Origin of the sequence: Streptococcus sp. 68 (genome assembly GCF_013277415.1) — a bacterium.
In the GTDB taxonomy this organism is placed as follows: Bacteria; Bacillota; Bacilli; order Lactobacillales; family Streptococcaceae; genus Streptococcus.
The window spans coordinates 2,064-48,700 of sequence record NZ_VMMX01000015.1 but is presented as its reverse complement, the minus strand read 5'-3'; the positions used below and the strand labels follow the sequence as shown (position 1 = coordinate 48,700).

The window sequence follows — 46,637 nt, the reverse complement described above, 5'->3', positions numbered from 1 at the left end:
CAGTTACATATATCTACGGTAAGGCGACGCTGACGTGGTTTGAAGAGATTTTCGAAGAGTATAAGAAAAAAGCAGAGTTGGAAGTCAGTCCAATTCTGCTTTTAAATAGTTTAAAACATTTTCCAGATTTTCTAAGGACACCTTGGCAAATTGATAAGGGCAGGCATCCAAGTAAGCCTTCTCAAAGAAGTCTAAGCCCAGTTGACTGTGTTTGAGACTGGCGATTTTAGGATACTGTCTCAGGTCAAGTAATAAACCATCGTGAAGCGGGAAATGAGGAAGGGGACAAGGAGTGTTAGCTAGCCTTTCCTCGATTTTTTTTTGGTAGTCTTCCTGATTGGACAAGCGAGCCAGACGATTTTTCTCAAATAATTGACTGTCAATATAGAGTGACAGGGCCTTTTGCATGATAAGGTTGCTATCGTAGTCTAGGATATTTTTGTAGTCCACAAAGGCTTCTTTGATAGCATTTGGAAGGATGAGTGCTGTTATCCGCAGGGCTGGAAAGAGGCTGGTTGAGAAGGACTTGATATAAATGACGCGCTCCTCTGTATCCAGATAGTGGAAGGTCTGGCCCTTTTTAGAGTCCAAATCACCCAGATAGTCGTCCTCTACGATATAGACACCATAATTGGTAGCTAAGTCAAGGATAGCCCGTTTGTCCTGCTCAGAATAGGAATGGCCTAGAGGATAGTGAAATCGAGGAATGGTATAGAAAAACTTAATTTTTCCTGTCTTGAAGTGTCGCTCCAGCTCCTTCAAGTCAATCCCATCAATGCCTCGTTCGATCGTTTGATAATCCAATCCCTGAGCAATCAAGAGACGATTCATCCGATGATAGGTCGGTTGTTCCACCAAGATTTCCTTGGCTTGGCTAGGAAAGGAAATTTGAGAGAGGATAAATAAGGCTTGTTGGGTGCCAGAAGTCAGTACCAGTTGATCAGCCTTGCAGTAGAGAGCTTGGTCAAAGAGGAGTTTATGAATGGATTGTCTTAAGTCTTCTAAACCTTCTTGGTTGTCATAGTAGTTGAAGAGGTAGTTTTCCCGGCCAATCAAGGTTTCATTGACACAGAGTCGGAAATCGTCATAGGCGCTGGCATGTTCATCGGTAACCTCGATTTCAAGGTCTTGATGTTGCCCTTGTTCTAGGACATAGTAACCACTCTGGGGCTTGGCATATAGGTATTGTTCGTGCCGTAATTCCAGCAGGGCGCGTTGAATAGTGTCCTTGCTACAATGAAAGTCAAGGCTCAGTTGACGGATAGAAGGCAGGCGGCTTCCCGTTGGAAAGCGTCCAGACTCGATACCGTTTTTCAGATAGGAAACGACCTCTTGGTACTTGCTTTGTTTCTTCATTCCAGACCTCCCTTGATTTTGTTACATTGTACCTTTTTTTTTCCTTCTTGGCAATGTTTAGAGTGTTTCTCTCGTTCACATCCAGGGGCAAATGTGGTATACTTAGGAGTAAGATTTATAGAATAACAGACAAGAAAGTGAATGGATAAGAACGTGCAGGAACCAGTGAAATTATTTCAATACAATACCCTTGGAGCCTTGATGGCCGGCCTTTATGGTGGTACCATGACAGTGGGAGAATTGCTAGAGCATGGTGACCTTGGTTTGGGAACCTTGGATTCCATTGATGGAGAATTGATTGTCTTAGATGGCAAGGCCTATCAGGCCAAAGGCTCAGGAGAACAACCAGAAATTGTAGAAGTATCACCAGATGCCCTTATTCCTTACGCAGCAGTAGTACCGCATCAGGCAGAGGTCATTTTCCGCCAGCGCTTTGAGATGACGGACAAGGAATTGGAAGAGCGAATCGAGTCTTATTATGACGGGGAAAATCTTTTCCGCTCTATCAAGATTCGTGGGGAATTTTCGCATATGCATGTTCGCATGATTCCCAAGTCGACACCAGATACCAAGTTTGCTGATGTCGCAACCCATCAACCGGAATATAGTCGTGACAATGTGGCAGGAACCATTGTTGGTTTCTGGACGCCAGAGATTTTTCATGGAGTCAGTGTAGCAGGCTACCATCTGCACTTCATTTCAGATGATTTGACCTTTGGTGGGCATGTCATGGACTTTGTCATCAAGGAAGGCATTATTGAGGTGGGAGCTGTTGACCAGTTGGACCAACGTTTTCCAGTCCAAGATCGTCAATACTTGTTTGCCAAGTTCAATGTTGACGAGATGAGAAAAGATATTGAAAAGGCAGAATAGGAGACGAAAATGACCACTCATATTATCATTACCATGGTGCTGTTGCTGGCTCTCTTGCTAGGAAGCATTTGGTATGCCAAAAAGAAATATCAGATCAATCTAGCTGTCTTGGGTTTGGGGGCTGTCGCCTTCTTTGTCTCTTCACAGATTTTGGAAAAACTGGTTCATATCTTGGTTTTGCATCCTCAAAAAGACGGTAGTGTTGCCCTCTTGCAGGATCATCCGCTTGTCTATATCATCTATGGCCTAGCCATGGCAGCATTTTTTGAGGAAACTGCTCGTCTTGTTTTCTTCAAATGGTTGGAGAAAAAGAGAAGTTTGGAAAAGGCAGATGCCTTGGCCTATGGACTGGGGCATGGTGGCTTGGAATTGATTTTCCTAGGCCTTGCTAGTTTGTTCAATCTCTACATCGTTCTCTCAGCAGTTCAAACGCAGAATCCACAGGTCATGCAATTGCTGTCTGAAAATATGTTGAAAACTATCCAGTCGCTATCAGTCTGGCAGATTTATTTGCTTGGTTTTGAGCGAATCTTGGCCCTAGGTTTCCAATTACTCTTGACTGTTTGGGTTTACCAAGCTGTTCGCCAGAAGAAATGGATTTATCTCCTAGCAGCCTATGGCCTACATGCCTTCTTTGATCTGGCACCATCTCTAGTCCAAGTTGGCTGGTTGACAAATCCAGTCTTGGTTGAAGTTGTCCTAGCACTTGAACTTGTTCTGCTTGCCTATGGAACCAAGGCAATCTTTTGCAAAAAATCATAAAAAAAAGGGGGAAACCTCTTTTTTTGTTTAAAATAAGCCCAAGATTTTTTTAGGGTCGTCAAATGGTCTTAAAAATGGTATAATGGAATGAATTTTGTAAAAGGAAGAGTGACATGTCTGTAAAAGAAAACATGCTTGAAATCTTAGAAGGAATTGATATCCGTTTCAAGGAACCCTTGCATAGTTATAGTTATACAAAAGTAGGTGGAGAGGCCGATTATTTGGTCTTTCCACGAAATCGTTTTGAGTTGGCTCGCCTTGTTAAATTTGCCAATCAAGAAAATATCCCTTGGATGGTTCTTGGCAATGCCAGCAATATCATCGTTCGTGATGGTGGGATTCGTGGATTTGTCATCTTGTGTGACAAGCTCAATAACGTTTCCGTTGATGGCTATACCATCGAAGCTGAAGCAGGGGCCAACTTGATTGAAACAACTCGCATTGCCCTCCGTCATAGTTTGACTGGTTTTGAGTTTGCTTGTGGCATTCCAGGGAGCGTCGGTGGAGCTGTTTTCATGAATGCAGGTGCCTATGGTGGCGAGATTGCCCACATCTTGCAGTCTTGTAAGGTCTTGACTAAGGATGGAGAAATCGAGACCCTGTCTGCCAAGGATTTGGCTTTTGGTTACCGCTATTCAGCCATTCAGGAGTCTGGTGCAATTGTCTTGTCAGCTAAATTTGCCCTTGCTCCAGGAACCCATCAGGTTATCAAGCAAGAAATGGACCGCTTGACGCACCTACGTGAACTCAAGCAACCTTTAGAATATCCATCTTGTGGCTCGGTCTTTAAGCGTCCAGTCGGGCATTTTGCAGGTCAGTTAATTTCAGAAGCTGGCTTGAAAGGCTATCGTATCGGTGGCGTAGAAGTCTCAGAAAAGCACGCAGGATTTATGATCAATGTCGCAGATGGAACGGCTAAAGACTACGAGGACTTGATCCAATCGGTTATCGAAAAAGTCAAGGAACACTCAGGTATCACGCTTGAAAGAGAAGTCCGTATTTTAGGTGAAAGCAAGTAAGAAGCTGTAGTTGAAAAGCTGCTGCTATGTCATGGAAAGGGGGTGAAAGCCTATCGTTAGTGCAGAAGAATGTAGGCAGTTCAATCTCCTACACGAGGTAGTAGTGGCCTGACAGAGCCCTGATCTGTTAATCTATGAAAAAGAAGGAATAAATGACAATTGAAAAAACCAATTATCGAATTCAAAAACGTCTCAAAAGTTTTTGAAGACAGCAACACCAAGGTTCTCAAAGACATCAACTTTGAGTTGGAAGAAGGGAAATTCTATACCCTTCTAGGCGCATCTGGTTCAGGGAAATCAACCATCCTAAACATTATTGCAGGTTTACTGGATGCGACGACAGGAGATATTTTGCTGGACGGTGTTCGTATCAATGACATCCCAACCAACAAGCGAGACGTCCATACTGTCTTCCAATCCTATGCCTTGTTTCCACATATGAATGTGTTTGAAAATGTTGCCTTTCCACTTCGCTTGCGTAAAATTGACAAGAAAGAAATCGAGCAACGTGTAGCGGAAGTTCTCAAGATGGTTCAGTTGGAAGGTTACGAAAAACGTTCCATCCGTAAACTCTCTGGAGGACAACGTCAGCGTGTGGCTATCGCCCGTGCCATCATCAACCAACCCCGTGTGGTTTTGTTGGACGAGCCTTTATCAGCGCTGGACTTGAAATTAAGAACAGATATGCAGTATGAACTGCGTGAACTGCAACAACGATTGGGCATTACCTTTGTCTTTGTCACTCACGATCAGGAAGAAGCTCTCGCCATGAGTGACTGGATTTTCGTTATGAATGATGGCGAGATTGTCCAGTCTGGAACTCCTGTGGACATCTACGACGAGCCGATTAACCATTTTGTTGCCACCTTTATCGGTGAGTCAAATATCTTGCCAGGAACCATGATTGAGGACTACTTGGTTGAGTTTAACGGCAAACGCTTTGAAGCAGTCGATGGGGGTATGAAGCTAAATGAACCTGTTGAGGTCGTTATTCGTCCAGAGGACTTGCGTATTACCCTTCCTGAAGAAGGCAAGCTCCAAGTTAAGGTCGATACCCAGCTCTTCCGTGGGGTGCACTATGAAATTATCGCCTATGACGAACTTGGAAATGAATGGATGATCCACTCAACCCGTAAGGCCATCGTGGGTGAGGAAATCGGTCTGGATTTTGAACCAGAAGACATCCACATCATGCGTCTCAATGAAACAGAAGAAGAGTTCGATGCCCGTATCGAAGAATATGTGGAAATCGAAGAGCAAGAAGCAGGTCTGATCAATGCAATCGAGGAGGAAAGAGATGAAGAAAACAAGCTCTAAACTCTTTGTAGTGCCCTACATGCTCTGGATTGCCCTCTTTGTGTTGGCACCCTTGGTCTTGATTTTCGGACAATCCTTTTTCAATATCGAAGGCCAGTTTAGTTTAGAAAACTATAGATCTTACTTTGCGTCACAAAACTTGACTTATCTCAAAATGAGTTTCAACTCAGTGCTTTATGCAGGAATTGTAACTCTAGTGACACTGCTTATCAGCTATCCAACAGCCCTCTTTTTGACCCGTCTCAAGCACCGTCAACTCTGGCTCATGCTGATTATCCTGCCAACCTGGATCAATTTGCTCCTTAAAGCCTATGCCTTTATCGGAATTTTTGGTCAGAATGGCTCTATTAACCAGTTCTTGGAATTTATCGGAATCGGCTCACAACAGTTGCTCTTTACCGATTTCTCCTTTATCTTTGTCGCAAGCTACATCGAGCTTCCCTTTATGATTTTGCCGATTTTCAATATCTTGGACGATATGGATAACAATCTCATCAATGCCAGCTACGACCTTGGTGCGACCAAGTGGGAAACCTTCCGTCATGTCATCTTCCCTCTATCTATGAACGGAGTGAGAAGTGGGGTCCAATCGGTCTTTATCCCAAGTTTGAGTCTCTTCATGCTGACCCGTTTGATTGGTGGGAACCGCGTTATCACGCTGGGAACAGCCATTGAGCAGAACTTCCTGACCAATGACAACTACGGTATGGGTTCAACCATCGGTGTGATTCTCATCCTGACCATGTTCATCACCATGTGGGTGACCAAGGAAAGGAGAGAACGATGAAAAAATTTGCCAACCTTTATCTAGGACTGGTCTTTCTTGTCCTCTACCTGCCGATTTTTTACCTGATTGGCTATGCCTTTAATGCAGGCAATGACATGAATAGCTTTACAGGCTTTAGCTTGAGCCATTTTAAAACCATGTTTGGCGATGGTCGCCTTATGTTGATTGTGACCCAGACCTTTTTATTGGCCTTTCTGTCAGCCTTGATTGCGACCATTATCGGGACTTTTGGAGCTATTTATATCTACCAGTCTCGTAAGAAATACCAGGAAGCCTTTCTATCACTCAATAATATCCTCATGGTTGCGCCTGATGTTATGATTGGTGCCAGCTTCTTGATTCTCTTTACCCAACTCAAGTTTTCACTTGGCTTTTTGACCGTTCTATCTAGTCATGTGGCCTTTTCCATTCCTATCGTCGTCTTGATGGTCTTGCCTCGTCTCAAGGAAATGAATGGAGATATGATTCATGCGGCTTATGACTTGGGGGCCAGTCAATTTCAGATGTTCAAGGAAATCATGCTTCCTTACCTGACTCCGTCTATCATTGCAGGTTATTTCATGGCTTTCACCTATTCGCTAGATGATTTTGCCGTGACCTTCTTTGTAACGGGAAATGGCTTTTCAACCCTGTCAGTCGAGATTTATTCTCGTGCTCGTAAGGGGATTTCGCTAGAAATCAATGCCCTGTCTGCCCTTGTCTTTCTCTTTAGTATTATCCTAGTTGTTGGATATTACTTTATCTCACGTGAGAAGGAGGAGCAAGCATGAAAAAACTCTATTCATTTTTAGCAGGAATTGCTGCGATTATCCTGGTCTTGTGGGGAATTGCGACGCATTTAGATAGTAAAATCAATAGTCGAGATAGTCAAAAATTGGTTATCTACAACTGGGGGGACTACATCGATCCAGAACTCTTGGAGCAATTCACAGAAGAAACAGGCATCCAAGTCCAGTATGAGACCTTTGACTCCAACGAAGCCATGTATACCAAGATTAAGCAGGGTGGAACGACCTACGATATTGCCATCCCTAGTGAATACATGATTAACAAGATGAAGGACGAAGATCTCTTAGTTCCGCTTGATTATTCAAAACTTGAAGGTCTTGAAAATATTGGACCAGAGTTCCTCAACCAGTCCTTTGACCCAGGCAATAAATTCTCCATCCCTTACTTCTGGGGTACCTTGGGTATTGTCTACAATGAAACCATGGTAGATGAAGCGCCTGAGCATTGGGATGACCTCTGGAAACCAGAGTATAAGAACTCTATCATGCTCTTTGATGGGGCGCGTGAGGTGCTGGGTCTGGGTCTCAATTCCCTCGGTTACAGCCTCAACTCCAAGGATACCCAACAGTTGGAAGAGACAGTGGATAAGCTTTACAAGCTCACTCCAAATATCAAGGCTATTGTGGCGGACGAGATGAAGGGTTACATTATTCAGAATAATGCTGCAATCGGTGTGACCTTCTCTGGAGAAGCCAGTCAAATGCTAGAAAAAAACGAAAATCTACGCTATGTGGTTCCGACGGAGGCCAGCAACCTTTGGTTTGACAATATGGTCATTCCCAAAACAGTCAAAAACCAAGACGCAGCCTATGCCTTTATCAACTTTATGTTGAAACCTGAAAATGCTCTGAAAAATGCGGAGTATGTCGGCTATTCAACACCAAACCTACCAGCTAAGGAACTGCTCCCAGAGGAGAAAAAAGAAGACAAGGCCTTCTATCCAGATGCTGAGACCATGAAACACCTAGAAGTTTATGAAAAATTTGACCATAAATGGACAGGAAAATATAGCGACCTCTTCCTGCAGTTTAAAATGTATCGGAAGTAGGAGTTAGCAGTCACGAAACGAATCAGTTAGAGCTGGTTCGTTTTTTTAACTCTTTTTCTTTGCAATAACAATATTTTATGGTATAATGTAAGCGTAAACACAAACACAAGAAACTCTCTAAATATTCTATGCTTTTAAAAAAGATAGGAGGAATAAATCATGAAAAAGAAGTTTATGATTTTCTTAACAGCAGTTGCTAGTTTATTGTTTTTAACAACATTTTCAACTACAAAGGCAGATGAAAATATTGACAATAACGGTAGTTATGAAACAAGAACATCTTTAGTAATGAAAGTCGGGGATTCTGCTACACAAGTATTTACAGATAATTCTGGGGAAGAAAATGTAATTACCGTTACAAAGGTTGCTGACAGACCTAGAACCAGTTTTAGATGGGCACAAGTTGGTAGTGAAAAAGCTAGTAACGGAACTTATCATATAAGTTACAGACGCGGGATATTTAACTGTGGCTTCTATATCACAATAGATACTCGTAACATTACCAGCGCATATGATTTATGGTATTTCCATCTAGTAGGCACAAACTCCGCAAATTTAGTGCATGAAAGTAATAGGAGAGCAACAGCATATTTCACATTTCAACTCAGTGTTCCTTGGATTAACGGCCCAAGTTGGGACGGAGCTCTTCGAGCAGAGCTCGACGCAGACTATCTAGTTACACTGGTGAAGTAAAATGGGAATGTTTGGTTTGATGACAGTCGCTCTTACTATAACTCTCTTTCTAATCATCATTTTTTTAATAGTAAAAAATCTTAAGAAATAAACAATTTAAAATATTTAGAGAGCAGATAAAGACACCAAAATTAAATAATTTGGTGTCTTTTATTATGAAATATTCAAAAACTTGGGATAAAAGTTGGGATAAAAAGAAAAATGGCAGTAAGAAAAAGTATATTCTGAAAAAGTAATCTGAGATGTAGGGAATGGGTTATTTAAATAGGAATCATTTCCAGTTGACGCAAACTTAAAAAAACGTTATAATAAGAAAGTTGAGAATTGATTTTCTCTTGTCTTAGTCCAGAGAAATGGCGGTGCTGCGAGCCATCTAAGCTAGAAAGTCATGCTACTCAATTTAACAATTGCATAAGAACAAGAGAATGACAAGTTCATTGAATGAAGGTGGTACCGCGGTTTTTCGCCCTTCGTGATATGAGCTTGTCTTTTGATTTTTGGAGGTGTTGATGAAAACATTTCTTGTCAAACAAAAGTTTCGTCTTGGAGGCGAACGCTTCGCTATCAAGGATGACAGGGGAGAAATCGCCTATCAGGTGGAGGGATCATTTTTTAAGATTCCCAAAACTTTTACCATCTATGATGTGGCTGGTGAACAAGTCAGTCAGATCAGTAAAGAAATCTTGACCTTGCTTCCTCGTTTTGAGATTCAGCTTAGGGATGGCTCGAGTTTTGTCATTCGTAAGAAGTTGACCTTCTGGCGAGATAAGTATGAGTTTGATAATCTAGGTCTTCGTATCGAGGGCAATATCTGGGATTTGGATTTCAAATTGCTGGATGATCGCGATCAGCTGATTGCGGAAATTAAGAAGGAACTCTTCCATCTGACCTCTACCTATACCGTAACGGTTCTTGAGGATGCTTATGCAGACCTAGTCATTTCCCTCTGTGTCGCGATTGACTATGTGGAAATGCTGGAAAGCCAATCACATTAAACAAGTAAATAAGGAGACAATATGAAACAACTATCTAGTGCACAAGTCCGACAAATGTGGCTTGATTTCTGGGCGACCAAAGGTCACTCAGTAGAACCATCAGTGAGTTTGGTTCCTGTAAATGACCCAACTCTTTTGTGGATTAACTCTGGGGTAGCAACCCTTAAGAAATACTTTGACGGGACTATTATCCCTGAAAATCCACGTATTACAAATGCCCAAAAGGCTATCCGTACCAACGACATCGAAAACGTAGGGAAGACTGCGCGTCACCATACCATGTTTGAAATGTTGGGGAACTTCTCTATCGGGGATTACTTCCGTGACGAAGCCATCACTTGGGCTTATGAGCTTTTGACAAGCCCTGAGTGGTTTGACTTCCCAGCTGAAAAACTGTACATGACCTACTATCCAGACGATAAAGATTCTTACAACCGCTGGATTGAAGTGGGAGTGGATCCAAGTCACTTGATTCCTATTGAGGACAACTTCTGGGAAATCGGTGCTGGACCTTCTGGACCTGATACAGAGATTTTCTTTGACCGTGGAGAAGCATTTGACCCAGAAAATATCGGTATTCGTTTGCTTGCAGAAGATATCGAAAACGACCGTTATATCGAAATCTGGAACATCGTTTTATCACAATTTAACGCAGACCCTGCTGTTCCTCGTAGCGAATACAAGGAATTGCCACACAAGAACATTGATACGGGCGCTGGTTTGGAGCGTTTGGTGGCCGTTATCCAAGGTGCTAAGACTAACTTTGAAACAGACCTCTTCATGCCTATTATTCGTGAAGTGGAGAAATTGTCTGGTAAGATCTATGACCAAGATGGCGACAACATGAGTTTTAAGGTCATCGCTGACCACATCCGTTCTTTGTCATTTGCCATCGGTGATGGTGCCCTTCCAGGAAATGAAGGTCGTGGTTACGTCCTTCGTCGTCTCCTTCGTCGTGCGTCTATGCATGGTCAAAAACTGGGAATCAACGAGCCTTTCCTTTATAAACTGGTTCCAACTGTTGGGAAAATCATGGAAAGCTACTACCCAGAAGTGCTTGAAAAACGTGACTTTATTGAGAAAATCGTTAAGAGCGAGGAAGAGTCATTTGCCCGTACCCTTCACTCAGGTCAACACTTTGCCCAAGGCATCGTAGCTGACTTGAAAGAAAAAGGTCAATCTGTTATCGCTGGTTCAGATGTATTCAAACTTTATGACACTTATGGATTCCCAGTTGAATTAACTGAAGAAATCGCTGAAGAAGCTGGTATGACTGTGGACCGTGAAGGATTTGAAGCAGCCATGAAAGAACAGCAAGAACGTGCGCGTGCGTCAGCTGTTAAGGGCGGCTCAATGGGGATGCAAAATGAAACCCTGCAAAACATCACTGTGGAAAGTGTCTTCAACTACAATGCTAGCCAATTGTCTTCTAAATTGGTGGCTATCGTGGCTGACAATGCAGAAGTAGAAGCTGTATCAGAAGGAACTGCCTCACTTATCTTTGCGGAAACGCCATTCTATGCTGAAATGGGTGGACAGGTCGCTGACCACGGACAAATCTTGGATGAGTCAGGTAAGGTTGTGGCTACTGTGACCAATGTTCAAAAAGCACCAAACGGACAAGCCCTTCACACGGTTGAAGTCCATGCACCACTTGCCTTGAACCAAGAATATACCTTGGCAATTGATACAAATCGTCGTCACCGTGTTATGAAAAACCACACTGCGACTCACTTGCTTCACGCTGCTCTTCACAACATTCTTGGAAACCATGCGACACAAGCAGGATCTCTTAACGAAGTTGAATTCCTTCGCTTTGACTTTACCCACTTCCAAGCAGTAACTGCTGAAGAATTGCGTGCGATTGAGCAGCAAGTCAACGAAAAAATCTGGGAAGCTCTTGAAGTGAAGACAGTTGAAACGGATATTGACACTGCCAAAGAAATGGGAGCTATGGCCCTCTTTGGTGAGAAATACGGCAAGGAAGTCCGTGTCGTGACTATCGGTGACTACTCTATCGAGCTTTGTGGTGGTACTCACGTTGGCAACACTTCTGAAATTGGTCTCTTCAAGATTGTCAAAGAAGAAGGGATCGGATCAGGAACTCGCCGTATCTTGGCTGTAACTGGTAAGGAAGCCTTTGAAGCCTACCGTGAACAAGAAGACGCTCTTAAAGCCGTCGCAGCAACCTTGAAAGCACCTCAAGTCAAGGAAGTGCCTCATAAAGTAGAAGGACTTCAAGAACAACTTCGTCAATTGCAAAAAGAAAATGCTGAGTTGAAGGAAAAAGCCGCAGCTGCAGCCGCAGGAGACATCTTCAAGGATGTTAAGGAAGTCAACGGTCACCGTTACATTGCTAGCCAAGTTTCTGTATCAGATGCAGGTGCTCTTCGTACCTTTGCGGACAACTGGAAACAAAAAGACTACTCTGATCTTCTTGTCCTAGTTGCCGCTATCGGTGACAAAGTCAATGTCCTTGTAGCAAGCAAGACAAAAGACCTTCATGCAGGAAACCTTGTCAAAGAATTGGCACCAATCGTCGATGGACGTGGTGGTGGTAAACCAGACATGGCCATGGCAGGAGGAAGCAACCAAGCTAAAATCCAAGAATTGTTGGATGCAGTAGCAGGTAAATTGTAATCAAGTAATACTCTCCGAAAATCTCTTCAAACAATGTCAGCTTCACCTTGCCGTACTCAAGTACAGCCTGCGGCTAGCTTCCTAGTTTGCTTTTTGATTTTCATTGAGTATAAAGATCTATCCATTTGGGTAGGTCTTTTTTGTGAATAGAAAAAAGCCAAATCCGATTGGATCTGACTTAATAATCATTGGCAATTAGATTGTATTGGCTGCCCAGACACTTACCGAAGCAGCTGAGACTGGGAATTGTCCATAACCTTCCTCATCAATTGTAACTTGACCTTGGTGGTTTCCAAGTAAATCTACAAAGGTTTGGTTAACCCATTCTTGGCCGACAAACATTGATTTGCTGTTTTCTTGGTCATTTGAAATCAAGACTGCGATTGGGGATTGATTTTCAGCACCTGAACGTACCCAACCGATACAGTTAGCGTGGTCAAAGTAGTTTGTTTGTTCTCCATAGGCCAAATCTTTTCGGATGGTTAGGAGGCGGTCAAGGACTTCTTTGAAATCTTCTTGAGCATATTGCCCTGAAATCCCATAGTAGTCGCCGTAAAAGACACATGGAAGGCCATTTTGGCGTAATAGAATGAGGGCATAGGCTGCTGGCTTGAACCATTCTTCAACGGTAGACTCAAGAGCCTGACCTCGTTGTGTATCGTGGTTATCGACAAAGGTTACAGCCTTGTCAGGCTTGAGTTCCACCAAGCTATCTGTGAAAATGCCACGAAGGTCATAGTTGGAACCTGCTCGGCTAGCATCAAAGAGATTCTGATGGAGACGAACATCGACAAGGTCAAAGCGTTCTTCCGTTTTTTCAAGATAGTCCAGATTGGCTTCCTTGTCTGGATTCCAAAATTCACCAAAAACATAGAAATCCTCACCGTATTTTTCCTTCATATCGCGGATGAAATTGCTCATGAAGAAAGAGTCAATGTGCTTAACGGCATCCAAGCGGAAACCAGCTACACCAGTCGTTTCCATGAACCAATCAGCCCAGTCATAGATATTTTGGATGACTTCAGGATGTTTAAAATCTAGGTCGGCATACATGAGGTAGTCGTAGTTACCGTTTTCGTTATCGACCAATTCCTCATTTGCCCAGCCCTTATTATCCCCTTGAATCAGATAAATCCCAGACTTACGGCGTTTGGCATCGTAGTCTGTACCTGTGAAGTGGTACCAATGCCAGTGGAAGTCATTGTAGGTATCTTGGCGACCATCGAAGGTAAAGCTAGTCCAGCCATTGATGGTGAAGGGGTCTCCAAGTTCAACCGTACGGTCTACAGGGTCCACTTCGATGACCTGAAAGGCTTCCATGTGATCGGCAGCAGCCTTATGGTTGAGAACTACATCGGCCATAGGTTGAATTCCCTGTGCTTTAAGGGCTTGAATGGCTTGAAGATAGTCTTCTTTGAAACCATACTTGGTGCGGACAGTCCCTTTTTGGTTGAACTCTCCTAAGTCAAATAAATCATAGACCCCATAACCTACATCTTTTTCATTGGTTGCCTTAAAAGCTGGTGGCATCCAGACGTGGCTAATCCCCAGATGAGCTAGGTGTGGAGCATCTTCAGCCAGATGCGTCCAGTGCTGACCGTCATGGGGCAGATACCATTCAAAGTATTGCATGAGTGTTTGATTTTGCATGATGTTTCCTCTTACTTGTGAATCTTGTTCTTTATTCTATCATAAAGTATCTCTTGGCGCAAACGTTTGCGTAAGATAGAAGGAAACTATTGTATCTACTTAAAATAAAGTATTGATTTTTTTGTATCAAAGTGCTAGTATAATAGTATGTAATATAGATAAAGATAGGAGTCATCCCATGATTGAATTTCAAAATGTTAGTAAGTTGTATGGTGATAAAGAGGCCTTGAACAATCTCAATTTGCAGATTGAAAATGGGGAGATTATGGGCTTGATTGGCCATAATGGTGCTGGGAAATCGACCACCATAAAATCCTTAGTCAGTATCATTTCGCCCAGCAGTGGTCGTATTTTGGTAGATGGTCAGGAGTTATCGGAAAATCGCTTGGCTATCAAACGAAAGATTGGCTACGTTGCAGACTCGCCTGACTTATTTTTACGTTTAACGGCCAATGAATTTTGGGAATTGATCGCCTCATCCTATGATCTGACTAGCTCTGACTTGGAGGCTAGTCTAGCTAGGCTATTGAACGTTTTTGATTTTGCTGAAAACCGCTATCAGGTTATTGAAACTCTTTCTCACGGAATGCGTCAGAAAGTCTTTGTCATCGGAGCACTCTTGTCCGATCCCGATATTTGGGTTTTGGACGAACCCTTGACTGGTTTGGATCCCCAGGCTGCCTTTGATTTGAAGCAAATGATGAAGGAGCATGCGCAAAAAGGCAAGACAGTCTTGTTTTCAACCCATGTCCTAGAGGTAGCTGAGCAAGTCTGTGATCGGATTGCCATTTTGAAAAAGGGGCATTTGATTTATTGTGGTAGTGTAGAGGACTTGAGAAAAGACCACCCAGACCAGTCTTTGGAAAGTATCTACCTTAGTCTTGCTGGTAGAAAAGAGGAGGTTGCGGATGCGTCTCAAGGTCATTAAAAAATTAGTTGATATCAATATCCTCTATTCATCTCAAGAAGCTAATCTGGCTAACCTACGAAAGAAGCAGGCTAAGAATCCTGGGAAAAAAGTAAATGTTTCCGCTAGAGTCCTAAGTTCTTACATTTTTTTCAGTCTCTTGATGCTCATCTTTTTTAGTATTATAGCCATTCATTTTCCTTTTGAGGAAATGCCTATTTATTTTAGTTTCATGGTTGCTATTTTACTAGTGGTTGCCTTTTCAACTTCTTTCACTGCCTTTTACAATGTCTTTTATGAGAGTAAGGACTTGGCATCTTATAGGCCCTATGCTTTTAAAGAATCAGAGATTATAATCGCTAAAGGACTGTCTGTTCTCTTGCCAGCTCTAACTGGAATTTTACCAATCCCAGCTTATTTTCTAGCCCTTTACATTAGGCTAGCTCCTTCTCTTTGGCTGGGCTTGCCTTTGATGCTACTGTCCTTGGCCTTATTATTTGTCTCTGTGACTCTAGTGATGATAGTGGCAGTACATTTCTTGGCTCAGACTACGGTCTTCAGAAAGTATCAGTCTATTTTTGCCAATGTGATGATTGGGATAGGAGTTCTCATACCTTTAATATTTGTCCTCTTTCTACAGTCGACTTTTGGAAGTATTGTTGACAAAGTTAGAGACATTCCATTTCTCCTTTATCCTCTTCATATCTTTTACAAAATAGCAGTGGAGCCTTTTTCGACAGAAGCCATACTGGGTCTGCTCGCTTGGATAACTCTAACTGTCTTCTTACTTTACCTGACCAAAAAGAAGGTTCTTCCTCATTTTTATGACGTGATTCTGCTTAACAGTGAGGAGAAGGTCAAGAAAGAACGTCGCAGTAAGGAGAGAATTTCAACTACTAAAAAGGGATTTTTCCGTATGGTTTTACGCTACCACCTCACCCTCTTGGGACAGGGGACTGGCGTGATTACAGTGCTTTTTACAAGTGCTTTCCTTCCTTATCTCATGATGATTGGTCTGATTTCCAAAATCCGAGATTCTCAGATAGTTCCAGACATTCATCCTCCATACTGGTTACCCTTGTTTTTTGTAGCTCTCTTTATAGCAGTTGTCAATAACAATATCACCAGCCTGCATTCAATTGCCTTGTCCTTGGAGAGGGAAAATGTTGATTTTCTTAAGAGTTTACCCTTTGACTTTGCTCGTTATGTGAAAGTGAAATTTTGGATTATATTTGCTGTCCAGTCCTTTTTACCAGTTCTGACTTTACTTGGTCTTTCTCTATATCTAGGCTTGCCCATCCTTTCGATGATTTACCTTCTTGTAGTTTGGATCCTTGCCAGTGTCATCCTTTCTTGCCACCATTACCTTAAGGACGTGAAAAATTTGTCAACCAATTGGAGTAACATTACGGACCTGGTGAACCGTTCAAATCGTATAGTAGCAATTGTTTTGATTTTGGTTTATAGTGCAATCTTAATGGCCCTTGTAATAGGGAGCTTATTCTTGGTTCAGTCTCTCGCCCCTGTCCTTGCCATCAGCTTGGGAGTAGGAGTTCTTATCCTCTTGCTTGCTCTTGCTATTTTTGGCTATCATTACTACCTGTCACGCATATTGGCAGAAATAGAAAAAAGATGAGATAGTTGGTCGCTTGCTTGATAAATTCAATTCGACAAACGCTTTTATAGTTTGTTAGAATGTAGTTATAAATGATTAAGATTGGTAATCAAAAATATAGAGAGGAATGTTTTGAATAAGAAATATAATCTAGTTCTATTTTTGTTGTTTATAGTTTATTTATTTGGATATTTTTCAATTTCAAAAACGTTAATTCCTATAATGTGTGTGATCCAAGTGTTTTTGATAGAACATATATTTAAAGTTCGAAATAGAATGATGCAGATAGGTGAAATTTTAATTATTGTTGCTTCTATAATATTATTTATTGATAGTATATTGAGTTTGTAACAAAAGGCTTTTCTATAAAATCAAATTTTCCAGATACCTGCTGAAGCTGATTTATCTTCTCTCTATGCCTTCTCATCGTTCTTCTACTATTTACGTCACTAAACTTGACAGACATATATTGCAGGTACAACCTCTCTACCTACAATCTTATAGGTTAGTTTCTTAGTTTGTTATTTGATTTTCATTGAATTTTATTTTATAAAAAGAAATGCTCCTCCACGATGGAAGAGCATTTTTATTGTGATTTTGATTCGGTTTCTGCCGACTCTGGATGGAGTTCTTGGTAACTTGGTGCCTTGAAAAGGTCAGTACTGGTCTTACCTTGTCGTTGGCTAAAGAGACTGGTGGATTGACTACCTTTTTCCTGCTCAATCTTTTGAAGAATTGGTAAGGAATTGAGGTAAGAAATATTTTCTGTATCAACTTTTCCAAGATGATCTGCTTGGTAGAAACGGATCAAATCACCAGTTTGAATCTGGTCGCTGATTTTTAGCTGTTGGCTGGCTGCCTGCCGAACGCTTTCCAGTTCAGTCTGAGCTTGTTCATCAAGATTACTGATTTCAAGACCGCTCTCAGTATAGTAGGTTCGTCCGTCGTAGCTGGTATATTTTGGTGTGACGAAGGAATTGGCAGTTCGAAAGGCAACGATTTCTTGATGATCTGGTGATAGGAGGTCTTGTCCAACTTGAAGGAAGGAACTGGATTCGATACCAAGGAGGTGTTCGAGAGTCGGTAAGATATCGATTTGTCCACCGTAGGTATTGATGATTTGTCCTTTTTCATAGCCAGGCATGACCACCATAAAAGGCACTCGTTGCAACATGGCATTGTCGTAATTCGACCAGTTCTCAGAAGTCTTGCCAATCAAGGGTGCCAGCTCAGGATTGCGGGAGTTGGAAATACCATAATGGTCTCCGTAGATGACGATGATGGATTTTTCATAGAGGCCACTTTCTTTGAGATAGTCAAAGAAGGCCTTGATAGCACTATCCAGATAGTTAGCTGTTTGGAAATAGCCATTGATAGTTTCATCTTTGGTTTTGGCCAAGGGGAAACCAAGCTCATCGCCAGTCAGATTGCTAGCATAGGGATAGTGATTGGACACCGTGATATACTTAGCATAAAAAGGCTGCTGTAAATGCTCCAGATACTGGATAGAATCTTTCATCATGATTTTATCATTTAAACCATATTGGAAAGAATTGCTACTGTCTTGCTTGGTGAAGTAGGAAGCATCAAAGAAGTATTGGTAGCCCCATTGTTTATAGGTCGTATTTCGATTCCAGAAGGTCCCGATATTACCGTGAAAGACTGCACTTGATTGGTAGCCATTTTTCGATAGGATGAAAGGCGCTGCCTGCTGGGTATTGGTACCTCCATAGTTGACCATAAAGGAACCTTGGTCAAGTCCAAACAAACCAGTCTCCAGCATGGTTTCCGCATCTGAGGTCTTACCAGCCTTGACTTGGTTAAAGATATTCGAAAAGGCTAGGGTTGATTGCGAATGGTAGAGGGAATTAAGGAAGGGAGTGACTTCATGCTCAGTTCCATCTATGTTGAGTTTATAGTCAAGTAGGAACTGCTGGAAACTTTCCAAGTGGAGATAAATCACATTTTTTCCTTTGGCCAAGCCAAAATAGTCTGGATTGGGCTTAGCCGAATGTTCTTGAATATAATCTGTAATAGGTTGCAGGTCGGTCTCAGAGGCCTTGGCACGTTCCTTGTTGGCGCTATAGGATTGGTTGGCACTATAACCTAGAAAAGCTGGTAAACTGAGGGCGCGGACAACATAATAATTCGAAAATCCTCGTGATAGGAGATCGGGACGCTCAATTTCAGCCAAGAAAAGATTAGCTGAAAAGAGCAGGGCTGAGAGTGCAGTGATAGCAACACTGGAGCGGAATTTGAAAGGTCTCCTATCCAGATGGATGAATTTTTTATAGAAAAGGAAAGCTAGCAATGGGAAATCCATAAAATAGATAAAATCCCAAGGACGCAGTAACTCTAGTTCTGCAGTACCAACAGACACCTTGCTGACCACCTTCATGGTATTAGCCGTGATAAAGTCGCTAAATTCTCGATAGTAAAAGACATTGGAATAAAGCCAAATGAACAATAGGCTATAAATAGCTATACTCAGGCCATAAAAGATCTTGGTTGAGCGAGCATAGAGGGCTAGAGCCAGCAGGAGTAGTCCTAGAGGAAGGGGGTTGAAAAAGGCGATAAAGGCAAGGTAATTTCCCTGCAACTTGCCTACTTGAATATCTAAATTAAAGTCAACGGCATAGGCTAATAAGGTTTTGAGCCAATAGAGGATTAAAAGGGTTAGGACAAAACCCAGTCTGGTACCCATGGCTTTTTGGATTTTGTTAAAATTGCTTTTCACACATTTACTTCCTAATTTTTTATTAGTATTAGTATACCATTTTTTAAAAGAAGAGTAAAAAAGCAAGGGTAGTTTCTTTTTTGAGAATTGTCTAAAAGTTTGATATAATGGTAGTTATGAATAGAATAAGAGTCAGCAAAAGGGTTGAAAAGAAGCTCGCTAAGGGGCTAGTTTTACTAGAAGCCAGTGATCTTGAGAATGTCAATCTTAAGGATCAGGAAGTAGAGGTGCAGGGTCAAGAAGGAACCTTTCTTGGGACTGCCTACCTTTCTCAGCAAAACAAGGGTTTGGGTTGGTTTATCAGTAAAGACAAGATCACCTTCAATCAAGATTTCTTTGAAATGCTGTTTAGACAAGCTAAAGAAAAGAGAAGCGCCTACTATCAAGATGATTTGACAACTGCCTTTCGTCTCTTTAATCAAGAGGGAGATGGCTTTGGCGGTCTGACAGTGGACCTTTATGGCGACTATGCTGTCTTTTCTTGGTATAACTCTTATGTTTATCAGATTCGTCAGACCATCTCAGAAGCCTTTAGACAGGTTTTTCCTGAGGTTTTAGGGACCTATGAGAAGATCCGCTTTAAAGGATTGGACTATGAATCTGCCCATGTTTATGGTCAAGAAGCACCTGACTTTTTCACTGTTTTGGAAAATGGTGTTCTGTATCAAGTCTTTATGAACGATGGCTTGATGACAGGGATTTTCCTAGACCAGCATGAAGTTCGCGGTAGTTTAGTGGATGGATTGGCTATGGGTAAATCCTTGCTCAATATGTTTTCCTACACAGCAGCCTTTTCAGTAGCTGCGGCCATGGGAGGAGCTAGCCAGACAACTTCTGTTGACCTAGCCAAACGTTCACGAGAATTGTCTCAAGCGCATTTTCAGGCAAATGGAATCAGTACAGATGACCATCGTTTTGTGGTCATGGATGTCTTTGAATATTTCAAGTATGCCAAGCGAAAAGGCTTGACCTACGATGTGATTGTCCTAGATCCGCCTAGCTTTGCTCGGAACAAAAAACAGACCTTCTCTGTGGCCAAGGATTATCACAAGTTGATTTCTCAGAGTCTTGAGATTTTAAATCCGGGAGGGATTATCATTGCCAGTACCAATGCTGCCAATGTTTCCCGTCAGAAATTTACAGAACAAATTGATAAAGGCTTTGCAGGAAGAAGTTACCAGATTTTAAACAAATACGGTCTTCCAGCAGATTTTGCCTATAATAAAAAAGATGAAAGTAGTAATTACCTCAAGGTGATTAGTATGAAGGTTAGTAAATGAAATTAATCGTTTCAGTAATGCCAAGAAGTTTAGAGGAGGCCCAGGCTCTGGATGCCACAAGGTACCTGGATGCCGACATCATTGAATGGCGTGCCGACTATCTGCCTAAGGAAGCAATTTTGCAGGTAGCTCCAGCTATTTTTGAAAAATTCGCAGGCCGTGAGTTGGTTTTCACGCTGCGAACTCGCTCTGAGGGGGGAGAAATTGACCTTTCTCCAGAAGAATATATCCATCTAATCAAGGAAGTGGCGCAACTCTATCAACCAGACTATATTGATTTTGAGTACTATAGCTACAAGGATGTTTTTGAGGAAATGCTGGACTTCCCAAATCTCGTTTTGAGTTACCATAATTTCCAAGAAACACCTGAAAATATGATGGAAATCTTGTCAGAGTTGACGAGCCTAAATCCAAAACTTGTTAAGGTTGCGGTGATGGCTCACACGGAGCAGGATGTCTTAGACTTGATGAACTATACACGAGGCTTTAAAACCCTCAATCCTGAACAGGAATATGTGACCATTTCTATGGGCAAGGTGGGTAAGGTCTCTCGTATCACTGCGGATGTTACAGGTTCTAGCTGGTCCTTTGCTAGTCTAGATGAGGCAAGTGCCCCAGGTCAGATTTCTCTAGCCAACATGAAAAAAATTCGGGAGATTTTGGATGAAGCTTGATGGTCATACACGTTTAGCTGCCGTTGTTGCCAATCCTATTAAGCATTCTATTTCCCCGCTTATTCACAATAGTGCCTTTGAGGCGACAGCTACCAATGGTGTTTATGTGGCTTGGGAGATTGAAGCGGGTGATTTGGCAGAAACAGTGGCTAATATTCGTCGCTACCAGATGTTTGGCATCAACCTGTCCATGCCCTATAAGGAGCAAGTGATTCCTTATTTGGATGGGCTGAGTGATGAAGCGCGCTTGATCGGTGCGGTTAATACGGTTATCAATGAGAATGGTAATTTAATTGGATATAATACAGATGGCAAGGGATTTTTTAAGAGCTTGCCTTCTTTTACAATTACAGGTAAGAAGATGACCTTGCTGGGTGCAGGTGGTGCGGCTAAATCAATCTTGGCACAGGCTATTTTGGATGGTGTCAGTCAGATTTCGGTCTTTGTTCGTTCAGTTTCGATGGAAAAAACAAGACCTTACCTAGACAAGTTACAGGAGCAGGCAGGCTTTAAAGTGGACTTGTATGCTTTAGAAGATGTTCCTGAACTGCAAGCAAGGATTGCCGAGTCGGATTTACTTGTCAATGCTACAAGTGTAGGGATGGATAGTCAATCATCTCCAGTTCCTGAAAACATTGTCCTACCAGAAACTCTTTTAGTAGCAGATATTATTTACAAGCCTTTTGAAACCCCATTTTTGAAATGGGCTAGAAGTCAGGGCAATCTAGCGGTCAATGGTCTGGGTATGTTACTCTATCAAGCTGCAGAAGCTTTTCAACTGTGGACAGGCAAGGAAATGCCGACAGAAGAGATTTGGCAGTCCTTAAAAGAAAAATACCAATAAAGAAAGGGAGATTTTCCTATGAAAATCAGAATCGATATTCCTCATCATCCTTATGATATTCAGATTGAAAAAGGTTGTCTGGCTCAGGCTGGTCAATGGTTGCGAGAACTATGGCAACCACAAAAAGTGGTTATCGTGACAGATAACCATGTAGCTTCTCTTTATGCAGAGAAGGTCAAGCTCAGCCTAGAAGATGCTGGTTTTCAGGTAGCGGTATTTGACTTTTTGGAAGGGGAAGAAAGAAAGAATTTAACTACTGTTCAGAAAGTCTATGAATTTTTAGTCAAGCAAGGTCTGACTCGTAGCGATGGAATCGTGGCTCTAGGTGGTGGTGTCGTTGGGGACCTAGCTGGTTTTGTAGCCTCTACCTATATGCGGGGCATTCATTTTGTTCAGATACCGACTAGCTTAACAGCCCAGGTGGATTCTTCTATTGGTGGAAAGACGGGTGTTAACACTCCATTTGCCAAGAATATGGTAGGAACTTTTGCCCAACCAGATGGGGTTCTGATTGATCCGCTTGTCCTTGAAACACTCGGAAAGAGAGAGTTGATTGAAGGAATGGGTGAGGTCATCAAGTATGGCTTGATTGAGGATTCAGAACTGTGGGCTCTCTTGACGGAGCTGGATGGTTCTGTGGAGAGTGTTCTGGAACATGCGGAGACTTTGATTGAACATTCTTGTCAGGTCAAGCGTAAGATGGTAGTTGAGGATGAGTTGGACAATGGTGTCCGCCTTTACCTCAATTTTGGCCATACTATTGGCCATGCCATTGAAGCAACTGCCGGTTATGGAAAAGTCATGCATGGTGAAGCCGTGGCCATGGGAATGGTACAGATTTCCAAGGTTGCTGAGGAAAAAGGTCTCATGCCAGAAGGAATAACCCAGTCTATTACAGGGATGTGTCAGAAATTTGAACTACCTGTTGACTATGAAAACTGGGATGTTGACAAGCTTTATCAGGCTTTGACACATGACAAGAAAGCGCGTGGCAATACCTTGAAATTGGTCTTGGTGCCAGAGCTTGGCTCAGCAACCATTCACCCAGTTTCTCTGGAAGAGATGAAAGACTACTTGGTAAAATAAGGAGAGTGTATGAGATATTTAACTGCAGGAGAATCACACGGCCCCCGTCTGACGGCTATCATTGAGGGAATTCCAGCTGGACTTCCTTTGACAGCTGAGGATATCAATGAGGACCTTAAACGCCGTCAGGGTGGGTATGGACGCGGTGGTCGTATGAAGATTGAGAGCGACCAAGTTATCTTTACTTCGGGTGTTCGCCATGGGAAGACGACTGGGGCTCCCATTACCATGGATGTCATCAATAAAGATCACCAGAAATGGCTGGATATCATGTCTGCAGAAGACATTGAAGACCGCCTTAAAAGCAAACGAAAAATCACCCATCCTCGTCCCGGTCACGCCGACTTGGTTGGGGGAATCAAGTACCGTTTTGACGATTTGAGAAATTCTTTGGAGCGTTCATCTGCCCGTGAAACCACCATGCGGGTGGCAGTTGGGGCAGTAGCCAAACGCCTATTGGCTGAGCTGGATATGGAGATTGCCAACCATGTCGTGGTCTTTGGTGGCAAGGAAATCGATGTTCCTGAAAATCTCACAGTCGCTGAGATTAAGGAACGAGCTGCCCAGTCCGAAGTTTCTATTGTCAACCAAGAACGGGAACAGGAAATCAAGGACTACATTGACCAAATCAAACGTGACGGTGATACCATCGGTGGAGTTGTGGAGACAGTCGTTGGAGGTGTTCCAGTTGGTCTTGGTTCCTATGTCCAATGGGACAGAAAATTGGATGCGCGGTTGGCCCAAGCAGTTGTTTCTATCAATGCCTTTAAAGGGGTAGAATTTGGTCTTGGCTTTGAAGCTGGTTACCGTAAAGGCAGCCAAGTTATGGACGAAATTCTCTGGTCTAAAGAAGAGGGCTATACTCGTCGTACTAACAATCTTGGTGGCTTTGAAGGCGGTATGACTAATGGGCAACCCATTGTTGTTCGTGGAGTTATGAAACCTATTCCTACTCTTTATAAGCCTCTTATGAGTGTGGATATCGAAACCCACGAACCTTATAAGGCAATCGTGGAGAGAAGTGATCCGACTGCTCTTCCAGCTGCAGGAGTGGTTATGGAAGCTGTTGTGGCAACGGTTTTGGCACAAGAAATCCTCGAAAAATTCTCATCAGATAGTCTTGAGGAACTAAAAGAAGCGGTAGCCAAACACCGAGACTATACAAAGAACTATTAAGGAGTTCCTATGGCAAAAACAATCTATATCGCAGGTCTTGGTTTGATTGGTGCCTCGATGGCACTTGGTATCAAACGCGATCATCCAGATTATGAAATTTTAGGTTATAATCGCAGTCAAGCTTCGAGAGATATTGCCTTGAAAGAAGGCATGATTGACCGTGCAACGGATGATTTTGCCAGTTTTGCTCCTCTGGCAGATGTCATTATCCTCAGCTTGCCAATCAAACAAACCATTGCTTTTATACAGGAGTTGGCAGGTTTGAACTTGAAAGAAGGGGTCATTATTTCAGATGCTGGTTCGACCAAGTCAGCTATTGTAGACGCAGCGGAGAACTATTTGGCTGGCAAGTCTGTTCGCTTTGTCGGGGCTCATCCCATGGCTGGTAGTCACAAGACAGGGGCTGCTTCTGCGGATGTCAATCTTTTTGAAAATGCCTATTATATCTTTACACCTTCAAGCCTGACAAGTCAGGACACGCTTGAGGAAATGAAGGATCTGCTTTCAGGTCTTCATGCTCGTTTTATCGAGATTGATGCCAAGGAGCATGATCGAGTCACTTCTCAGATTAGCCATTTCCCACATATTTTGGCTTCTAGTCTCATGGAGCAGACTGCGGTCTATGCTCAAAAACATGAGATGGCAAGGCGCTTTGCGGCAGGTGGTTTTCGAGATATGACTCGGATTGCGGAAAGCGAGCCAGGTATGTGGACTTCTATTCTCTTGTCCAATCGCGAGACTATCCTAGAGCGGATTGAGGATTTTAAGGAACGTTTAGATGAGGTTGGTCAGGCCATCAGCAAGGGAGATGAAGAGCAAATCTGGAACTTTTTCAATCAGGCGCGTGAGCAACGTCAGGCCATGGAAATCCATAAGCGTGGTGGTGTGGATAGTTCTTATGACCTCTATGTTGACGTTCCCGATGAAGAAGACGTCGTCCTGCGGATTTTGGAATTGCTACGAGGAACTTCCTTGGTTAATATTCACATCAATGAGGAAAACCGTGAAGATATTCACGGGATTCTACAAATTTCATTTAAAAATGCTCAAGACTTGGAAAGAGCCGAGCATCTCATAACAGAAAATACCGACTACACAGTCGTCATCAAATAAGGAGAAAAATATGCCTAAAATAGAGCCTAGATTCATATTTGGTATTATCTTTATTTCTTTTATCTTACTTAGAGCTTACGCTGTTAAAAAAGATGTGAAAACTACTTCAGAAGCCAGTGTTGAGACAAAAAATGAATCATCCAACAAGGAAATAAGTTAAGAGAAAACCAATTCAAAGTATGTAGACGATAGAATTATTAATGAGTTTATCAATAGCTATAATCAAAATTCTAATAGCCCATTAGAAAATATCAAAAAAGGAAATATAAAAATAAAATATTTCGCATCAAGCTACGGATACTACCTGGAACTTTTACATGCAAATGATACTGATAAAATCAATGTAACAATAAATCAGACAAATGAAAATAGTGAATCTGGTGTTGCAGGAATGAAAGAAGTATTTCATGATATTGTTAAATCGATTGAATCATCCTTATCTGATGATGAGATAGATAACTATTTTGATAATCTTATGTCAAATGAAATAAAAACAGGTTCTAATTTAGGAACTTTGAAGATCGAGTATATACCAGATAAGGAATTAAGCGATGGATATTCAAGAGGTCATATAAAAGTGATTGCACAATAATAAAGACCACAGAGTGATTAGTAATTTTAAAAGAAATAAATAAGGAGAAAATCATGTCAAATATTTACGATAGTGCAAATGAACTTAGTCGCGGTCTACGCGAATTACCAGAATACAAGGCTGTTAAAACAGCTAAAGATGCGATTTCAGCAGATGCTGAGGCGAGCAAAATCTTTACAGAATATGTTGCTTTCCAAGAGGAAATTCAAAAACTAGCACAGGCAGGTCAAATGCCAGACGCTTCCTTCCAAGCGAAGATGGAAGGCTTTGGTAAACAGATTCAAGGGAACAGCCTCTTGTCAAAATTCTTTACCAAGCAACAACAATTGTCAATTTATCTTTCTGACATTGAAAAAATTGTTTTCGAACCAGTTTCAGAATTGCTAAAATAAGAAAATAACTATCATAAAGTCAGGAATTTTTAAGGAATTTCTGGCTTTTTATGATAAAATAGGTAAAAGTATTGCAAGTATGAGGTCCAGTATGAAACTAAAAACAAACATTCGCCACTTACATGGCAGTATCCGAGTTCCAGGTGACAAGTCTATCAGCCACCGTTCCATTATCTTTGGAAGTTTGGCTGAGGGTGAGACCAAGGTTTATGATATTCTGCGAGGTGAAGACGTTCTTTCGACCATGCAGGTTTTTCGTGACCTTGGTGTAGAGATTGAGGATAAAGATGGGGTTATTACCATTCAAGGTGTCGGTATGGACGGCTTAAAAGCGCCACAAAATGCCCTTGATATGGGAAATTCTGGAACCTCGATTCGCCTGATTTCAGGTGTTCTTGCTGGTGCAGACTTTGAAGTAGAGATGTTCGGAGACGACAGTCTATCCAAACGTCCTATGGATCGTGTGACTATTCCACTGAAAAAAATGGGCGTCAGCATTTCAGGGCAAACTGAGCGAGACCTGCCTCCCCTTCATTTAAAAGGGACGAAAAACCTAAGACCTATTCAGTATGAATTGCCAATTGCCTCTGCTCAAGTCAAGTCAGCCTTGATTTTTGCAGCCTTGCAGGCCCAAGGGGAGTCTGTAATTATCGAAAAAGAGTGCACCCGTAATCATACTGAAGATATGCTGCAACAATTTGGTGGTCATTTAAGTGTGGATGGCAAGAAAATCACAGTCCAAGGACCGCAAAAATTGACAGGACAAAAGGTGGTTGTTCCAGGAGATATTTCCAGTGCAGCCTTTTGGTTAGTCGCAGGTTTGATTGTTCCAAATTCTCGTGTGGTGCTTAAGAATGTGGGCATCAACGAAACGCGTACAGGTATCATTGATGTCATTCGCGCCATGGGTGGAAAATTAGAAGTTACTGAAATTGACCCAGTCGCTAAATCTGCAACCTTGACTGTTGAGTCTTCTGACTTGAAAGGAATAGAAATTGGTGGCGCTTTGATTCCACGCTTGATTGATGAATTGCCCATTATTGCCCTACTTGCGACCCAAGCTCAAGGTGTAACAGTTATTAAGGATGCTGAGGAACTTAAGGTCAAGGAAACAGACCGCATTCAGGTTGTGGCAGACGCTTTAAATAGCATGGGTGCGGATATCACACCTACAGCAGATGGAATGATTATCAAAGGAAAATCAGCCCTTCACGGTGCTAGAGTCAATACGTTTGGAGACCATCGTATCGGCATGATGACGGCTATCGCGGCTCTCTTGGTTGCTGATGGAGTAGTGGAGCTTGATCGTGCAGAAGCCATCAATACCAGCTATCCTAGCTTCTTTGATGATTTGGAGAACTTGATTCATGGCTAAGGTATTACTAGGATTTATGGGATCTGGCAAATCGACTATTGCAAGAGGCTTGGACCCTAATTACCTTGATATGGATGCTCTGATTGAGAAGTGCCTAGGTATGTCCATTGCGAATTTTTTCGCTGAAAAGGGAGAAGCGGTCTTTCGTCAGGTAGAATCAGAAGTCCTAGCTGATTTACTACAAAGAGACCAAGTTGTGTCAACTGGTGGAGGAGTGGTCGTTTCTCAGCGAAATCGTGACTTACTAAAGACAAATTCTGATAATATCTACCTGAAAGCAGATTTTGAAACCCTCTACCAACGCATAGCAGCTGATAAGGACAATCAGCGCCCGCTTTTTCTAAATAATAGCAAGGAAGAACTTGCAGCTATTTTCCAAGAAAGACAGGTTTGGTATGAGGAAGTTGCCAGTCGGGTTTTGGATGTGACCAAGCTAAGCCCAGAGGAAATTATAGAGGAACTGAGATGAAAATTGCTTATCTAGGTCCCAAGGGATCATTTTCACACCACGTTGTGCAGACAGCTTTTCCTCATGAGGAATTGCAGGCCTTTGCCAACATTACAGATGTCATCAAGGCCTATGAGCAAGGCTTGGTGGACTATTCTGTGGTGCCAGTTGAAAATTCTATCGAAGGTAGTGTTCATGAAACCTTGGACTACCTTTTTCATCAGGCTCGCATCCAAGCAGTGGCAGAAATTGTTCAGCCTATTCATCAGCAGTTGATGGTGGTTCCAGGTCATAATAAGATTGAAAAGATTTTTTCACATCCACAGGCCTTGGCTCAAGGAAAGAAATTCATCGATGAACAATATCCAGAGGCCCAAATCGAGGTAACAGCTAGTACAGCTTATGCTGCCCGTTTTATTTCCGAACATCCAGACCATCCTTATGCAGCCATTGCGCCTAGAAGTTCTGCTGAAGAATATGGCTTGGAACTGATTGCTGAGGATATTCAGGAAATGGAAGCTAATTTCACACGTTTCTGGGTTCTGGGAGCTGAAGGTACAGCTATTCCTTTGCAGGTACAAACTGAAAAAATGAGTTTGGCCTTGACCTTACCTGACAATCTTCCCGGTGCCCTCTACAAGGCCCTTTCGACCTTTGCTTGGCGAGGAATTGACCTGACAAAAATTGAAAGTCGTCCACTCAAGACAGCACTGGGCGAATACTTTTTCATTATCGATGTAGACTATATTGATAAGGATCTGGTCCACTTTGCCCAAAAAGAATTAGAAGCCATCGGAATCCAGTATAAGGTTCTGGGTGCCTATCCTATTTATCCAATATCAGACCATGGAAAGGAGAGAATATGAGTAAAGAAAATCCTCTCAGTCATCATGAAAAATTACGTTATGATTATTTGCTAAAAAATATTCACTATCTCAATGAGAGAGAAAAAAACGAGTTTGCCTATTTGCAAGAAAAGCTAACTCTTGCTAGGGGAAATAGTAGTTCTAGCTTGGAACAAGAAAGAGAAGAGCAGGTTGACTTACCAAGCTATGCGAACCGGAGTCGCTCACAATCCAAATCACAAGCACTTTCTGCTCCTCCAAAAAAGAAAAGACGGAAGCTCCGTCTTAAACGCATTTTTATGGTGATTTTCTCTCTTCTAGTCTGTGTGGCTTTAGCCATGGTATTCATGTTTTTACGTGGTTACCAAGATGCTAGTGCAAAGAAAACTGCTGATGCCAAGGCAGCACAGGTTCAAGTCTTTAATGGTCAGGATACCAGAGATGGTGTTAATATTTTGATTATGGGTACAGATGGGCGAATCGGTCAAAATAGTGCTGAGACACGGACGGACTCTATTATGGTATTAAATGTTGGCGGCTCAGATAAGAAAATGAAGCTGGTCAGTTTCATGCGTGATAATTTGGTCTATATAGATGGTTATAGTCAAGTGATTAACGGTAGAAAACAGACGGATAACAAGTTAAACGTAGCCTACGAGTTAGGAGAACAAGAGGGGCAAAAAGGGGCAGAAATGGTTCGCCAAGTCTTGAAAGATAATTTTGACTTGGACATTAAGTACTATGCCTTGGTCGATTTTCAGGCCTTTGCAACAGCGATTGACACACTTTTCCCTGATGGGGTGACAATTGATGCTCAATTTTCAACATTGAATGGGCGTCCACTAACAGAAGCTACAGTCGGAGATGATTTACACGCTACTGAGACTGAGTCTCCAACCCAAACCATCAAAGTCGGAAAACAGCAGATGAATGGCTCGACCCTGCTCAATTATGCTCGTTTCCGTGATGACGATGAGGCGGATTACGGCCGTACAAAAAGACAGCAACAAGTTTTAACAGCAATTTTAGAGCAAATTAAAGATCCTACTAAACTTTTCACTGGTTCTGAAGCTCTTGGAAAGGTTTTTGCTATGACCTCAACCAATGCACCCTATACTTTCCTCCTAACAAACGGTTTATCTGTTTTGGATGGAGCAAAAAATGGTATTGAAAAGCTGACGATTCCAGAACTTGGTGACTGGGTAGATGCCTATGATGTTTATGGAGGCTTGGGTTTGCTGGTCGATCAAAACAAATATCAGAATAAATTGTCTCAGATGGGGTTGAGATAAGATAAGACAGAAAAATCAAAGCTTGAAGGCTATTTATCTAGCAGTCAGGCTTTGATTTTTTACAGTCTGCAATAGATTTTCACCCCCTATTTGTGGTATAATGAAACGATACGATAGAAAGAATAATGAACAATATGACTGATTTAAAAGCAATTCAGGCTCGTAGTCTGGAGATGGCTGAATATTTTGTGGCCTTTTGCAAGGAACATGATTTACTTTGTTATCTTTGTGGAGGAGGTGCTATTGGTGCCCTTAGAAACAAGGGTTTTATTCCTTGGGATGACGACCTAGACTTTTTTATGCCTCGTAAAGATTATGAGAAATTAGCAGAATTATGGCCTCGTTATGCAGATGAGCGTTATTTCTTGTCGAAGAGTCACAAGGATTTTGTAGACCGCAATCTTTTTATTACCATTCGTGACAAGGAAACCACCTGTATCAAGCCTTATCAGCAGGATTTGGATTTGCCACATGGTCTGGCCTTGGATGTTTTGCCTTTGGATTATTATCCGAAAAATCCAGCTGAGCGGAAAAAACAGGTTCGTTGGGCTTTGATTTATTCTCTTTTTTGTGCCCAAACTGTTCCGGAAAAGCATGGCGCACTTATGAAATGGGGAAGCCGTATTTTACTGGGTGTGACTCCAAAATCTCTCCGTTATCGCATTTGGAAAAAAGCTGAAAAAGAAATGACTAAGTATGATTTGGCTGAGAGCGACGGAATCACCGAATTATGCTCAGGTCCTGGCTATATGAGAAACAAGTACCCAATCGCATCTTTTGAAGACAATCTTTTTTTGCCATTTGAAGGGACAGAGATGCCTATTCCAGTTGGCTATGATGCTTATCTCAGCACTGCTTTTGGGGATTATATGACGCCTCCGCCAGCAGACAAGCAGCTACCGCATCATGATGCTGTCATCGCTGATATGAATAAGCCTTATACAGAATACAAGGGAGAATATGGTGGCTAAGAAAAAAATCTTATTTTTTATGTGGTCTTTTTCTCTCGGAGGCGGTGCAGAGAAGATTCTGTCTACCATTGTTTCAAATCTAGATCCAGAAAAGTATGATATTGATATTCTTGAAATGGAGCACTTTGACAAGGGATACGAATCTGTTCCCAAGCATGTACGAATGTTAAAATCCCTTCAGGATTATCGCCAAGCCAGATGGATTCGAGCTCTTTTGTGGAGAATGAGAATTTATTTTCCAAGATTGACACGTCGCTTACTGGTGAAAGATGACTATGATGTTGAAGTTTCCTTTACCATTATGAATCCTCCACTTTTGTTCTCTAAAAGAAAAGAAGTCAAGAAAATCTCTTGGATTCATGGAAGTATTGAAGAATTTCTTAAGGATAGCTCCAAAAGAAAATCACATAGACGACAGTTGGATGCTGCGGATACCATTGTAGGGATCTCAAAAAAGACCAGCCATTCTATCAAGGAAGTCTACCCAGATTATGCTTCAAAATTACAGACGGTCTACAATGGTTATGATTTTAAGACTATCCTAGAAAAATCTCAAGAGAAGATTGATATCGAGATTGCGCCTCAAAGTATCTGTACTATCGGACGGATTGAAGAAAATAAGGGTTCTGACCGTGTGGTGGAAGTGATACGGTTATTACACCAAGAGGGGAAAAATTATCACCTTTACTTTATAGGTGCTGGTGATATGGAAGAGGAACTGAAAAAACGGGTCAAAGAGTATGAGCTTGAGGACTACGTACATTTCCTTGGCTATCAAAAAAATCCTTATCAGTATTTATCTCAGACGAAAGTTCTCTTGTCTATGTCTAAGCAAGAAGGTTTTCCCGGAGTGTATGTGGAAGCCTTGAGTCTGGGACTTCCTTTTGTCTCTACAGATGTTGGAGGGGCTGAGGAATTATCCCAAGAAGGTCGATTTGGACAAATCATTGAGAGCAATCAAGAGGCAGCTCAGGCAATTACAAACTACATGACATCTGCCTCAAACTTCGATGTCGATGAGGCTAGCCAATTCATTCAACAATTTACAATTGCCAAACAAATCGAACAAGTAGAAAAACTATTAGAGGAGTAGCATGGAAACTGCATTAATTAGTGTCATTGTGCCAGTCTATAATGTGGCGCAGTACCTAGAAAAATCGATAGCTTCCATTCAGAAGCAGACCTATCAGAATCTGGAAATCATTCTTGTTGATGATGGAGCAACAGATGAGAGTGGTCGCTTGTGTGATTCAATCGCTGAACAAGATGACAGGGTGTCAGTACTTCATAAAAAGAATGAAGGATTGTCACAAGCACGAAATGATGGGATGAAGCAGGCTCACGGGGATTATCTGATTTTTATTGACTCAGATGATTATATCCATCCAGAAATGATTCAGAGCTTATATGAGCAATTAGTTCAAGAAGATGCGGATGTTTCGAGCTGTGGTGTCATGAATGTCTATGCTAATGATGAAAGCCCACAGTCAGCCAATCAGGATGACTATTTTGTCTGTGATTCTCAAAGATTTCTGAGGGAATACCTCATAGGTGAAAAAATACCTGGGACGATTTGCAATAAGCTAATCAAGAGAGAGATTGCAACTGCCCTATCCTTTCCTAAGGGATTGATTTACGAAGATGCCTATTATCATTTTGATTTAATCAAGTTGGCCAAGAAGTATGTAGTTAATACTAAACCCTATTATTACTATTTCCATAGAGGGGATAGTATTACGACTAAACCCTATGCAGAGAAGGATTTAGCCTATATTGATATCTACCAAAAGTTTTACAATGAAGTTGTGAAAAACTATTCTGACTTGAAAGAGGTTGCTTTTTTCAGATTGGCCTATGCCCACTTCTTTATTCTGGATAAGATGTTGCTAGATGATCAGTATAAACAGTTTGAAGCCTATGCTCAGATTCATCGTTTTTTAAAAAGCCATGCCTTTGCTATTGCTAGGAATCCAATTTTCCGTAAGGGGAGAAGAATTAGTGCTTTGGCTCTATTCATAAACATTTCCTTATACCGATTCTTATTACTGAAAAATATTGAAAAATCTAAAAAATTACATTAGAACGGGGGTGAGCAAGTGATTGATGGAAAACGATTATTATTTAGTTTGACCATAGTCAGTTATGCCTTGACGCTAGTAAGTGGAATTGTATATCTGTTTAATAATAACAATGTTAGCTTGCTTTCTACTTTATTGTTCTTACTGGTTAGTAGCTTAATTGCTTGTTGGAATGATATCAAGTATTACTTAATCCATTTTATTTTCTATTTAACCATTTTTGTTTTTCTGGTATCAAGGCCAACCATTGATTACTTTAGGGATGGAGCTTTGGATACCTATCATCCGATAGCTTATCGTTTTGCCTTTATAGTTGTCATGGTTTCGATTCTGGGCTTGACCACAGGAGGCGTCCTGGCTCGTTACTTCATAGCTAGGAAGAAAATAAAAGTAGCAAATATAGGAAGTTCTCTAAAAGAGGTTTATATCAAGCGGTTACGCTTTGTTTCGCTAGGAGTTTTTCTTCTCACCTATCCTTTCTATTTCATTCGGTTATTCGAACGGCTCCTGTATCGCTTGCAGACTTCCTACTATGCCTACTATGCAAATTTTGAAAGTAAACTGCCTTATTTTACCTACATTTTGTCTACCTTTACGGTCTATGCAATGTGTATGTATCTGGCAACCAAGCCAAAGAAATTGCAGGCCACAGCAGTGCTTGTCTCCTTTATTGCAGCTAATACTATTCATTTGGCAATTGGGACGCGAAATCCCTTTATTTTAAGTATTTTATTTGCTTTTGTTTATTACTTTATGCGAGAGCAAACTGAAAAAGGAAAATGGATTGGGTTTAAAGAAAAGTTAGCGATTTTTGTAGGTTCTCCTATTCTCATGTTAGCGATGGGAGTGCTCAATTATGTACGGGATAATGTCCAGCTTTCCCATACAGGTTTCTGGGATATCTTGCTTGACTTTATCTATAAACAAGGAACCAGTTTTGGCGTTCTGGCTCGAGGTTTTCTATTTAACAGTAGCCTACCTTACAGAGATTTCCGTAATTTTACTTTTGGTCCTGTTCTTGATTATTTTGCAAGGGGGAGTTTGGGGGCCATTTTCGGAGGAAAAGCCTTTGAGCATACAACCAATAGTGTGGAGCTAGCTATTGATAGTAATAGTTATGCCCACAATCTATCCTATCTTGTCTTGAACAAGGAATATTTGAAAGGACATGGTATCGGAAGTAGTTATATCATGGAGTTGTATACAGACTATGGTATGATAGGAGTCTTTCTACTTAGTCTCTTACTAGGTATGTTATTTATAGCCATGCTGCAAGTAGCCTATCGTTCAAAAACAATCCTATTTGCCTTGTCTTTACTCATCTTGAATAATCTATTCTTTATGCCTAGAAGTAGCTTTTCAGAAAGTTTCTTCAATTTATTTACAATGCAATTCTGGGGAATTGTTCTTGTGATTATATTTGTAGCAAAAATGCTTACAAAAGAGAACCAGTATCTACTAAACAAAGGAGAAAAAAATCATGTTTGAACATTATTCAGTAGCTGATCTGTTTGCAAATCTTTACAAAAAACGAAAAGCAAATATTTTAGCTCTCATCGCTTTATTTGCTCTCATTGCTGTACCATTTACAATTAAAGCAGTTAGGAATAAAAACACTGTCAAAGATACAACAAGTTATTCAACTTATCTTAGCTATAAAATCACTCCTCCAGAAGACTCAGCTAAAACAATTTTGAATCATCAAATTGGTGGTTATAGTGATTTTTATGGAAAATTGATTGATGGTAATTTGAATGGAGCTTATCTTTTCAATGATGTAGAACCCAGTGAGTTGAAAAAAATTGCCAGTGAATTAGATACGACAGAAACAACCTTGAAAAATTCAACGAATGACTATTGGTGGAAAAAATTGACCGTCTACTATATGATTGACGATGCAGGGGTTGGTGTGAAAATTTTGACACCAAGTAAAGATGTCAATGACTTGTTAGAGCGAAAAATTGATGGATTGATTGAGAAATTTAAACACACTTATGCAAATGTGAAAATTGAAAAATTGGAAACCATAAACTCTAAAGAATTGAATGCAAACGGTGAGACAGCGCTTGGATTAAATGTGAAAAACTTGATTCTCCGTTTAGCTGTTATTGGAGTAGTCTGTGTGATTTTGGTTGTGATGGGGAATGTATTGATTTATCTCTTTAATCCAACAATCAATAGAGCAGGTGATTTTTCTCAGTATCAAATTGATTTTGTAACAGAGATTACAACAATTGCTAACCTAGCAGATGTCTTGTCATACAAAAATGCTGGACAGGAATTGACCATCGTTAGCTCAAATAAAGCTATCCTAGATAAATTGAAACAGAGTCAAGAGGCTTTAAAAGGAATGCATTTTGTCGATTTACAGGATGTATCATCTCTTTTGGAAAGAGATACAGTCCTTCTTGTTGAAGAATATGGAGTAACTCGTTATAAGAAATTTGAGCAAAGTCTTCAAATTCTCAGAAACTTAAATCGTTCTATCCTCGGTGTAGCAACCTTTAAACTATAAGCTTTCTGATGTATTAGGTCTTCAAAGTTGGCTAAGAGCCTATTTTGAAGGCTTTTTCTATTTGCTAGCAGAAATTTCCCTTTAGAATCTTTTATAGAAAGACCCTATGGAAAATCTATCCCGACAGAGGAGCCTTCTTTTGATAAAATCGTAAAAATCTAGTATAATAGATAGAACTGAAAGTATGAGGTTACTAGCAATGAAAATGAAACAAATTAGTGATACTACTTTAAAAATCACGATGTCTTTAGAGGATTTGATGGATCGAGGAATGGAGATTGCTGACTTTCTCGTCCCTCAAGAAAAAACAGAAGAGTTCTTTTATGCTATCTTGGATGAGTTAGAGATGCCTGATAGCTTTCTAGATACAGGCATGTTGAGTTTTCGTGTGACTCCAAAACCTGATAAGGTAGATGTCTTTGTAACCAAGTCAAAGATTGACCAAAATCTAGATTTTGAAGACTTATCGGATTTACCAGATATGGAAGAATTGGCTCAAATGTCGCCAGATGAATTTATCAAAACCTTGGAAAAAAGCATCGCGGATAAAACTAAGGATGATATCGAAGCGATTCAATCTCTAGAGCAGGTTGAAGCCAAGGAAGAAGAGCAGGAACAGGCTGAACAAGAAGCTGAGAGCAAGAAAGAGCCCTATATCTACTACATCCTTTCTTTTGCTAAGTTGGCTGACTTGGTAGCTTTTGCCCAGACAGTGACTTTTGAGATGGAAACTTCTGAACTCTACAAGATGAATGAGCGCTATTATTTGACCATTTTAGTGGACATTGAAAATCATCCAAGTCCATATCCAGCATGGCTTTTGGCCCGTATGCGCGAGTTTGCGGATGATAGTGACATCAGTCGTTCAGTCTTGCAAGAGTATGGCCAAGTCTTGATGAATCACGATGCAGTACTTAATCTGCAAAAGATTGGATAATCATTTCTGGAAAGCTATTTTCAGATTTTAAGGAGAGCGAATCGTCTGATTCGTTTTTTCTTTTTATACTGAAATAGTGATTTACTATAATAGGAATTTTCACAAAATTCTGTTATAATGGCTATATTAGAAAATTTCGAGGAGACAAACATGACAGTTAAAATTGCTTTACTAGGATTTGGTACCGTTGCAAGTGGTGTGCCTTTCCTCCTAAAAGAAAATGGAGAAAAAATCAATCAATCAGCACATTCAGAGATTGAAGTTGCCAAGGTATTGGTCAAGGATGAAGATGAAAAGAATCGCTTGCTTGCAGCAGGGAATGACTTTAACTTTGTAACCAATGTGGATGATATTTTATCAGACCAAGACATTACCATCGTAGTGGAATTGATGGGGCGTATCGAACCTGCTAAGACCTTTATCACTCGTGCTTTGGAAGCTGGAAAACACGTTGTTACTGCAAACAAGGACCTTTTGGCTGTCCATGGTGCAGAATTGTTAGAAATCGCTAAAGCTAACAAGGTAGCACTTTACTACGAAGCAGCGGTAGCTGGTGGTATTCCAATTCTTCGTACCTTGGCAAATTCCTTGGCTTCTGATAAAATCACGCGCGTGCTTGGAGTAGTCAACGGAACTTCCAACTTCATGATGACCAAGATGGTGGAAGAAGGCTGGTCTTACGACGATGCTCTTGCGGAAGCGCAAAGACTTGGTTTTGCAGAAAGCGACCCGACAAATGACGTGGATGGGATTGATGCAGCCTACAAGATGGTGATTTTGAGCCAATTTGCCTTTGGCATGAAGGTTGCATTTGACGATGTAGCCCACAAGGGAATCCGTAACATCACACCAGAAGATGTAGCTGTGGCTCAAGACCTTGGCTATGTAGTGAAATTGGTTGGATCTATCGAGGAAACTCCTTCAGGTATTGCTGCAGAAGTAACGCCGACCTTCCTACCTAAAGCGCACCCACTTGCTAGTGTGAATGGGGTAATGAACGCTGTCTTTGTAGAATCTATCGGTATCGGTGAGTCTATGTACTATGGACCAGGTGCGGGTCAAAAACCAACTGCTACGAGTGTTGTAGCAGATATTGTCCGTATCGTTCGTCGCTTGAATGATGCTACCATTGGCAAAGACTTCAACGAATATAGCCGTGACTTGGTCTTAGCAAATCCTGAAGATGTCAAAGCTAATTACTACTTCTCAATCTTGGCTCCAGACTCAAAAGGTCAGGTCTTGAAATTGGCTGAAATCTTTAATGCCCAAGATATTTCCTTCAAGCAAATTCTCCAAGATGGAAAAGATGGTGACAAGGCGCGTGTTGTTATCATCACACACAAGATTAATAAAGCCCAGCTTGAAAATGTTTCAGTTGAATTGAAGAAGGTTTCAGAATTCGACCTCTTGAATAGCTTCAAGGTGCTAGGAGAATAAGATGAAGATTATTGTACCTGCAACCAGTGCCAATATCGGGCCGGGTTTTGACTCGGTCGGTGTAGCTGTAACCAAGTATCTTCAAATTGAGGTCTGCGAAGAACGAGATGAGTGGCTGATTGAACACCAGATTGGCAAATGGATTCCTCATGACGAGCGTAATCTCTTGCTCAAAATTGCTTTGCAAATTGTACCAGACTTGCAACCAAGACGCTTGAAAATGACCAGTGATGTTCCCTTGGCGCGTGGTTTGGGTTCTTCCAGTTCTGTTATTGTTGCTGGGATTGAACTAGCCAACCAACTGGGAAATCTCAACTTATCTGACCATGAAAAATTACAGTTGGCGACTAAGATTGAAGGACACCCTGACAATGTAGCTCCGGCCATTTATGGTAATCTCGTTATTGCAAGCTCTGTTGATGGACAAGTTTCTGCTATCGTAGCAGACTTCCCAGAATGTGATTTCCTAGCCTACATTCCAAACTATGAATTGCGTACTCGAGACAGCCGTGGCGTCTTACCTAAGAAATTGTCTTACAAGGAAGCTGTTGCAGCTAGTTCTATCGCCAATGTGGCGGTTGCAGCCTTGTTGGCAGGAGACATGGTGACCGCTGGGCAAGCAATCGAGGGAGACCTCTTCCACGAGCGCTATCGTCAGGACTTGGTGAGAGAATTTGCGACGATTAAGCAAGTGGCCAAAGAAAATGGTGCCTATGCAACCTACCTCTCTGGTGCTGGGCCGACAGTTATGGTCTTGGCTTCTCATGATAAAATGCCAAAGATTAAGGCAGAATTGGAAAGGCAACCCTTCAAAGGAAAACTTCATGACTTGAAGGTTGATACCCAAGGTGTCCGTGTCGAAGCAAAATAAAGAATAGAAGATAGGATGGGGAAACTCTCGATAAGAGGGCTTCCTATCCTTTTTTTGAAAAGAAGTTTATACTCAATGAAAATNNACGAAGTCAGCTCAAAACAGTGTTTTGAAGTTGTAGATGAAGCGACGCTGACGTGGTTTGAAGAGATTTTCGAAGAGTATTAGTTAAAAACTTGATAAAGGAGAAATAAAGATGACAGAAATTTATCTAGCAGGCGGTTGTTTTTGGGGCTTAGAGGAGTATTTTTCACGTATTTCTGGAGTGCTAGCAACCAGTGTCGGCTACGCTAATGGGCAAGTCGAAACGACAAATTACCAGCTACTCAAGGAAACAGACCATGCAGAAACAGTTCAAGTGATTTATGATGAGAAGACAGTGTCACTTAGAGAGATTTTACTTTATTATTTCCGTGTCATCGACCCTTTATCCATCAATCAACAAGGGAATGACCGTGGACGTCAGTATCGGACCGGAATTTATTACCAGGACGAAGCAGACTTGCCAGCTATCTACACAGTGGTGCAGGAGCAGGAGCGCATGCTGGGTCGAAAGATTGCAGTGGAAGTGGAGAAACTACGTCATTACATTCTGGCTGAAAACTACCATCAAGACTATCTTAAGAAAAATCCTTCAGGTTACTGTCATATCGATGTGACCGATGCTGAGAAGCCATTGATTGATGCCTCTAACTATGAAAAGCCTAGTCAAGAAGTGTTAAAGAAAAGCTTAACCGAAGAGTCCTATCGTGTTACCCAAGAAGCTGCCACAGAGGCTCCATTTACCAATGCCTATGACCAAACCTTTGAAGAGGGAATTTATGTAGACATCACGACAGGTGAGCCACTCTTTTTTGCCAAGGATAAGTTTGCCTCAGGTTGTGGTTGGCCAAGTTTTAGCCGTCCGATTTCCAAGGAATTGATTCATTATTACAAGGATCTCAGTCATGGAATGGAGCGAATCGAGGTTCGTTCTCGGTCAGGCAATGCTCACCTAGGTCATGTTTTCACAGATGGACCTCGGGAGTTAGGCGGCCTCCGTTACTGTATCAATTCTGCTTCTTTACGCTTTGTGGCCAAGGATGAGATGGAAAAAGCAGGATATGGATATCTATTGCCTTACTTAAACAAATAAAACAGAGAGGGTGGGTGCTTCCCACTTTCTTCATTTTCAGAATAAGAATAGAAGGGATTTATGAAACACTTACTATCTTACTTTAAACCCTACATCAAGGAATCCATTTTATCCCCCTTGTTCAAGCTATTAGAAGCTGTGTTTGAGCTTCTTGTTCCCATGGTGATTGCAGGGATTGTTGACCAATCCTTGCCCCAGAGAGATCAAGGACACCTCTGGATGCAGATTGGCCTGCTCCTTATCTTTGCAGGGATTGGCGTTGTAGTGGCCTTAATAGCCCAGTTTTACTCAGCCAAGGCTGCGGTTGGTTTTGCCAAAGAACTGACAAACGACCTTTATCGTCATATTCTTTCCTTGCCCAAGGATAGCAGAGACCGTCTGACCACTTCTAGTTTGGTGACTCGCTTGACTTCGGACACCTATCAGATTCAGACTGGTATCAATCAATTCCTGCGCCTCTTTTTGCGAGCACCTATTATCGTTTTTGGAGCCATTTTTATGGCTTATCGCATCTCGGCTGAGCTGACTTTCTGGTTCTTGGTCATGGTTATCATTTTGACCGTCGTCATTGTAGGTCTTTCTAGGTTGGTCAATCCTCTCTACAGTAGTCTCAGAAAGAAAACGGACCAACTGGTTCAGGAAACACGTCAGCAATTACAAGGGATGCGGGTTATTCGTGCTTTTGGCCAAGAAAAACGAGAGTTACAGATTTTTCAAACTCTTAACCAAGTCTATGCTAGATTACAAGAAAAGACAGGTTTCTGGTCTAGTTTATTAACACCTCTGACCTATCTGATTGTTAATGGAACCCTCCTTATTATTATCTGGCAAGGATATGTTTCTATTCAAGGAGGATTGCTCAGTCAAGGTGCTCTGATCGCCCTTATCAACTACCTCTTGCAGATTTTGGTGGAATTGGTCAAGCTCGCCATGCTGATAAATTCCCTCAACCAATCCTATATCTCAGCCAAGCGAATCGAGGAAGTCTTTGCCGAAGCTCCAGAAGACATCCATTCAGAATTAGAACAAAAGCAAGCTACCAGTGATCAGGTTTTACAAGTCCAAGAACTGACCTTTACCTATCCTGATGCGGCCCAGCCTTCTCTGAGAGACATTTCCTTTGATATGAAGCAAGGGCAAATCCTTGGTATCATTGGGGGAACAGGTTCTGGTAAATCAAGCTTGGTGCAAGTCTTACTTGGACTTTACCCAGCAGACAAGGGGAGCATTGACCTTTATCGAAATGGACGTAGTCCTCTTAATTTGGAGCAGTGGCGGTCTTGGATTGCCTATGTGCCTCAAAAAGTCGAACTCTTTAAGGGAAGCATTCGTTCCAACTTGACTCTAGGTTTCAATCACGAAGTAACGGACCAAGAACTTTGGCAGGCCTTGGAAATTGCGCAAGCAAAGGATTTTGTTAGTGATAAGGAAGAACTCTTGGATGCTCTAGTTGAGGCAGGAGGGCGAAATTTCTCGGGCGGTCAAAAACAAAGGCTGTCTATCGCACGAGCAGTCTTGCGCCAGGCTCCGTTTCTCATCTTAGATGATGCGACTTCGGCCCTCGACACCATTACCGAGTCTAGGCTCTTGAAAGCTATCCGAGAAAATTTGCTAAATACGAGCTTAATCTTGATTTCTCAACGGACTTCGACACTCCAGATGGCTGACCGGATTCTCCTCTTGGAAAAAGGTGAGTTCCTAGCTATCGGCAAGCACGAGGATTTGATGAAGACCAGTCAAGTCTATCGTGAAATCAATGCATCCCAACATGGAAAGGAGGACTAGCATGAGACGACAAACCGCAAACCAGACGCTCAAGCGTTTAGCCGTAGATTTAGCAAGCCATCCCTTCCTCCTTTTCCTAGCCTTTCTAGGAACTATTGCCCAAGTTGGCTTATCGATTTACCTACCTATCTTGATTGGGCAGGTCATCGACCAAGTCCTAGTTGCTGGTTCTTCACCAGTTTTTTGGCAAATTTTTCTCCAGATGCTCTTTGTAGTCATAGGAAATACTCTGGTACAATGGGTAAATCCCCTTCTTTATAATCGCTTAATCTTCTCTTATACCAGAGACTTGAGAGGGCGAATCATTCATAAGCTCCATCGTTTGCCGATTGCTTTTGTGGATTGGCAAGGCAGTGGAGAGATGGTCAGTCGTGTGACCACGGACATAGAACAGTTGGCAGCCGGCTTGACCATGATTTTTAACCAATTTTTCATTGGTGTCTTGATGATTTTGGTTAGTATTCTAGCCATGCTTCAAATTCATCTCCTCATGACTCTCTTGGTCTTGCTGTTGACACCACTGTCCATGGTAATTTCACGCTTCATTGCCAAACGCTCCTATCATCTCTTCCAGAAACAAACAGAGACGAGGGGGATTCAGACTCAGTTGATTGAAGAATCTCTTAGCCAGCAGACCATTATTCAATCTTTTAATGCTCAGGCAGAGTTTATCAAAAGACTGCGTGAGGCGAATGACAACTACGCAGGCTATTCTCAGTCAGCCATCTTTTATTCTTCAACGGTTAATCCTTCGACCCGCTTTGTCAACGCGCTCATTTACGCTCTTCTTGCTGGAGTAGGAGCTTATCGTATCATGATGGGATCCACCTTGACCATCGGTCGTTTAGTGACTTTTTTGAACTATGTTCAGCAGTATACCAAGCCCTTTAACGATATTTCTTCAGTTCTAGCTGAATTGCAAAGTGCTCTAGCTTGCGCAGAGCGTGTCTATGCTGTCTTAGAAAGTCCTGAGGTGGCTGAAACAGGCAAGGAAGTCTTGATCAGTGACCGGGTTAAGGGAGCTATTTCCTTTAAGCATGTTTCTTTTGGCTACGATCCAGAAAAAATCTTGATTAAGGATTTGTCTATCGATATTCCGGCTGGTAGCAAGGTGGCCATCGTTGGTCCGACAGGTGCTGGGAAATCAACTCTTATCAATCTCCTCATGCGTTTTTACCCTATTAACTCTGGAGACATCTTGCTGGATGGGCAATCCATTTATGATTATACCCGAGCATCATTGAGACAGCAGTTTGGGATGGTGCTCCAAGAAACTTGGCTCAAGCAAGGAACCATTCATGATAATATTGCTTTTGGAAATCCTGATGCCAGTCGGGAGCAAGTGATTGCTGCTGCCAAAGCAGCCAATGCAGACTTTTTCATCCAACAGTTACCTCAAGGCTATGATACCAAGTTGGAAAATGCTGGAGAATCTCTCTCTGTCGGTCAGGCTCAGCTCTTGACCATAGCCCGAGTCTTTCTGGCTATTCCTAAGATTCTTATCTTAGATGAGGCGACTTCATCCATCGATACGCGGACAGAAGTGCTGGTACAGGATGCCTTTGCTAAACTCATGAAGGGGCACACAAGCTTTATCATTGCCCACCGCTTGTCAACCATTCAGGATGCGGATTTGATTCTTGTCTTGGTGGATGGCGACATTGTTGAGTATGGGAGCCATCAGGACCTTATGGCTCGAAAGGGCAAGTATTACCAAATGCAGCAAGCAGCAGCTTTTAGCTCTGAATAAGCCATTCTCTTTTGAACTCTTATAGATAAAAAAGTTGCCTTCGGGTGACTTTTTTGTTACAATAGCTAGAAAAATTGTTCACTATAATACTCAATGAAAATCAAAGAGCAAACTAGGAAGTTAGCCGCAGGTTGCTCAAAGCACTGCTTTGAGGTTGTGGATAGAACTGACGAAGTCAGTAACATATACCTACGGCAAGGAGAGGCTGACGTGGTTTGAAGAGAGTATAAATTGTCTTTTAGAAAAGGAGCCTAGAATGAAAGTCCATCAGCATGTAAATATCGTGACTTGTGATCAAGATTTCCATGTTTATCTGAATGGAATCTTAGCAGTTAAGGATTTTCAAGTCGTCTATGTCGGTCAAGAGAAACCAGAGATTTTAAATCAAGCTGAGCAGATTATAGACTATCAGGGAGCTTGGATTATGCCTGGATTGGTCAATTGCCATACCCATTCTGCTATGACAGGCTTGAGAGGAATTCGGGATGATAGCAATCTCCATGAATGGCTCAATGACTATATCTGGCCAGCAGAAGCTGAGTTTACTCCCGACATGATTACTAAGGCGGTCAAAGAAGCTCTGACAGAGATGCTCCAGTCAGGAACAACAACCTTTAATGATATGTATAATCCCAATGGTGTGGAGATTGAGCGGATTTATCAGGCAGTGAAAGATTCCAAGATGCGTTGTTATTTCTCACCGACCCTTTTTTCTTCTGAGGCAGAGACAACTGATGAGACCATAAGCAGAACACGAGCCATCATCGAGGAAATCTTAGGATATAAAAATCCAAATTTCAAGGTTATGGTAGCCCCACATTCTCCCTACAGCTGTAGTAAAGATTTGCTGGAAGAGAGCTTGGAAATGGCAAAAGAGCTGGATATCCCCATCCATATCCATGTTGCGGAGACCAAGGAGGAGTCAGGAATTATCCTGAAACGATACGGCAAACGCCCCCTCGCATTTCTAGAAGAATTGGGTTACTTAGATCATCCGTCTGTCTTTGCTCACGGGGTCGAATTAAACGAGAGAGAAATTGAACGCTTAGCAACTTCTCAAGTGTCTATTGCCCACAATCCTATCAGTAACCTCAAATTGGCCTCAGGGATTGCTCCAATTATCCAGCTCCAAAAATCAGGAGTAGCAGTAGGAATTGCGACAGATTCGGTTGCCTCCAATAACAATCTAGATATGTTTGAGGAAGGACGGACAGCAGCCCTTCTTCAGAAGATGAAAAGTGGAGATGCCAGCCAATTTCCTATCGAAATAGCCCTCAAGGCTCTGACAATCGAAGGGGCTAAGGTCCTAGGAATGGAACATCAGATAGGAAGTCTGGAAGTAGGTAAACAGGCAGATTTTCTGGTCATTCAACCACAAGGCAAAATTCATCTCCAACCTCAAGAAAATATGCTCTCTCACCTGGTTTATGCTGTCAAGTCCAGTGATGTTGATGATGTTTATATCGCAGGAGAACAGGTTGTTAAGCAAGGTCAAGTTCTGACAGTAGAACTTTAAAAGAAAAATCACGAAAAAATTTAAAAAAAGTTTGCAAAAATCTTGCATTCTTTTTTTAACTATGCTATACTTATATACGGTTTGAAAAAACTGCCTAAGACAGTAGGGGAGCTCGACTCATAAATATCCTACCGAGGACAAAACGTATCATGTAAAAAGAAGCGTATTGTACTTTCGTGTCTAGGTTTGGGCGCGTTTTTCTTTTTGAAAAATTCCCCAAGCAAAATAATTACGGAGGTGAACACACTAATGAGTGAAGCAATTATTGCTAAAAAAGCGGAACTAGTTGACGTAGTAGCTGAGAAAATGAAAGCTGCTGCATCTATCGTCGTTGTTGATGCTCGTGGTTTGACAGTTGAGCAAGATACAGTTCTTCGTCGTGAGCTTCGTGGAAGCGAAGTTGAGTATAAAGTCATTAAAAACTCAATCTTGCGTCGTGCAGCTGAAAAAGCTGGTCTTGAAGAACTTGCATCTGTATTTGTTGGACCATCTGCAGTAGCATTTTCTAACGAAGATGTTATCGCACCAGCGAAAATCTTGAACGACTTTTCTAAAAACGCTGAAGCACTTGAAATCAAAGGTGGTGCAATCGAAGGCGCTGTCGCATCTAAAGAAGAGATTCTTGCTCTTGCAACTCTTCCAAACCGCGAAGGACTTCTTTCTATGCTCCTTTCTGTACTTCAAGCGCCAGTGCGCAACGTTGCTCTTGCAGTCAAAGCGGTTGCAGAAAGCAAAGAAGACGCAGCTTAATCTTAAGCTACGCAGCGTAGCCTAGCTACGAAAAATCTATTATAAATTTAAAAACATATTTGGAGGAAATAACAATGGCATTGAACATTGAAAACATTATTGCTGAAATTAAAGAAGCTTCAATCCTTGAATTGAACGACCTTGTAAAAGCTATCGAAGAAGAATTTGGTGTAACTGCAGCTGCTCCTGTAGCTGTTGCTGCAGCTGGTGCTGCTGACGCTGGTGCTGCTAAAGATTCATTCGACGTTGAATTGACATCTGCAGGCGACAAAAAAGTTGGCGTTATCAAAGTTGTACGTGAAATCACTGGTCTTGGTCTTAAAGAAGCTAAAGAACTTGTTGACGGTGCACCAGCACTTGTTAAAGAAGGCGTTGCAACTGCAGAAGCTGAAGAAATCAAAGCTAAATTGGAAGAAGCTGGAGCTTCAGTTACTCTTAAATAATAGAGCGACTACATTAGTAGCTTAAAAACATGATTAAACCGCTATTCTTAGGAGTAGCGGTTTTTCTTTTTGTTCAAGAAGGGGCAAAAAAGGGGGCGAGTAAGTAATACTCAATGAAAATCAAAGTGCAAACTAGGAAACTAG

Annotated in this window: 42 protein-coding genes and 1 other annotated feature; of the genes, 39 read left to right on the top strand and 3 right to left on the bottom strand. The window is 41.7% G+C overall.

The genetic code is table 11. From position 1 onward, the window contains the following. Positions 1-84: 84 nt before the first annotated feature. Positions 85-1,356 (bottom strand): PLP-dependent aminotransferase family protein, encoded by a 1,272-nt coding sequence (locus HT720_RS09105; RefSeq protein WP_173275868.1) that lies wholly within the window; start codon positions 1,354-1,356, stop codon positions 85-87. Between the two features lie 141 nt (positions 1,357-1,497). Here HT720_RS09105 and budA point away from each other — a divergent pair, with 141 nt between their 5' ends. From budA to alaS, 10 genes are all read left to right on the top strand, one after another. Then, positions 1,498-2,229 (top strand): acetolactate decarboxylase, encoded by a 732-nt coding sequence (gene budA / locus HT720_RS09100; RefSeq protein WP_173275865.1) that lies wholly within the window; start codon positions 1,498-1,500, stop codon positions 2,227-2,229. Positions 2,230-2,238: 9 nt separating this feature from the next. Continuing rightward, a complete protein-coding gene (locus HT720_RS09095) occupies positions 2,239-2,991 on the top strand; it encodes a YhfC family glutamic-type intramembrane protease (RefSeq protein WP_173275862.1) in 753 nt (250 codons plus the stop codon). A 113-nt stretch (positions 2,992-3,104) separates the two neighbouring features. Beyond that, positions 3,105-4,010, top strand: a complete 906-nt coding sequence (gene murB / locus HT720_RS09090; RefSeq protein ID WP_173275859.1) for a UDP-N-acetylmuramate dehydrogenase — start codon at positions 3,105-3,107, stop codon at positions 4,008-4,010. 159 nt (positions 4,011-4,169) lie between these two features. After that, positions 4,170-5,327 (top strand): ABC transporter ATP-binding protein, encoded by a 1,158-nt coding sequence (locus HT720_RS09085; protein WP_173275857.1) that lies wholly within the window; start codon positions 4,170-4,172, stop codon positions 5,325-5,327. Continuing rightward, positions 5,308-6,114, top strand: a complete 807-nt coding sequence (locus tag HT720_RS09080) for an ABC transporter permease (protein ID WP_173275853.1) — start codon at positions 5,308-5,310, stop codon at positions 6,112-6,114. The genes HT720_RS09085 and HT720_RS09080 overlap by 20 nt, the downstream gene beginning before the upstream one ends. Next, positions 6,111-6,884: an ABC transporter permease gene (locus tag HT720_RS09075; protein ID WP_125447978.1), complete on the top strand. Its 774-nt coding sequence runs from the start codon at positions 6,111-6,113 to the stop codon at positions 6,882-6,884. The genes HT720_RS09080 and HT720_RS09075 overlap by 4 nt, the downstream gene beginning before the upstream one ends. Continuing rightward, the gene (locus tag HT720_RS09070; protein WP_173275851.1) at positions 6,881-7,951 is read left to right on the top strand and encodes an ABC transporter substrate-binding protein; all 1,071 of its coding nucleotides are present in this window, start codon (positions 6,881-6,883) and stop codon (positions 7,949-7,951) included. The genes HT720_RS09075 and HT720_RS09070 overlap by 4 nt, the downstream gene beginning before the upstream one ends. A 159-nt stretch (positions 7,952-8,110) precedes the next feature. Further along, positions 8,111-8,644: a DUF5626 family protein gene (locus tag HT720_RS09065; protein WP_023939759.1), complete on the top strand. Its 534-nt coding sequence runs from the start codon at positions 8,111-8,113 to the stop codon at positions 8,642-8,644. Between the two features lie 509 nt (positions 8,645-9,153). Continuing rightward, positions 9,154-9,639 carry an LURP-one-related/scramblase family protein gene (locus HT720_RS09060; RefSeq protein WP_173228992.1) on the top strand — a complete coding sequence of 162 codons (486 nt, stop codon included), beginning with the start codon at positions 9,154-9,156 and terminating at the stop codon, positions 9,637-9,639. Between the two features lie 21 nt (positions 9,640-9,660). Continuing rightward, the gene (gene alaS, locus HT720_RS09055) at positions 9,661-12,279 is read left to right on the top strand and encodes an alanine--tRNA ligase (RefSeq protein WP_173275848.1); all 2,619 of its coding nucleotides are present in this window, start codon (positions 9,661-9,663) and stop codon (positions 12,277-12,279) included. 195 nt (positions 12,280-12,474) lie between these two features. Here alaS and HT720_RS09050 read toward each other — a convergent pair whose 3' ends face one another. Then, positions 12,475-13,929, bottom strand: coding sequence for an alpha-amylase (locus HT720_RS09050; RefSeq protein ID WP_173275845.1), 1,455 nt, complete (start codon positions 13,927-13,929; stop codon positions 12,475-12,477). A gap of 178 nt (positions 13,930-14,107) precedes the next feature. Between HT720_RS09050 and HT720_RS09045 the strand changes: the two genes are divergently transcribed. Together HT720_RS09045 and HT720_RS09040 are read left to right on the top strand one after the other, a co-directional pair. Beyond that, positions 14,108-14,857 carry an ABC transporter ATP-binding protein gene (locus tag HT720_RS09045; protein ID WP_173228998.1) on the top strand — a complete coding sequence of 250 codons (750 nt, stop codon included), beginning with the start codon at positions 14,108-14,110 and terminating at the stop codon, positions 14,855-14,857. After that, entirely contained in the window at positions 14,838-16,472 is a 1,635-nt protein-coding gene (locus HT720_RS09040) for a hypothetical protein (protein WP_173229001.1), read from the top strand. Before HT720_RS09045 ends, HT720_RS09040 begins: the two co-directional genes overlap by 20 nt. Positions 16,473-17,037: 565 nt before the next feature. Here the strand turns inward: HT720_RS09040 and HT720_RS09035 are convergent. Next, a complete protein-coding gene (locus tag HT720_RS09035) occupies positions 17,038-19,155 on the bottom strand; it encodes an LTA synthase family protein (RefSeq protein WP_173229062.1) in 2,118 nt (705 codons plus the stop codon). A gap of 149 nt (positions 19,156-19,304) precedes the next feature. Between HT720_RS09035 and HT720_RS09030 the strand changes: the two genes are divergently transcribed. The 27 genes from HT720_RS09030 to rplL all read left to right on the top strand — a co-directional run bounded on the left by HT720_RS09030 (position 19,305) and on the right by rplL (position 46,493). Continuing rightward, positions 19,305-20,468 carry a class I SAM-dependent rRNA methyltransferase gene (locus tag HT720_RS09030; protein WP_173275842.1) on the top strand — a complete coding sequence of 388 codons (1,164 nt, stop codon included), beginning with the start codon at positions 19,305-19,307 and terminating at the stop codon, positions 20,466-20,468. Then, a complete protein-coding gene (aroD, locus tag HT720_RS09025; protein WP_000767765.1) occupies positions 20,465-21,142 on the top strand; it encodes a type I 3-dehydroquinate dehydratase in 678 nt (225 codons plus the stop codon). Before HT720_RS09030 ends, aroD begins: the two co-directional genes overlap by 4 nt. After that, a complete protein-coding gene (locus HT720_RS09020) occupies positions 21,132-21,986 on the top strand; it encodes a shikimate dehydrogenase (RefSeq protein WP_173275838.1) in 855 nt (284 codons plus the stop codon). The genes aroD and HT720_RS09020 overlap by 11 nt, the downstream gene beginning before the upstream one ends. 18 nt (positions 21,987-22,004) lie before the next feature. Then, positions 22,005-23,072, top strand: coding sequence for a 3-dehydroquinate synthase (gene aroB / locus HT720_RS09015; RefSeq protein WP_173275835.1), 1,068 nt, complete (start codon positions 22,005-22,007; stop codon positions 23,070-23,072). Positions 23,073-23,081: 9 nt separating this feature from the next. Continuing rightward, positions 23,082-24,248 carry a chorismate synthase gene (gene aroC / locus HT720_RS09010; RefSeq protein ID WP_173275831.1) on the top strand — a complete coding sequence of 389 codons (1,167 nt, stop codon included), beginning with the start codon at positions 23,082-23,084 and terminating at the stop codon, positions 24,246-24,248. Positions 24,249-24,257: 9 nt separating this feature from the next. Then, entirely contained in the window at positions 24,258-25,361 is a 1,104-nt protein-coding gene (locus HT720_RS09005; protein WP_173275829.1) for a prephenate dehydrogenase, read from the top strand. Between the two features lie 10 nt (positions 25,362-25,371). Next, a complete protein-coding gene (locus HT720_RS09000) occupies positions 25,372-25,521 on the top strand; it encodes a hypothetical protein (RefSeq protein ID WP_173275825.1) in 150 nt (49 codons plus the stop codon). Positions 25,522-25,752: 231 nt separating this feature from the next. Further along, positions 25,753-25,953 (top strand): hypothetical protein, encoded by a 201-nt coding sequence (locus HT720_RS08995; RefSeq protein WP_173275822.1) that lies wholly within the window; start codon positions 25,753-25,755, stop codon positions 25,951-25,953. 53 nt (positions 25,954-26,006) lie between these two features. Next, a complete protein-coding gene (locus tag HT720_RS08990; protein ID WP_173275820.1) occupies positions 26,007-26,345 on the top strand; it encodes a YlbF/YmcA family competence regulator in 339 nt (112 codons plus the stop codon). Between the two features lie 91 nt (positions 26,346-26,436). Continuing rightward, entirely contained in the window at positions 26,437-27,720 is a 1,284-nt protein-coding gene (gene aroA / locus HT720_RS08985) for a 3-phosphoshikimate 1-carboxyvinyltransferase (RefSeq protein WP_173275818.1), read from the top strand. Then, the gene (locus tag HT720_RS08980; protein WP_173275815.1) at positions 27,713-28,189 is read left to right on the top strand and encodes a shikimate kinase; all 477 of its coding nucleotides are present in this window, start codon (positions 27,713-27,715) and stop codon (positions 28,187-28,189) included. Before aroA ends, HT720_RS08980 begins: the two co-directional genes overlap by 8 nt. Further along, positions 28,186-29,034 carry a prephenate dehydratase gene (pheA, locus tag HT720_RS08975; protein WP_173275813.1) on the top strand — a complete coding sequence of 283 codons (849 nt, stop codon included), beginning with the start codon at positions 28,186-28,188 and terminating at the stop codon, positions 29,032-29,034. Before HT720_RS08980 ends, pheA begins: the two co-directional genes overlap by 4 nt. Further along, the gene (gene psr, locus HT720_RS08970; RefSeq protein WP_173275811.1) at positions 29,031-30,305 is read left to right on the top strand and encodes a polyisoprenyl-teichoic acid--peptidoglycan teichoic acid transferase Psr; all 1,275 of its coding nucleotides are present in this window, start codon (positions 29,031-29,033) and stop codon (positions 30,303-30,305) included. The genes pheA and psr overlap by 4 nt, the downstream gene beginning before the upstream one ends. A 125-nt stretch (positions 30,306-30,430) precedes the next feature. Beyond that, positions 30,431-31,276: a phosphorylcholine transferase LicD gene (locus HT720_RS08965; protein ID WP_173275810.1), complete on the top strand. Its 846-nt coding sequence runs from the start codon at positions 30,431-30,433 to the stop codon at positions 31,274-31,276. After that, positions 31,266-32,369, top strand: a complete 1,104-nt coding sequence (locus HT720_RS08960) for a glycosyltransferase (protein ID WP_000225908.1) — start codon at positions 31,266-31,268, stop codon at positions 32,367-32,369. Before HT720_RS08965 ends, HT720_RS08960 begins: the two co-directional genes overlap by 11 nt. A 1-nt stretch (position 32,370) precedes the next feature. Then, a complete protein-coding gene (locus HT720_RS08955) occupies positions 32,371-33,357 on the top strand; it encodes a glycosyltransferase family 2 protein (RefSeq protein ID WP_173275807.1) in 987 nt (328 codons plus the stop codon). A 15-nt stretch (positions 33,358-33,372) separates the two neighbouring features. Then, entirely contained in the window at positions 33,373-34,842 is a 1,470-nt protein-coding gene (locus HT720_RS08950; protein WP_173275804.1) for an O-antigen polysaccharide polymerase Wzy, read from the top strand. Then, positions 34,835-35,869, top strand: coding sequence for a prephenate dehydratase (locus HT720_RS08945; RefSeq protein WP_173275800.1), 1,035 nt, complete (start codon positions 34,835-34,837; stop codon positions 35,867-35,869). Before HT720_RS08950 ends, HT720_RS08945 begins: the two co-directional genes overlap by 8 nt. A 199-nt stretch (positions 35,870-36,068) precedes the next feature. Then, entirely contained in the window at positions 36,069-36,806 is a 738-nt protein-coding gene (gene mecA / locus HT720_RS08940; RefSeq protein WP_023943094.1) for an adaptor protein MecA, read from the top strand. 150 nt (positions 36,807-36,956) lie between these two features. Beyond that, entirely contained in the window at positions 36,957-38,243 is a 1,287-nt protein-coding gene (locus HT720_RS08935) for a homoserine dehydrogenase (protein ID WP_173275797.1), read from the top strand. A gap of 1 nt (position 38,244) precedes the next feature. Further along, positions 38,245-39,114, top strand: coding sequence for a homoserine kinase (gene thrB, locus HT720_RS08930; protein WP_112444062.1), 870 nt, complete (start codon positions 38,245-38,247; stop codon positions 39,112-39,114). A 196-nt stretch (positions 39,115-39,310) separates the two neighbouring features. Next, complete coding sequence (msrB, locus tag HT720_RS08925; RefSeq protein WP_173275794.1) at positions 39,311-40,249, top strand: peptide-methionine (R)-S-oxide reductase MsrB; 939 nt, start codon at positions 39,311-39,313, stop codon at positions 40,247-40,249. Positions 40,250-40,309: 60 nt separating this feature from the next. Beyond that, entirely contained in the window at positions 40,310-42,034 is a 1,725-nt protein-coding gene (locus tag HT720_RS08920) for an ABC transporter ATP-binding protein (protein WP_173275791.1), read from the top strand. A 1-nt stretch (position 42,035) separates the two neighbouring features. Then, complete coding sequence (locus tag HT720_RS08915) at positions 42,036-43,784, top strand: ABC transporter ATP-binding protein (RefSeq protein ID WP_173275788.1); 1,749 nt, start codon at positions 42,036-42,038, stop codon at positions 43,782-43,784. Between the two features lie 256 nt (positions 43,785-44,040). After that, on the top strand, positions 44,041-45,300 hold the full coding sequence (locus HT720_RS08910) for a TRZ/ATZ family protein (RefSeq protein WP_173275785.1): 1,260 nt from the start codon (positions 44,041-44,043) through the stop codon (positions 45,298-45,300). 75 nt (positions 45,301-45,375) lie between these two features. After that, positions 45,376-45,511 (top strand) — a sequence feature (ribosomal protein L10 leader region). 38 nt (positions 45,512-45,549) lie between these two features. Continuing rightward, positions 45,550-46,050: a 50S ribosomal protein L10 gene (gene rplJ, locus HT720_RS08905; protein WP_054380833.1), complete on the top strand. Its 501-nt coding sequence runs from the start codon at positions 45,550-45,552 to the stop codon at positions 46,048-46,050. A 74-nt stretch (positions 46,051-46,124) separates the two neighbouring features. Next, positions 46,125-46,493, top strand: coding sequence for a 50S ribosomal protein L7/L12 (gene rplL / locus HT720_RS08900; protein WP_001196965.1), 369 nt, complete (start codon positions 46,125-46,127; stop codon positions 46,491-46,493). The last annotated feature ends 144 nt before the right edge of the window (positions 46,494-46,637 follow it).

Bases quoted from the DNA above. Each gene is read 5' to 3' on its own strand.
- mecA (WP_023943094.1), top strand. From the start codon at position 36,069: ATGAAAATGAAACAAATTAGTGATACTACTTTAAAAATCACGATGTCT.
- thrB (WP_112444062.1), top strand. From the start codon at position 38,245: ATGAAGATTATTGTACCTGCAACCAGTGCCAATATCGGGCCGGGTTTT.
- aroC (WP_173275831.1), top strand. From the start codon at position 23,082: ATGAGATATTTAACTGCAGGAGAATCACACGGCCCCCGTCTGACGGCT.
- HT720_RS09005 (WP_173275829.1), top strand. From the start codon at position 24,258: ATGGCAAAAACAATCTATATCGCAGGTCTTGGTTTGATTGGTGCCTCG.
- HT720_RS08910 (WP_173275785.1), top strand. From the start codon at position 44,041: ATGAAAGTCCATCAGCATGTAAATATCGTGACTTGTGATCAAGATTTC.
- HT720_RS09040 (WP_173229001.1), top strand. From the start codon at position 14,838: ATGCGTCTCAAGGTCATTAAAAAATTAGTTGATATCAATATCCTCTAT.
- psr (WP_173275811.1), top strand. From the start codon at position 29,031: ATGAGTAAAGAAAATCCTCTCAGTCATCATGAAAAATTACGTTATGAT.
- HT720_RS09080 (WP_173275853.1), top strand. From the start codon at position 5,308: ATGAAGAAAACAAGCTCTAAACTCTTTGTAGTGCCCTACATGCTCTGG.
- HT720_RS09065 (WP_023939759.1), top strand. From the start codon at position 8,111: ATGAAAAAGAAGTTTATGATTTTCTTAACAGCAGTTGCTAGTTTATTG.
- HT720_RS09075 (WP_125447978.1), top strand. From the start codon at position 6,111: ATGAAAAAATTTGCCAACCTTTATCTAGGACTGGTCTTTCTTGTCCTC.
- HT720_RS08935 (WP_173275797.1), top strand. From the start codon at position 36,957: ATGACAGTTAAAATTGCTTTACTAGGATTTGGTACCGTTGCAAGTGGT.
- aroD (WP_000767765.1), top strand. From the start codon at position 20,465: ATGAAATTAATCGTTTCAGTAATGCCAAGAAGTTTAGAGGAGGCCCAG.
- alaS (WP_173275848.1), top strand. From the start codon at position 9,661: ATGAAACAACTATCTAGTGCACAAGTCCGACAAATGTGGCTTGATTTC.
- HT720_RS08995 (WP_173275822.1), top strand. From the start codon at position 25,753: ATGAAAGAAGTATTTCATGATATTGTTAAATCGATTGAATCATCCTTA.
- HT720_RS09045 (WP_173228998.1), top strand. From the start codon at position 14,108: ATGATTGAATTTCAAAATGTTAGTAAGTTGTATGGTGATAAAGAGGCC.
- HT720_RS08920 (WP_173275791.1), top strand. From the start codon at position 40,310: ATGAAACACTTACTATCTTACTTTAAACCCTACATCAAGGAATCCATT.
- aroA (WP_173275818.1), top strand. From the start codon at position 26,437: ATGAAACTAAAAACAAACATTCGCCACTTACATGGCAGTATCCGAGTT.
- HT720_RS09060 (WP_173228992.1), top strand. From the start codon at position 9,154: ATGAAAACATTTCTTGTCAAACAAAAGTTTCGTCTTGGAGGCGAACGC.
- HT720_RS08990 (WP_173275820.1), top strand. From the start codon at position 26,007: ATGTCAAATATTTACGATAGTGCAAATGAACTTAGTCGCGGTCTACGC.
- HT720_RS09000 (WP_173275825.1), top strand. From the start codon at position 25,372: ATGCCTAAAATAGAGCCTAGATTCATATTTGGTATTATCTTTATTTCT.
- rplJ (WP_054380833.1), top strand. From the start codon at position 45,550: ATGAGTGAAGCAATTATTGCTAAAAAAGCGGAACTAGTTGACGTAGTA.
- HT720_RS09030 (WP_173275842.1), top strand. From the start codon at position 19,305: ATGAATAGAATAAGAGTCAGCAAAAGGGTTGAAAAGAAGCTCGCTAAG.
- HT720_RS08960 (WP_000225908.1), top strand. From the start codon at position 31,266: ATGGTGGCTAAGAAAAAAATCTTATTTTTTATGTGGTCTTTTTCTCTC.
- HT720_RS09020 (WP_173275838.1), top strand. From the start codon at position 21,132: ATGAAGCTTGATGGTCATACACGTTTAGCTGCCGTTGTTGCCAATCCT.
- aroB (WP_173275835.1), top strand. From the start codon at position 22,005: ATGAAAATCAGAATCGATATTCCTCATCATCCTTATGATATTCAGATT.
- HT720_RS09050 (WP_173275845.1), bottom strand. From the start codon at position 13,929: ATGCAAAATCAAACACTCATGCAATACTTTGAATGGTATCTGCCCCAT.
- HT720_RS08965 (WP_173275810.1), top strand. From the start codon at position 30,431: ATGAACAATATGACTGATTTAAAAGCAATTCAGGCTCGTAGTCTGGAG.
- HT720_RS08915 (WP_173275788.1), top strand. From the start codon at position 42,036: ATGAGACGACAAACCGCAAACCAGACGCTCAAGCGTTTAGCCGTAGAT.
- budA (WP_173275865.1), top strand. From the start codon at position 1,498: ATGGATAAGAACGTGCAGGAACCAGTGAAATTATTTCAATACAATACC.
- rplL (WP_001196965.1), top strand. From the start codon at position 46,125: ATGGCATTGAACATTGAAAACATTATTGCTGAAATTAAAGAAGCTTCA.
- HT720_RS09095 (WP_173275862.1), top strand. From the start codon at position 2,239: ATGACCACTCATATTATCATTACCATGGTGCTGTTGCTGGCTCTCTTG.
- HT720_RS08955 (WP_173275807.1), top strand. From the start codon at position 32,371: ATGGAAACTGCATTAATTAGTGTCATTGTGCCAGTCTATAATGTGGCG.
- HT720_RS08945 (WP_173275800.1), top strand. From the start codon at position 34,835: ATGTTTGAACATTATTCAGTAGCTGATCTGTTTGCAAATCTTTACAAA.
- murB (WP_173275859.1), top strand. From the start codon at position 3,105: ATGTCTGTAAAAGAAAACATGCTTGAAATCTTAGAAGGAATTGATATC.
- HT720_RS09035 (WP_173229062.1), bottom strand. From the start codon at position 19,155: ATGGGTACCAGACTGGGTTTTGTCCTAACCCTTTTAATCCTCTATTGG.
- pheA (WP_173275813.1), top strand. From the start codon at position 28,186: ATGAAAATTGCTTATCTAGGTCCCAAGGGATCATTTTCACACCACGTT.
- msrB (WP_173275794.1), top strand. From the start codon at position 39,311: ATGACAGAAATTTATCTAGCAGGCGGTTGTTTTTGGGGCTTAGAGGAG.
- HT720_RS09105 (WP_173275868.1), bottom strand. From the start codon at position 1,356: ATGAAGAAACAAAGCAAGTACCAAGAGGTCGTTTCCTATCTGAAAAAC.
- HT720_RS08980 (WP_173275815.1), top strand. From the start codon at position 27,713: ATGGCTAAGGTATTACTAGGATTTATGGGATCTGGCAAATCGACTATT.
- HT720_RS09070 (WP_173275851.1), top strand. From the start codon at position 6,881: ATGAAAAAACTCTATTCATTTTTAGCAGGAATTGCTGCGATTATCCTG.